At 60.6% G+C, this 55,950-nt stretch carries 54 protein-coding genes, 2 tRNA genes and 1 pseudogene (2 of these 57 cut by a window edge); 25 read left to right on the top strand and 32 right to left on the bottom strand.

The window, feature by feature from the left end; translation table 11 throughout:
- The 3 genes from KVY02_RS09250 to KVY02_RS09260 form a co-directional block, all read left to right on the top strand.
- Positions 1-731, top strand: partial view of an MFS transporter gene (locus tag KVY02_RS09250; RefSeq protein ID WP_218313395.1) — the 3' portion only. Its footprint begins 472 nt before the window's first position; 731 of the gene's 1,203 nt are visible here — the last part of the coding sequence; its start codon lies beyond the left edge, outside the window; its stop codon occupies positions 729-731.
- Between the two features lie 29 nt (positions 732-760).
- Positions 761-1,831, top strand: a complete 1,071-nt coding sequence (locus KVY02_RS09255; RefSeq protein WP_218313396.1) for an asparaginase — start codon at positions 761-763, stop codon at positions 1,829-1,831.
- Positions 1,832-1,917: 86 nt separating this feature from the next.
- Complete coding sequence (locus KVY02_RS09260) at positions 1,918-2,157, top strand: DUF2789 domain-containing protein (protein ID WP_016913978.1); 240 nt, start codon at positions 1,918-1,920, stop codon at positions 2,155-2,157.
- A gap of 10 nt (positions 2,158-2,167) precedes the next feature.
- On the opposite strand, the gene KVY02_RS09265 is transcribed toward KVY02_RS09260, so the two are convergent.
- Both KVY02_RS09265 and KVY02_RS09270 read right to left on the bottom strand, forming a co-directional pair.
- Positions 2,168-2,836 carry a TVP38/TMEM64 family protein gene (locus KVY02_RS09265; protein WP_016913979.1) on the bottom strand — a complete coding sequence of 223 codons (669 nt, stop codon included), beginning with the start codon at positions 2,834-2,836 and terminating at the stop codon, positions 2,168-2,170.
- Positions 2,829-3,245 carry an SRPBCC family protein gene (locus tag KVY02_RS09270; RefSeq protein WP_100731213.1) on the bottom strand — a complete coding sequence of 139 codons (417 nt, stop codon included), beginning with the start codon at positions 3,243-3,245 and terminating at the stop codon, positions 2,829-2,831. The genes KVY02_RS09265 and KVY02_RS09270 overlap by 8 nt, the downstream gene beginning before the upstream one ends.
- A 193-nt stretch (positions 3,246-3,438) precedes the next feature.
- Between KVY02_RS09270 and queC the strand changes: the two genes are divergently transcribed.
- From queC to KVY02_RS09290, 4 genes are read left to right on the top strand one after another with little or no spacing between them, the layout of a single operon-like run.
- Positions 3,439-4,146, top strand: coding sequence for a 7-cyano-7-deazaguanine synthase QueC (gene queC, locus KVY02_RS09275; RefSeq protein ID WP_218313397.1), 708 nt, complete (start codon positions 3,439-3,441; stop codon positions 4,144-4,146).
- A complete protein-coding gene (gene queE, locus KVY02_RS09280) occupies positions 4,146-4,820 on the top strand; it encodes a 7-carboxy-7-deazaguanine synthase (protein ID WP_218313398.1) in 675 nt (224 codons plus the stop codon). Before queC ends, queE begins: the two co-directional genes overlap by 1 nt.
- On the top strand, positions 4,820-5,653 hold the full coding sequence (locus KVY02_RS09285; RefSeq protein WP_218313399.1) for a 6-carboxytetrahydropterin synthase: 834 nt from the start codon (positions 4,820-4,822) through the stop codon (positions 5,651-5,653). The genes queE and KVY02_RS09285 overlap by 1 nt, the downstream gene beginning before the upstream one ends.
- Positions 5,650-5,934 (top strand): YkgJ family cysteine cluster protein, encoded by a 285-nt coding sequence (locus KVY02_RS09290; RefSeq protein ID WP_218313400.1) that lies wholly within the window; start codon positions 5,650-5,652, stop codon positions 5,932-5,934. The genes KVY02_RS09285 and KVY02_RS09290 overlap by 4 nt, the downstream gene beginning before the upstream one ends.
- Here the strand turns inward: KVY02_RS09290 and KVY02_RS09295 are convergent.
- On the bottom strand, positions 5,931-9,836 hold the full coding sequence (locus tag KVY02_RS09295) for an AAA family ATPase (protein WP_218313401.1): 3,906 nt from the start codon (positions 9,834-9,836) through the stop codon (positions 5,931-5,933). The two genes, KVY02_RS09290 and KVY02_RS09295, sit on opposite strands and share 4 nt — an antisense overlap.
- A gap of 30 nt (positions 9,837-9,866) precedes the next feature.
- Positions 9,867-10,523, bottom strand: coding sequence for a tRNA-(ms[2]io[6]A)-hydroxylase (locus tag KVY02_RS09300; protein ID WP_218313402.1), 657 nt, complete (start codon positions 10,521-10,523; stop codon positions 9,867-9,869).
- 531 nt (positions 10,524-11,054) lie between these two features.
- On the opposite strand from KVY02_RS09300, the gene acnB reads away from it, so the two are divergent.
- The 3 genes from acnB (at position 11,055) to KVY02_RS09315 (ending at position 16,267) form a co-directional block, all read left to right on the top strand.
- Positions 11,055-13,658 (top strand): bifunctional aconitate hydratase 2/2-methylisocitrate dehydratase, encoded by a 2,604-nt coding sequence (gene acnB / locus KVY02_RS09305; RefSeq protein ID WP_218313403.1) that lies wholly within the window; start codon positions 11,055-11,057, stop codon positions 13,656-13,658.
- A gap of 143 nt (positions 13,659-13,801) precedes the next feature.
- Positions 13,802-14,296, top strand: a complete 495-nt coding sequence (gene rraA, locus KVY02_RS09310; RefSeq protein ID WP_081138114.1) for a ribonuclease E activity regulator RraA — start codon at positions 13,802-13,804, stop codon at positions 14,294-14,296.
- Between the two features lie 87 nt (positions 14,297-14,383).
- Positions 14,384-16,267 carry a glycerophosphodiester phosphodiesterase family protein gene (locus tag KVY02_RS09315; protein ID WP_371317422.1) on the top strand — a complete coding sequence of 628 codons (1,884 nt, stop codon included), beginning with the start codon at positions 14,384-14,386 and terminating at the stop codon, positions 16,265-16,267.
- A gap of 21 nt (positions 16,268-16,288) precedes the next feature.
- On the opposite strand, the gene ggt is transcribed toward KVY02_RS09315, so the two are convergent.
- Positions 16,289-18,076 (bottom strand): gamma-glutamyltransferase, encoded by a 1,788-nt coding sequence (gene ggt, locus KVY02_RS09320; protein ID WP_218313405.1) that lies wholly within the window; start codon positions 18,074-18,076, stop codon positions 16,289-16,291.
- Positions 18,077-18,256: 180 nt separating this feature from the next.
- A complete protein-coding gene (gene ppsA / locus KVY02_RS09325; protein WP_218313406.1) occupies positions 18,257-20,641 on the bottom strand; it encodes a phosphoenolpyruvate synthase in 2,385 nt (794 codons plus the stop codon).
- 299 nt (positions 20,642-20,940) lie between these two features.
- Between ppsA and KVY02_RS09330 the strand changes: the two genes are divergently transcribed.
- Positions 20,941-21,774, top strand: coding sequence for a posphoenolpyruvate synthetase regulatory kinase/phosphorylase PpsR (locus tag KVY02_RS09330; protein WP_016913992.1), 834 nt, complete (start codon positions 20,941-20,943; stop codon positions 21,772-21,774).
- Positions 21,775-21,783: 9 nt separating this feature from the next.
- On the opposite strand, the gene KVY02_RS09335 is transcribed toward KVY02_RS09330, so the two are convergent.
- The 4 genes from KVY02_RS09335 to KVY02_RS09350 all read right to left on the bottom strand — a co-directional run bounded on the left by KVY02_RS09335 (position 21,784) and on the right by KVY02_RS09350 (position 24,668).
- Entirely contained in the window at positions 21,784-22,362 is a 579-nt protein-coding gene (locus KVY02_RS09335) for a hypoxanthine-guanine phosphoribosyltransferase (protein WP_016913993.1), read from the bottom strand.
- A 30-nt stretch (positions 22,363-22,392) separates the two neighbouring features.
- Entirely contained in the window at positions 22,393-23,412 is a 1,020-nt protein-coding gene (nagZ, locus tag KVY02_RS09340) for a beta-N-acetylhexosaminidase (RefSeq protein WP_218313407.1), read from the bottom strand.
- Positions 23,413-23,488: 76 nt separating this feature from the next.
- Positions 23,489-24,004 (bottom strand): L,D-transpeptidase, encoded by a 516-nt coding sequence (locus tag KVY02_RS09345; protein ID WP_218313408.1) that lies wholly within the window; start codon positions 24,002-24,004, stop codon positions 23,489-23,491.
- Positions 23,982-24,668 carry a TetR/AcrR family transcriptional regulator gene (locus tag KVY02_RS09350; protein WP_218313409.1) on the bottom strand — a complete coding sequence of 229 codons (687 nt, stop codon included), beginning with the start codon at positions 24,666-24,668 and terminating at the stop codon, positions 23,982-23,984. Before KVY02_RS09350 ends, KVY02_RS09345 begins: the two co-directional genes overlap by 23 nt.
- Positions 24,669-24,892: 224 nt before the next feature.
- Between KVY02_RS09350 and lexA the strand changes: the two genes are divergently transcribed.
- A complete protein-coding gene (gene lexA / locus KVY02_RS09355) occupies positions 24,893-25,570 on the top strand; it encodes a transcriptional repressor LexA (RefSeq protein WP_218313410.1) in 678 nt (225 codons plus the stop codon).
- 34 nt (positions 25,571-25,604) lie between these two features.
- Here the strand turns inward: lexA and KVY02_RS09360 are convergent, their stop codons facing one another.
- Both KVY02_RS09360 and purU read right to left on the bottom strand, forming a co-directional pair.
- The gene (locus KVY02_RS09360) at positions 25,605-26,276 is read right to left on the bottom strand and encodes an energy-coupling factor ABC transporter permease (RefSeq protein ID WP_081193043.1); all 672 of its coding nucleotides are present in this window, start codon (positions 26,274-26,276) and stop codon (positions 25,605-25,607) included.
- 23 nt (positions 26,277-26,299) lie between these two features.
- Positions 26,300-27,154: a formyltetrahydrofolate deformylase gene (gene purU, locus KVY02_RS09365; RefSeq protein ID WP_016913999.1), complete on the bottom strand. Its 855-nt coding sequence runs from the start codon at positions 27,152-27,154 to the stop codon at positions 26,300-26,302.
- Positions 27,155-27,429: 275 nt separating this feature from the next.
- On the opposite strand from purU, the gene KVY02_RS09370 reads away from it, so the two are divergent.
- Positions 27,430-29,028, top strand: coding sequence for a ribonuclease J (locus tag KVY02_RS09370; RefSeq protein WP_218313411.1), 1,599 nt, complete (start codon positions 27,430-27,432; stop codon positions 29,026-29,028).
- A gap of 32 nt (positions 29,029-29,060) precedes the next feature.
- On the opposite strand, the gene moaE is transcribed toward KVY02_RS09370, so the two are convergent.
- The 10 genes from moaE to KVY02_RS09420 form a co-directional block, all read right to left on the bottom strand.
- Complete coding sequence (gene moaE, locus KVY02_RS09375; RefSeq protein ID WP_218313412.1) at positions 29,061-29,540, bottom strand: molybdopterin synthase catalytic subunit MoaE; 480 nt, start codon at positions 29,538-29,540, stop codon at positions 29,061-29,063.
- A gap of 3 nt (positions 29,541-29,543) precedes the next feature.
- Complete coding sequence (gene moaC, locus KVY02_RS09380) at positions 29,544-30,338, bottom strand: cyclic pyranopterin monophosphate synthase MoaC (RefSeq protein WP_218313413.1); 795 nt, start codon at positions 30,336-30,338, stop codon at positions 29,544-29,546.
- A gap of 4 nt (positions 30,339-30,342) precedes the next feature.
- Complete coding sequence (gene mobB / locus KVY02_RS09385; RefSeq protein ID WP_218313414.1) at positions 30,343-30,903, bottom strand: molybdopterin-guanine dinucleotide biosynthesis protein B; 561 nt, start codon at positions 30,901-30,903, stop codon at positions 30,343-30,345.
- 23 nt (positions 30,904-30,926) lie between these two features.
- Positions 30,927-32,156 carry a uracil-xanthine permease family protein gene (locus tag KVY02_RS09390; RefSeq protein WP_218313415.1) on the bottom strand — a complete coding sequence of 410 codons (1,230 nt, stop codon included), beginning with the start codon at positions 32,154-32,156 and terminating at the stop codon, positions 30,927-30,929.
- 89 nt (positions 32,157-32,245) lie between these two features.
- The gene (upp, locus tag KVY02_RS09395) at positions 32,246-32,875 is read right to left on the bottom strand and encodes a uracil phosphoribosyltransferase (protein WP_016914005.1); all 630 of its coding nucleotides are present in this window, start codon (positions 32,873-32,875) and stop codon (positions 32,246-32,248) included.
- A gap of 98 nt (positions 32,876-32,973) precedes the next feature.
- Complete coding sequence (gene ung, locus KVY02_RS09400) at positions 32,974-33,657, bottom strand: uracil-DNA glycosylase (RefSeq protein ID WP_081138098.1); 684 nt, start codon at positions 33,655-33,657, stop codon at positions 32,974-32,976.
- Position 33,658: 1 nt separating this feature from the next.
- A complete protein-coding gene (gpt, locus tag KVY02_RS09405) occupies positions 33,659-34,138 on the bottom strand; it encodes a xanthine phosphoribosyltransferase (protein WP_016914007.1) in 480 nt (159 codons plus the stop codon).
- Between the two features lie 6 nt (positions 34,139-34,144).
- Positions 34,145-34,690 carry an adenine phosphoribosyltransferase gene (locus KVY02_RS09410; RefSeq protein WP_039182221.1) on the bottom strand — a complete coding sequence of 182 codons (546 nt, stop codon included), beginning with the start codon at positions 34,688-34,690 and terminating at the stop codon, positions 34,145-34,147.
- Between the two features lie 34 nt (positions 34,691-34,724).
- Complete coding sequence (locus KVY02_RS09415; protein ID WP_218313416.1) at positions 34,725-36,023, bottom strand: NCS2 family permease; 1,299 nt, start codon at positions 36,021-36,023, stop codon at positions 34,725-34,727.
- 192 nt (positions 36,024-36,215) lie between these two features.
- Entirely contained in the window at positions 36,216-36,842 is a 627-nt protein-coding gene (locus KVY02_RS09420) for a riboflavin synthase subunit alpha (RefSeq protein ID WP_218313417.1), read from the bottom strand.
- 462 nt (positions 36,843-37,304) lie between these two features.
- On the opposite strand from KVY02_RS09420, the gene KVY02_RS09425 reads away from it, so the two are divergent.
- From KVY02_RS09425 to KVY02_RS09440, 4 genes are all read left to right on the top strand, one after another.
- Positions 37,305-38,348, top strand: a complete 1,044-nt coding sequence (locus KVY02_RS09425; protein ID WP_218313418.1) for a methionine ABC transporter ATP-binding protein — start codon at positions 37,305-37,307, stop codon at positions 38,346-38,348.
- Positions 38,329-38,982 (top strand): methionine ABC transporter permease, encoded by a 654-nt coding sequence (locus KVY02_RS09430; protein WP_026001709.1) that lies wholly within the window; start codon positions 38,329-38,331, stop codon positions 38,980-38,982. The genes KVY02_RS09425 and KVY02_RS09430 overlap by 20 nt, the downstream gene beginning before the upstream one ends.
- A 136-nt stretch (positions 38,983-39,118) precedes the next feature.
- Positions 39,119-39,913, top strand: a complete 795-nt coding sequence (locus KVY02_RS09435; protein WP_081139016.1) for a MetQ/NlpA family ABC transporter substrate-binding protein — start codon at positions 39,119-39,121, stop codon at positions 39,911-39,913.
- 90 nt (positions 39,914-40,003) lie between these two features.
- Positions 40,004-40,471 (top strand): GAF domain-containing protein, encoded by a 468-nt coding sequence (locus KVY02_RS09440; protein WP_218313419.1) that lies wholly within the window; start codon positions 40,004-40,006, stop codon positions 40,469-40,471.
- Between the two features lie 42 nt (positions 40,472-40,513).
- On the opposite strand, the gene KVY02_RS09445 is transcribed toward KVY02_RS09440, so the two are convergent.
- Positions 40,514-40,590 (bottom strand) — tRNA-Val (locus KVY02_RS09445).
- A 20-nt stretch (positions 40,591-40,610) separates the two neighbouring features.
- Positions 40,611-40,687: transfer RNA gene (locus tag KVY02_RS09450), tRNA-Val, on the bottom strand.
- A gap of 164 nt (positions 40,688-40,851) precedes the next feature.
- Here KVY02_RS09450 and KVY02_RS09455 point away from each other — a divergent pair.
- Positions 40,852-41,271, top strand: a pseudogene (locus tag KVY02_RS09455) (endonuclease/exonuclease/phosphatase family protein); the annotation flags it as partial.
- 37 nt (positions 41,272-41,308) lie between these two features.
- On the opposite strand, the gene KVY02_RS09460 reads toward KVY02_RS09455, so the two are convergent.
- The gene (locus KVY02_RS09460; RefSeq protein WP_081139012.1) at positions 41,309-42,685 is read right to left on the bottom strand and encodes a class II fumarate hydratase; all 1,377 of its coding nucleotides are present in this window, start codon (positions 42,683-42,685) and stop codon (positions 41,309-41,311) included.
- 359 nt (positions 42,686-43,044) lie between these two features.
- Here KVY02_RS09460 and KVY02_RS09465 point away from each other — a divergent pair, with 359 nt between their 5' ends.
- On the top strand, positions 43,045-43,419 hold the full coding sequence (locus KVY02_RS09465; protein WP_081139009.1) for a phasin family protein: 375 nt from the start codon (positions 43,045-43,047) through the stop codon (positions 43,417-43,419).
- A 100-nt stretch (positions 43,420-43,519) separates the two neighbouring features.
- Here the strand turns inward: KVY02_RS09465 and hda are convergent, their stop codons facing one another.
- A complete protein-coding gene (gene hda, locus KVY02_RS09470; RefSeq protein ID WP_039182250.1) occupies positions 43,520-44,224 on the bottom strand; it encodes a DnaA regulatory inactivator Hda in 705 nt (234 codons plus the stop codon).
- Positions 44,221-45,324, bottom strand: a complete 1,104-nt coding sequence (locus KVY02_RS09475; RefSeq protein WP_081139007.1) for an AI-2E family transporter — start codon at positions 45,322-45,324, stop codon at positions 44,221-44,223. The genes hda and KVY02_RS09475 overlap by 4 nt, the downstream gene beginning before the upstream one ends.
- 192 nt (positions 45,325-45,516) lie before the next feature.
- On the opposite strand from KVY02_RS09475, the gene purM reads away from it, so the two are divergent.
- Together purM and purN are read left to right on the top strand one after the other, a co-directional pair.
- Positions 45,517-46,596 carry a phosphoribosylformylglycinamidine cyclo-ligase gene (gene purM / locus KVY02_RS09480; RefSeq protein ID WP_081139006.1) on the top strand — a complete coding sequence of 360 codons (1,080 nt, stop codon included), beginning with the start codon at positions 45,517-45,519 and terminating at the stop codon, positions 46,594-46,596.
- Positions 46,593-47,336, top strand: a complete 744-nt coding sequence (purN, locus tag KVY02_RS09485; protein ID WP_081139004.1) for a phosphoribosylglycinamide formyltransferase — start codon at positions 46,593-46,595, stop codon at positions 47,334-47,336. The genes purM and purN overlap by 4 nt, the downstream gene beginning before the upstream one ends.
- 100 nt (positions 47,337-47,436) lie before the next feature.
- Here purN and dcd read toward each other — a convergent pair whose 3' ends face one another.
- The 4 genes from dcd to cobA all read right to left on the bottom strand — a co-directional run bounded on the left by dcd (position 47,437) and on the right by cobA (position 50,801).
- Entirely contained in the window at positions 47,437-48,003 is a 567-nt protein-coding gene (gene dcd, locus KVY02_RS09490) for a dCTP deaminase (protein WP_039182260.1), read from the bottom strand.
- A gap of 11 nt (positions 48,004-48,014) precedes the next feature.
- On the bottom strand, positions 48,015-48,815 hold the full coding sequence (gene apbC, locus KVY02_RS09495) for an iron-sulfur cluster carrier protein ApbC (protein WP_081139003.1): 801 nt from the start codon (positions 48,813-48,815) through the stop codon (positions 48,015-48,017).
- A 153-nt stretch (positions 48,816-48,968) separates the two neighbouring features.
- Complete coding sequence (locus KVY02_RS09500; protein WP_081139001.1) at positions 48,969-49,787, bottom strand: hypothetical protein; 819 nt, start codon at positions 49,785-49,787, stop codon at positions 48,969-48,971.
- A gap of 180 nt (positions 49,788-49,967) precedes the next feature.
- Complete coding sequence (gene cobA, locus KVY02_RS09505; RefSeq protein WP_081139000.1) at positions 49,968-50,801, bottom strand: uroporphyrinogen-III C-methyltransferase; 834 nt, start codon at positions 50,799-50,801, stop codon at positions 49,968-49,970.
- Between the two features lie 273 nt (positions 50,802-51,074).
- On the opposite strand from cobA, the gene KVY02_RS09510 reads away from it, so the two are divergent.
- The 4 genes from KVY02_RS09510 (at position 51,075) to KVY02_RS09525 (ending at position 55,250) form a co-directional block, all read left to right on the top strand.
- The gene (locus KVY02_RS09510) at positions 51,075-51,986 is read left to right on the top strand and encodes a GGDEF domain-containing protein (protein WP_081138998.1); all 912 of its coding nucleotides are present in this window, start codon (positions 51,075-51,077) and stop codon (positions 51,984-51,986) included.
- A gap of 30 nt (positions 51,987-52,016) precedes the next feature.
- Positions 52,017-52,355 carry a 4a-hydroxytetrahydrobiopterin dehydratase gene (locus KVY02_RS09515; RefSeq protein ID WP_081138997.1) on the top strand — a complete coding sequence of 113 codons (339 nt, stop codon included), beginning with the start codon at positions 52,017-52,019 and terminating at the stop codon, positions 52,353-52,355.
- Complete coding sequence (locus KVY02_RS09520; RefSeq protein WP_081138995.1) at positions 52,356-53,546, top strand: amino acid aminotransferase; 1,191 nt, start codon at positions 52,356-52,358, stop codon at positions 53,544-53,546.
- 219 nt (positions 53,547-53,765) lie between these two features.
- The gene (locus KVY02_RS09525; protein WP_081138994.1) at positions 53,766-55,250 is read left to right on the top strand and encodes a uracil permease; all 1,485 of its coding nucleotides are present in this window, start codon (positions 53,766-53,768) and stop codon (positions 55,248-55,250) included.
- A gap of 13 nt (positions 55,251-55,263) precedes the next feature.
- Here KVY02_RS09525 and KVY02_RS09530 read toward each other — a convergent pair whose 3' ends face one another.
- Positions 55,264-55,950: the 3' portion of an MATE family efflux transporter gene (locus KVY02_RS09530; protein WP_081138992.1), read on the bottom strand. Its footprint extends 645 nt past the window's final position; 687 of the gene's 1,332 nt are visible here — the last part of the coding sequence; its start codon lies beyond the right edge, outside the window; the stop codon is at positions 55,264-55,266.

A 55,950-nucleotide genomic window follows, 5' to 3' on the forward strand; every position in this document is an offset into this window, starting at 1 on the left:
GCAGTTGGCAGCTTAGCCTGATGAGCTGGTCACTGCTGGCCCTGGCAGCCTGGCTGCTATGGTCGGGCTTTGCACCGCGCCCAATCGCAGCACCATCGCTACAGCCCACCTTCCGAGTGCCGCTTGCCGCTTTGCTACGCCAACCCTTGACCTGGCATGTGATGCTCTTCATGGGCATTCAATCCTCCATGGCTTACATCGTGTTTGGCTGGCTGCCCACCCTGCTCATCGACCGTGGCTACAGCGAAGCCGACGCCGGTTGGACCATGGCGGTCTCCATCATGAGCCAGCTGGCGTCGGCACTGGCCGCCCCATGGGTTGCCCGCTTGCATAAGGACCAGCGGCCAGCCCTCCTCATGGTACTGGCCGCCACGGCCATCGGCCTGGCGCTACTGTTGATTGCCCCATTGGCTTGGCGATGGCCTGGCGCCATCCTGCTGGGCCTCGGTCAGGGCGGTAGTTTCAGCCTGGCGTTGGCCCTGCTGGTGCTGCGCACGGCCAACGCCCCCTTGGCTGGACAGCTTTCCGGGCTGGTGCAGGGAGGCGGCTACACCCTGGCCGCGCTGGGCCCCTTCGGCGTGGGTGTGATGCTGCAAATGGGCGCCTCGACCGCACACATTGGCTGGCTACTGATCGGCTTGATTCTGGTTTGTTGCGGCTTTGCCTGTCTGGCAGGTCGCAACCGGCAGCTGGATGATCAAGGCGGTCAGCTGCGCGTCACCCTTCCATAATCCTTCCTTGTCTTTACCAGGACATGACCATGCGTAACGCTCCTCGTCTGACAGACACCCCCTACCCACATGAGCGGGTACTGATCATCTACACCGGCGGCACGATCGGCATGCAGCCAACCGCCACCGGACTGATGCCAGCAGGCAACTTTGCCGACAGATTACACAATGCTCTACAGCAGTTGCCTATCCCGCAACAGCAGGCACTCCCCGCCTACGACATCATCAGCCATGACCCACTGATCGACTCCAGCGCCGCCACGCCTGCCACGTGGCAAACGCTGGCAGGCGATATCGCCGCCCGTTTTTCCGCCTACCGGGGCTTTGTCATCCTGCACGGCACCGATACGCTCAGTTGGAGCGCCTCGAGCCTGGCCTATCAGCTACAAGGACTGGACAAGGCGGTCGTATTAACAGGGGCCATGCAACCGCTGGAGGCAGCCAATAGCGATGCTCTGGACAACGTATGCGGTGCCCTGCAATTCGCTGCCATGAGTGAACTGCAGGAAGTGGCGCTGTACTTTTCAGGGCGCCTGATGCGGGGCGTCAGGGCGGTGAAGCAGCACTGTGAAGCGATGACCGCGTTTGCCTCCCCCAACTATCCCCTGCTGGGCGAACGGGTAGACGATGACTACGTACTTTACCCCAGCCGGGGGCTGGCGCTTCACCAGCGTGGCGCGCCCCGCTTCGAACTCCCGGACTATGGGTGCCTTGCTCACGGGCAAGTGGTGCGCATCGCGCTGTGGCCAGGCATGGCCGCCTGGCAACTCTCCAGTTGGCTGGCGAATGACAGCGTCAAGGGGGCACTGCTGGAGCTCTGGGGAGCGGGCAACTTGCCTGACGACCCGGACCTGTTAGCCGTACTGGCGCGTGCCAGCGGAGAAGGAAAGCTGGTGGCCGCGGTCAGCCAGTGCCCGCAAGGCACCCTTCACCTGGGCGCTTACTCCGCTGGCCACGGCCTGACGGACGCTGGCGTGATTTCCGGGGGCTCCATGACCCCCGAGGCAGCTTACACCAAGCTGGTGCATTTGATGGCGCAGCCGCTTACCCACGACGACCGAGCAACGCGCTTCGTCACTCCGTTAGTGGGCGAGCGGTAGCCAGACTGGCATCCCGGAGCAGACAGGCTATGGTTAAACAGGACACATGGAGTGCAACATAACCTTCTGAAAACAGGTGAAAACGTATGGATCAACCAGTGCATCATTTTAGTGAACTGTTTGAACAGCTGGGGCTGCGCTCGGACGCGGCTTCTATCGAACGCTTTATTGAGCGACATTCACCGTTACCCAAGGAGATGCCGCTGGCCGACGCCCCCTGCTGGAACGAGGGCCAGGCGGATTTTCTACGCGAAGCAGTGGAAGAAGATGCCGACTGGGCCGAGGTGGTCGATCATCTGGATGCCTCGATGCACAAGGCGGAATGATCGCCTGAATTCAAGTCTGATCCCGCGCCGCTTCCAGGCGGCGCCGGTACCAGGCCCCTGCCAGCAGCAGGGCCGTCAGGGCCAACAGGGGCAGCAGCACGTCCATCTGTAGCGGGTCCTCTTCCTCGATGGCTTCCAGCGCCCCGTAAATGGCGCTGCTGTAGACGGCCCATTTCACCGCCAGCCCCAGCGTGGCAGCCAATAGATAGCGCCCCAGCGCAATATGCCCCAGGCCTGCCGCAAAATTGATCACTGAGTGTGGAAACCCCGGCAGCACTCGCATGGCACATTGGGTCAGCAGGTCACTTCGCGCTTTCAGGGTATCCATGACCTTGAGCGTCAGCCCCTTGGGCTGCCACCGCTGCCCGACTCGCGCCGCCAGCAAATAAGCCCCCCAGGCGCCCGCCACACTGCTGACGGTCAGCATGAGCGTTGCGATCAAAGGCGGATAAAAAGGCGCGATCAACCACAGCCCAATACTGCCGGGCAGGCCAATCGCAAGTGTCACCGCCATGGTCAGCATGACGGTCACCACGACCACCGGATGGTGCGACATGGTGGCGGCCCAGCGCTTCACCGCCATCAGGTCCGGGGAGTACCAAAGCCATACGTAGGCCAGCATGGCAGCCACCGCAAACGCGGCCGCCCAGCGCCAGGAGTAGAGAGATAATTTACGCATGGAGGCGTGCTTCAACCCGCTCGAGAATTTGTCGACTGACCTTTCCGACCAGTGGCCTGGCCGCCTTGTTCACCGCTTTTTCCATGAGACGATTGCGAATGTCATAACTCAGGGTCAGTGACACCTCTGTGCCTTCCGGTACGGCGCGCAGCTGGTAGCGCCCCTGATTCTTGACGCCATCCAGAGATTCCCAAGCCAATACCTCCGGGGGTTCGATCTCGGTCACCTCCACGTCAAACGACCAGTCCATGCCCACTGCCCGCACATGCCAGCGGTAGCGGTTTTCGCCAAGACGATCGATCGAGCGTATCAAGTCCGAATACTCCGCAAAATCTTCCACTCGGCGTAACAAGTCAAATACGCGCTCCGGGGAGGCTCGAACGATTTCACTATGTTCTATGGTGGCCATGCGTCCATCTCTAGCGGCTTTAGAGGGGTAGCTTATCACGCCAATTCCATTGACACACCGGATGCCGCCACCCGGGGCACTGGTCAGCAAGAGCGGCATTGCGTAAACTGCCCGCCTTCCGGACCGGACCCCGGAACACCGCCCTGCGGTTCAGGCAGGCACGACATAAATTCTCCGACCATGAGTACCCAGCATGTCATCCACTGCATCATCCGGCGCCCAGGCGCCATCCACCGTCGTCATCTACTCCGGCGGCATGGACTCCTATACCGTCCTTCACCGTGCGCTGCGCGAGGGCCTCGCTGTCCATGCGCTATCCTTCGATTACGGTCAGCGCCACCGTCGTGAACTGGACGTTGCACGTCAGGTATGTGAGTCCTTGGCCATCCCTCATCAGGTCGTCGATATTCGCGCCATTCACGGGCTGATCGACAACTCGGCATTGACCAACTCGGCCTTGGCCATGCCCCAGGGGGAGTACGATGCCGACTCGCTCCACAGTACTGTGGTGCCCAACCGCAATATGATCTTGCTGTCGCTGGCCATTGCCAAGGCGGTCAATATTGGCGCCAGCCGTGTCGACTATGGCGCACACGGCGGCGATCACGTGCTTTACCCCGACTGCCGCCCGGCCTTCGTCGAGGCCATGAACGACGTGGCGCAGATTGCCAACTTCGAGCCCGTCACCGTCCACGCCCCTTATCTGGCCTCCAGTAAAGCCGACATCCTGCGCGATGGGCTCGCCATGGGCCTCGATTACCGGCATACCTGGACCTGCTACGAAGGCCAGCAACTCGCCTGTGGGCAGTGCGGCAGCTGCCGTGAACGGCTGGCGGCCTTTGCCGCCAACCAGGCCACCGACCCCCTCGCTTACGCCACCCCTGCCGAGCGAGGCCGCTGATGTACCACGTCAAAGAAGCGTTCTACACGCTGCAGGGCGAGGGTGCCCAGGCAGGGCGCGCCAGCGTTTTCTGTCGCTTTACAGGCTGTAATCTCTGGTCGGGGCGTGACGCCGACCGAGCCACGGCCAAGTGCACCTTCTGCGATACCGATTTCATTGGCACCGATGGGATCAACGGCGGCCGCTTCGAGAGTGCGCAGCAGCTGGCACGGCATATCAAACAGCTGTGGCCAGCCAGCGCAGGTAGCGCGGTGCCCTACGTGGTGTTTACCGGGGGAGAGCCGTTACTGCAGCTCGATACCCCGCTCATCGCCATGCTGCACAGCGAAGGATTCGAGGTCGCCGTGGAAACCAACGGCACGCTGCCTGCACCCGCCGGAATCGACTGGCTATGCGTCAGCCCCAAGGGCAGCAACCCGCTGGTCATTGATCAGGGGGATGAGCTGAAGCTGGTATACCCGCAGCACGACGCCCCGCCCGAGCAGTTTGCCGCGCTGCACTTTCGACACTTTTACCTGCAGCCTATGGATCACGTCGCCCAGCATGCCGACACGATCCATACCACTGTCGCTGAGCGCAATGCCGCCACGGTGGCCGCCACGACGGCCTATTGCATGGCCCACCCCCAGTGGCGCTTGTCGCTGCAAACCCACAAGATCGCAGGATTCGATTGATGGCTTTATTCGTTCACCACCTGACCCATATCGATGTCTCCCTCTGGTGCCCTGAGCGCGGCTTGACCGGCTGCAGTTGGCAGGTCGACGCCCATCTGGATGGCGAACTGGGTGAAGACGGCATGCTGTTCGATTTTGGCGAAGTGAAACCCTGGATCAAACGCACGCTGGACAACGGGCTGGATCATACGCTGCTGGTGCCCACCAGGGCGCCTGGCGTAGAGGTCAGCGAGTGCGCAGAAGGCCTGTGCATTCGCACCACCACGCCCTATCCGATGGAAGTACGCGGGCCTGCGCAGGCGTTCACCCTGCTCCCCTGGGAACACATCTCGGTGGCAAGGGTGACCCAGCTCCTGAGCGAAGAGCTGACACGCGCTCGGCCTCGCAACGTCACCCGTGTCACCCTGAACCTGCAGGAAGAGCGTATCGAAGGCGCATCCTATGGCTACAGCCACGGCCTGAAACGCCATCTGGGCAACTGCCAGCGTATCGCCCATGGTCACCGCTCACGGCTGCATGTCTATCAACACCAGCAGCGCCAGCCCGCTCTTGAGGCACAATGGAGTGAATGGCTGGACAACCGTTACCTGCTGGAGCAGGCCGATGTGGCGGAGCAGACGGATACCACCCTGACCTGCCGCTACACAGCCGAACAGGGAGCGTTCTCGATCACCCTGCCCACTCACCGCTGCAGCGTGTTACCGGCACCCACCACCGTGGAAAACATTGCCCGTTGGCTGGCCAGCAGTATCGCCGAACAAACTCAGCAGGAAACCCATGTAGAAGCCTTCGAAGGTATCAACAAGGGGGCCACCGCGCAGGCAGCGCCATGACGACTCTGATTACCAGCGACCAGCAGGCGTCTTGCCGCATGGGCTGTGGCGCCTGCTGCATTGCCCCTTCGATCAGCTCGCCCATTCCCGGCATGCCAGACGGCAAGCCCTCGGGCGTTCGCTGCGTACAGTTGAATGAGCAAAACCTCTGCATGCTCTTTGGTGATCCCCGTCGCCCTGCGGTATGCCGTCAGTTCGACTTCGACAAGGAAGTGTGTGGCGAGCACCGAGAAGAGGCCCTCGCCACACTCTACGGGTGGGAAACCGCCACAGCCGGTTAGACCTCGCCGCCCAGGCTCACCGGGTGCGGCAAGCGACGGTCCAGCAGGCTGATCCAGCGCACCAGCACCGGCGCATCGCTATGGCTTACCTCGCCCAACAGTCGACGAAACACCTCTTTCGCCTGCTGGTCATTGGGCGCTATACGCGTAAGCCATAGCTCCAGCGCCGCCAACTCCTGATGGCGGTTGCCATGCTCGCGGGATTGCTGAATAGCCATTTCCGTCAACGCCTTGACCTCGTGGGCAGGGTGGCCCAGCAGGTCACGCACGCGGGCCAGTTGGGTAGCCAGCTCGGGCAGGAAAAGAGTCGTGCGCTCACGGGCAATCACCAGGCACTGGTCGAGATACTCTTCGGCTGCGTGCAGCTCACCCAGCTCGATACAGGCATCGGAGTACCACAGCACGGGCCGCTGGAAGCGGTCTCGGCCGTTCAATTCGGCCATCTGATCCAGGCTGTCGTGCATTTGCACCAGCCCGCCCTGATCCCCCGCCAACGCCCGCTGCCAACCCAGCACCCCCTGCGCGGAAATCTGCCAAAGCTGCAGGTCTGGCGTACCGGTCATGGCCGCGGCTCGCTCGGCATGCCGGGCCGCCAAGTGCACATGGCCCAACTGACGATACAATGCCGCCGCAAACATCAGCGCCATGGCCAGGGTACCCGGGTGGCCGATCTGCTCCGCCAGCCGAATGGCCGCCGCGACATGCCACTCTGCGCGATGGTAATCACCTCGCAGACAAAGCGCCCAACCCTGAAAACAGGCCGCCGTCACCTGGGGATGATCCGAGAACGGCAGCCACTCGATCATCATGGGAGCATTCAGCGGATCGATTTCGTCCAGGTGGTCGTGGGCCTGTTGAATACGCCCCGCCCAGTATTCACAGTGTGCCCGCGCATAATCCGCCAATCGGCGGTAGCGCGGGTCTTCCAGGCGAGCGGCGATATCCGCCAGGGTCGATGCCAGCGCAAAGGCGTCGGCATGGGCATAGCGCTGGCTGCGCCCCACCCATAGCCCCCACTTCACCAGGAAAATCTGCTCGAGGTCTGCCGGGTCGTCAGGCGTGTCGCTCCCGGTTTGGCGCAGCAGCTCACGGGCCTTCACAAAACTTTCATGGGCCGTGGGCGAACCGTGGCCTTCCAGGGCGAACGCAGCCTGACCACGAACCGTCAGCAGGCTGACTTCACGCTCTACCTCATGGGCTACGTGGCGCAGGCTGGCCAAGCCGAAGTCGGCCATGCGCAGCGCCGTGCGGTTGGCACTCACCTTGAGCGCTTCCCGCGCGGAGAGCTCGAAGTAGCGCGCCCCACGTGCATAGTGGCCGCTGCGCCGCAGATGCGTGGCAAAGTCTCCCGGATGGCGACTGATCCATACCGGAAAACGCTCCTCAATCAAGGTCACGACCTGCTGATGCAGCTTGACCCTGACGTCACGGGGACAGGAGAGGTAGGCCGCCTCTTGAAGCAACTGGTGACTGAACTGGTACTCATGATCACCGCCCTCCTTGTCGATGGGCTCGATGATCTCCAGCGCCCGCATGTGCTCTAGCGCTTGGCACAACCTGGGCTTTTCCCAACCGCTGCATTCGGCCAGCAAGTCCAGCCGAAAACGCTTGCCCAGCACCGCTGCAATATGGGCAATATCCCGGTCGCTTTCCAACTGATCGATTCGACTGGCCAGCAGCCCCAGCAGCCCCTTGGGCAGCTCGTCCAGCTGTACGCTGCGCCCTTCCCGTCGATCCATGTCGAGGCGACGACAGATCTCCTGCATATACAGCGGAACACCATCACAGCGCTCGATGATCTGGTTGCGCAGCCGTGGGCTCAGATGAATACGATAACGACGAGAAAGTTGCGACAGCAGCCGCGAAGACTGCAGTGCATCCAGCTTGCTCAGGGTGATCTGCTGATCCCAGTGCAGTTTGACCGGTAGCGGTTCGCGGCCGTGGTGGCTGGCCACCATCATGAAGGCCGTGTTGATCGACAGACGTGCCTGTAGCCCCGCCAACACTTTGAAAGAGGGTTCATCCAGCCACTGCAGGTCATCGATCATCAGCACCAGAGTTTGCGACACGGCACGATGGTCGATCAGCCGATGCAAGAGCTTCACCACCAGCTCCACGGCTTCGCCATTTTGAGTCAGCTGGCTGATTTCCTGAACTTCGCGAACCCCCAACGCCTCTTCCAGCAGCTGCTGACGCGCGCTATCCGAGGTATCGAGGCCCAGCGTTGCCTGCAGCGCATGCACGGCATCGAGCGTTGGCGGATGTTCGAAGTGCCAGGCCAGCAACGACCGGGCTACACCGTATGGGTCCAGTACCGAGAGCCGAGTAGTCGGAAGCCAGCAGATCGCCGCATCGCGGCTCAGCTCCAACTGCCGAAACCCCACCATCAACGCCGACTTGCCCATGCCCGAGGCACCCCGCACCAACACGCTTTGCCGCAAACCAATGCCAGCCCGTGCCAGCGCATCGCGCAAGGTGCGTAGCGAGGTTTCCCTTCCCACCAGGCTCGGTGGCAAGGCATCACGCCCGCCTTCGTTCTGGCCCAGCACCAGCGCACGTAAACGCACGCGGCCATCGCTGGCCACCAAACGCGATACCAGCCTGGGCTGCAAGTCCAGCGCCGGGGGCATGTGCTGGCTGGCTGCCTGAGAGATGACCAGCTCGCTTCCCTCAGCGGCACTCATCAACTCCAGAGACTCTTGCGTCACCTGGCCCAGCGGGTCGGCCAACTGGCGCTCGGGCAAGTAGACCACGCGCCCGCTGTGCAATCCGGCTGCCAGTTCGAATACCGGCGGTTCGCCGTCCCCGGCCCAGTGGCGACGGCTCTCCTGGGGTAGCGCCTGACGGCAGTGTTCGTAAAGCGCCACCAGCTCCGCCAGCTGATGGGCGGGGCCATGGGTACCGAAGCAGGCCAGACCCAAGCCCCCCGTTGCCCCCGGCAGCCAGAAACCGCCCAGATGGTGGCACTGCTGCTCCAACCATCTCAGCAGCTCCAGCTGCAAGGCCAGGCAGTTGCGGGTAGCCGCGCGATCCGGCCAGTCACCCTTCAAGCGCAAGCGGATGGCCATCACAGAAAGCTGACGCAGCTCGATCTCATCTTCGCGCAGCGGCTTGCTGTCCGCAGCTAACGCCCGCGAAAAGGCGCCCTGGGGCGACATCGCGCGCGGGTCGTGGTGACCATCCGACCAGAAACTGGCCAATTGCACGAAACTGGGCTCAGGCTGTTGTCCGGAGAGCGCCAGCAGTTGAAGGTAGCTGTTGTACTGCTCGTGAGCCGCAGCCATCTGGTTCTGCTCGGCTAGCTGCCGCACCCAGCGCTCGTGGAACGGGCCGTAGCCTGAAAAGCGGCTGACCAGTCCTTCCAGCATGGCATCCGGCACTTCGGCGTGTGCTTCCAGCACCTGTTCGGCAAAACGGATGACTCGTTGGCGCCACTCATTGCGCACTTGCACCAGCCAGCGCTGGAACTCGCTGCAGTTGCTGAGCTGCAGTTCCTCGATCAGATCCCCCTGGTAGCACTCCATCAGCGCTTCCAGCGTCTCCAGATCCTTGGGCCCTTCCAGCAGTTGCTGCAGCTCATGCAAATCCACCTGCCAGTGGGACGGCAGATGAAAGGCGATGGTCTGGCGCGACACGTTGAGGACGTGATCGGCATGCTCGCCCATGGATTGGCGCAGGCAGTGCAGCGCATGGCGCAGGTTGGTTCTGCCTGAGGAGAGGCCTTGGTCTGGCCACAGCAGCTCCGCAAGGGCGGCACGATTGACGGGCTGGCGATGAAGCAGCAGGTACACCAGCAGCGCCTTGACTTTGTCGTAGCTGAAATGAGTGAGCACGTCCTCCCCTTGAGTCAAGGAGAAGTGACCAAACAGGGTCAACTGATCTGTCTGTTGAGCATCACGCATGTTACACATCCTGCCTTGGCTAGCGGCGCATCACGCAGGCACGCCACTATGAAAACGAAAAGCCGTATCCGGAGACATGATCAGTTCCGCCTCACGAGCAACGAAGAAGGCGATGCGTTCGTCGATAGGCGCATCGGTCTGCTGGCGAGCCAGCAAGAGATAGTCTTCGAAATGACGCCCTTCGGACTTGACCAGGGTGCGATAGAACCTGGCCAGCTCTTCGTCCAGGTAAGGAATGAGTCGTGCAAAGCGCTCGCAGCTGCGCGCCTCGATCAGCGCCCCAATGATCAACAGGTCGATCAAGCGCTCAGGGTCCTGACTGCGTAAATGTTTTCTCAGGCCTTCGGCGTAGCGTGACGCCGTCAGATAGCGATAAGGAACACCACGACGCTCCATCAAGCCCACTACTTGCTCGAAATGAAGCAGCTCCTCGCGGGCCAACTGAGACATCTTGCTCAACAGCAGCGGCTGGTCCACATAGCGATACAGCAGGCTCATGGCCGTGGAAGCCGCCTTCTTTTCACACTGCGCGTGATCGATCAGCAGCGTTTCAGGGTTGGCCAATGCCCACTGCAACCAGGCATCGGGGGTTGGGCAAGCTAAAAACTCATGCAAACTTTCGGGCAACAGATCATCCGCTTGCAGCGCATGATCCGCTGTTTGCAACGCCATTAATTGTATCGACATAACACCAGCACCAAGCGTTTATCACACTATTGTACAATATATAAACGCCAATGGCGTCCGTTCCCTGATTGGATCGAGGATGAACAAACCTATCTGCCAGCCTCGCTTAAAAATGCGTCAACGCTAATGTATAGCAAGCCTGAATCACGCTCCACACGGGAATCACGCTTGCCGAGGCTACCCAGCTCTAAAGGCCAGCACTCGCTTGGCAGTCATGGTAACGCGGCATCACGATAATCACACCAGCCGTCACCTAAAAACACGCCTATCGGTAAAAATCTTTCATGTTTACGGCACATTAATCAAAAAAACCGCCCTCAGGAAAGCGGCTTTCAACATCTCAACACAAAGTACAAGTAGGCATCCCGCCTGACTTCTTAACATTGTCGACAGTTTCCCGTAGAATCCGAGCCATCCACCAGACGCTGATTCTCAAGCGTATGTCATGTGATCGAAGGATGTCCTTGTTACCGTGCAGGCGTCTTTTGCTACCACTGATGATCACTACCAAGAAGATGAGAGGGCCCCAACGTGCTTGAAGCTTACCGCCAACATGTCGAGGAACGCGCTGCAGAGGGCGTCCCAGCCAAGCCCCTGACCGCCGAACAAGTCGCCGACCTGATCGAGCTGCTGAAGAACCCGCCGGCCGGAGAAGAAGAGTTCATTCTGGACTTGATCACCAACCGGGTACCGCCGGGCGTCGACGAAGCCGCCTATGTCAAAGCGGGCTTCCTGACCGCGTTGGCCAAAGGCGAGGCGTCCTCGCCGCTGATCGACAAGGTCCATGCCGTCAAACTGCTGGGCACCATGCAGGGCGGCTATAACATCGTTTCCATGGTCGAGCTGCTCGATAACGAAGAGCTGGCACGTGAAGCGGGTGAGCAGCTCAAGCACACCCTACTGATGTTCGATGCGTTCCACGACGTGGAAGAGCGCGCCAAGAATGGCAACGCCGTCGCCAAGGACGTCATGCAGTCCTGGGCCGACGCCGAGTGGTTCCTTTCCAAGCCTGCGCTGGAAGAGAAAATCACCCTGACCGTCTTCAAGGTCCCGGGTGAAACCAATACCGACGACCTGTCGCCCGCGCCGGATGCCTGGTCGCGCCCGGATATCCCGCTGCACGCCAACGCCATGCTCAAGAACGAGCGTGACGGCATCGAGCCTGAAGTACCCGGCACCACTGGCCCGCTCAAGCAAATCGAAGTCGTCAAAGCCAAAGGCTATCCGGTAGCTTACGTGGGCGACGTAGTCGGCACAGGCTCTTCGCGCAAATCAGCCACCAACTCGGTGCTGTGGTTCTTCGGTGACGATATCCCTTACGTTCCCAACAAGCGCGGCGGCGGTTTCTGCTTTGGCGGCAAGATTGCCCCGATTTTCTTCAACACCATGGAAGATTCAGGCGCCCTGCCGGTAGAGATGGATGTTTCCAGGCTGGAAATGGGCGATGTCATCGACATCTACCCCTATGAAGGCAAAGTGTGCAAGCACGGCACCGATGAAGTGCTCTCCACCTTCGAGCTGAAAACCCAGCTGATTCTCGATGAAGTGCGTGCAGGCGGTCGTATTCCGCTGATCATCGGCCGTGGCCTGACCGGCAAGGCGCGCGAGTCCCTGGGCTTGGCGCCGTCAGACGTTTTCCGTCTGCCGGACCAGCCTGCCGATACCGGCAAAGGCTTCACGCTGGCACAGAAGATGGTCGGCAAGGCCTGCGGCCTGAACGGCGTGCGCCCCGGCATGTACTGCGAGCCGAAGATGTCTACCGTCGGCTCCCAGGACACCACTGGCCCAATGACCCGTGACGAGCTGAAAGACCTGGCCTGTCTGGGCTTCCAGGCCGACCTGGTCATGCAGTCCTTCTGCCACACGGCTGCCTATCCCAAGCCGGTGGACGTGGACACGCACCACACCCTGCCCGACTTCATCATGAACCGCGGCGGTGTTTCACTGCGCCCCGGCGACGGTATCATCCACAGCTGGCTGAACCGCATGCTGCTGCCGGACACGGTCGGCACCGGCGGTGACTCCCACACCCGCTTCCCGCTCGGTATCTCCTTCCCGGCAGGTTCTGGTCTGGTTGCCTTTGCTGCTGCCACTGGCGTCATGCCGCTGGATATGCCCGAGTCCGTTCTGGTGCGTTTCAAGGGTGAGCGTCAGCCTGGCGTCACGCTGCGCGACCTGGTTCACGCCATTCCTCTCTACGCCATCAAGCAGGGTCTGCTGACGGTCGAGAAATCCGGCAAGAAAAACGCCTTCTCCGGCCGCGTGCTGGAAATCGAAGGCCTCGAAGACCTCACCGTCGAGCAAGCCTTCGAACTCTCCGATGCCTCGGCCGAGCGTAGTGCGGCTGGCTGTACCATCACGCTGTCCGAAGAGAGCGTGACCGAGTACCTGAAGTCCAACATCACGCTGCTGAAGTGGATGATTGCCAACGGCTACGGCGACGAGCGTACCATCAGCCGTCGTATCGAAGGGATGGAAGCTTGGCTGGCCAACCCGTCACTGATGCGTGCGGATAAAGACGCCGAGTACGCCGAAGTCATCGAGATCGACCTCAGCGAGATCAAGGAGCCGGTGCTCTGCGCTCCCAACGATCCGGACGACGCTCGCCTGCTCTCCGACGTGGCTGGCGAGAAGATCGACGAAGTGTTTATCGGTTCGTGCATGACCAACATCGGTCACTTCCGTGCCGCCGGTAAACTGCTCGAGAAACAGCCTGCGGGTAGCCTGAAGACCCGCCTGTGGTTGGCACCGCCAACCAAGATGGATCAGCACCAGCTGACCGAAGAGGGTTACTACGGCATTTACGGCCGTGCAGGCGCCCGCATGGAAATGCCGGGATGTTCACTGTGTATGGGTAACCAGGCGCGTGTCGCTGCCAAGAGCACCGTCGTGTCTACGTCTACACGTAACTTCCCGAACCGCCTGGGGGATGGCGCGAACGTCTACCTCGCTTCGGCGGAGCTGGCAGCGGTAGCCGCGGTGGAAGGCCGCCTGCCGACAGTCGCTGAGTACCAGCGCTACATGGGCGAATTTGACGCCCTGGCCGGCGAAATCTATCGTTACATGAACTTCCACGAAATCGAGGAGTATCAGAAAATTGCCTCGAACGTGATTCCAGTAGCGCAAGAGGCTTAAGCGCCAAGGCTACTGACCCATCGCCGATGCTCGCAACATCGCAGAGACGCCACGCGACTCTGAGCCGATGACCGAACGCCCCTTCCCTTGCAGGTTGGGGCGTTTTTATTACCCACAGTGTCATTCATGGACAGGAGACTCTCATGACGACCACACCTCACGTCGTGACCCCCGATTTGTGCGACCAGTACCCGGACGTCAAAGTACTCGAGCCGATGTTTGCCAACTTTGGCGGCGTCGATAGCTTTTACGGGCCTATTCGTACCGTCAAATGCTTTGAAGACAACTCCATGGTCAAGCAGGCCGTCGCCGAACCCGGCGAAGGCGCCATTCTGGTGGTGGACGCAGGCGGCTCTCATCGCTGCGCCATGTTGGGCGACATGCTGGCTGAACAAGCTGCCAAAAACGGTTGGGCAGGCGTCATCATGTATGGCTGTGTGAGAGACGTAGACATTCTGGCCACCCTGCCACTGGGCGTGCAAGCGCTGGGCAGCCACCCTCGTCGCAGCGAAAAACATGGCGAAGGCCAGCGCGACGTGGCGGTGACCTTTGCAGGCGTCACGCTGCAGGTGGGTCAATGGCTTTACGCCGACAATAACGGCATCATCGTCGCCGAACAGCCGCTCAAGCTCTCTTGAACGCGCCGATCCCCTGCTAACCCGCCAGACTTGTCAGTGGTGGCAGATAGTGCCACCCTGATATTTCATTTTCATGCCACGGACACCATGCAGCCGCTCAAGCCACTGGGCTACGCCCTACTTCGCACCCTTCGTGACCACCTGCGCCCACTGATTGCCTACCACCTGCTATTCACGCTGTTGGCATCGGCCGTGGTGTTGCCACTGGTGGCCTGGGGCTCCCAGCGATTCATGGCCCAGCTCAACCGTACCGTGGTCACCAACGACGCCCTGTTGGCGCTACTGTTCAGCCCCCTCGGACTGTTCACCCTGCTGGCGGGCCTTGCGGTAACCTTCTTGCTGATCTATTGGCAGCAAGCGGGCATGCTTCAAGTGGCCAGCAGGCCCAAGGACAACCACTACCGCCTGGCCCTGGAGGCCCTGTGGCTCAGCACTCGGCGCCTACCGGCACTGCTGCTGCTGGTGATCCTGCAGGTGGGCGCCCACCTGCTGCTGCTGGCCCCGTTCATGGCAGCCATCGCCTGGCTATACGATCTCTGGCTCAGCGGCCTGGACCCCTACTATCTACAGCGTGTACGCCCACCAGTGCTGTGGTACTTCATCGCCTGCGCCTTACCGGTCGTGCTGCTGTGGATGAGTCTGGCGTCGTGGCTATATCTGCGCTGGCTACTGGCGCTGCCGCTGGTGGCGCTGGAGCACTGCCACCCCCTGCAGGCCTTGAAGCGCAGCGTGCACCTCACCCGTGGCTGGCACCGCTCCATTGGCGCGGCGGTGCTGCTGTTACTGCTCGTCATCATTGCCCTACCGATTGCCACCACCTGGCTCTACGATACCCTCGTCACGCCGCTGCTCTGGTGGCTTCCCGAGCACAGTGCCGTGCTGGTGCCCGCGATGCTGGCCTACCTGACCGGCTATGTCCTGATCACCCTGACCATCACGTTTCTGGGCATTACCACCCATGCGCTGCTGTCGGCCTGCCTTTACTTGCAGCTTGCCTATCGGGAGGCTCGGCCTGCCGCTCCCGAGAATTCACAAACAGGTCGATTGGCCTGGGCACTGGAAGTGTGTGTCTTGCTGATTGCCGCACTGCAAGCCTGGTGGATACTCAACAGCTTCGAAATACGCGATGACGTCGCCATCATCGCCCACCGGGGCAGCTCCATGGTGGCGCCTGAAAACACCCTGGCTGCCGTGCGCCAGGCACTGGAGGATGGTGCCGATGCCGTCGAGCTGGACGTGCGCCTCAGCGCCGACCAACAGGTCATGCTCTACCACGACCGCACGCTGGCCAGGCTCACGGGGGACCCCAGGGAGTTTGGCGAGCTGACCCGAGCCGAGCTGAGCGAGTTCGATGTGGGTAGCTGGTTTGGCGATGCCTTCCAGAACGAACGAATCGCCGGGCTGGACGAGACCCTGGCACTGGTGAGAGGCCACGCCGCGCTGATGATCGACATGAAGCCGCTACCAGGCCAGGAGGAAGCGTTGGCACAGGCGGTACTGGATGAGCTGGAGGCAGAAAACGATCGCCGCTATCGCTGTTGGGCCACCCAGCATGATGCCTTGGATGGAATGGCTGCCTGCGGCTTCCCGAATACGCTGCTGGAAATGCGCATGGCCACCATGTCCCCCGCGCTGGTCAGCTTCATCAAGCAGCGGGCGCCCGAACTGAGGGTGACACTACTGGCGCAGCTGATACTTCCCGGCACGCTGGACCGCCGTCAATTCGATGCGCTGGGCTTACGGCATAACCGCATTACCCGTCAGGAGGTTCGCCTGGCGGCCCTCTACGGCTATGAAATCCACGCCTGGACGGTCAATGATCGGGCCAGAATGTCGGCGCTGATTGATCTTGGCGTAGACGCCATCATCACCGACTACCCTGACCGCTTGAGAGAATTGCTCGAAGACCGCCACGCCATGAGCGATGGCGGCCTGATGCTGGTAAAACTGCGCAACTGGCTACGTCAGTAGCGCATCGCTGCGGTCGCGGGCTTACTCGCCCATGACCACGCCCTCACGACGCGGGTCGGCGCCACCAAACAGGGTGCCGTCTCCCAGTTTCATGATGGCTTGCAGGCCACTGGTCAATTCCCGCTCACTCACCTGATGGCCGCGCTCACGCAGTGCGTCGGCGGTTTCTTCAGAGAATCGGCCCTCTTCCAGATAGACATCGCCCCCCAGGGTGATGGCATGGGGCAGGTCCAGCGCTTCCTGGGCATCGAGCCCCCAGTCACGCATGGCCACCAGGCTTCTGGCCGTGTAATGAATGATCGCTGCACCACCTGGCGAGCCCAAGCTGGCCACCAGCTCGCCGCTTTCCAGATCGAACACCAGCGTTGGGCTCATGCTCGAACGGGGACGCTTGCCAGGCTCTACCCGGTTGGCCACCGGGCGGCCGTCGCTTTCCGGCTCGAAGGCGAAATCGGTCAGCTCGTTATTGAGCAGATAGCCCCCTGCCAGCCCCGTGCCGCCGTCTGCCAGGATACGTGAGCCGAAGGCTTGCTCGATGGTCGTGGTCATGGCCAGCGCATTTCCATCGCCGTCCACGATGCTGATGTGGCTGGTGCCATACTCGGGCTGTTCGGGCTGGCTGGCAAAACTCACTTCCAGCTCACCGGGATTGCCTGGCTCGACGCTATCGCCCAGCGACTCCTCGCCCATCAAACGGCTGCGCTGATTGAGATACTCCGGGGCCAGCATCGTAAGCCAGTCGCCTCCCGGCGCCTCGACAAAATCAGGATCGCCGATGTAGCGGCCCCGGTCGGCAAAGGCCAGCCGAGACGCTTCGAGAAACTGATGCAGCCAGCCGCTGCTGGGCACACCGTTATCCAGCGGCGCTTCGATCAACGGCTGCTGATCGAGAATACCGAGGATTTGCATGACGGTGATATGGCCCGATGACGGCGGCGGGAAGCCGCACACTTCCCACTCCTGCCAGGGCGTACAGATCGGCTCGCGCTCCACCGGCTCGTAGCCGCTCAGGTCCTCCAGGCTCATCTCGCCCGGGCGCTGCGAATGGGACTGCACTCGGGCCACCAAGTCTTCGGCGATCTCGCCTTCGTGGAAGGCACTGCTGCCCTCATCCGCCACTCGACGCAAAATGGCGGCCAGCGCGGGGTTGGTCAAGGTGTCGCCCACGGCCAGCGGCTCGCCTGCTTCATCGTAGTAGAACGCTCGGGCCAGCGGGTCCTCGCGCAACGCCGTGTCGTTGGCCAGGCTGGTATGCAGCCGGTGGCTGACGGCAAAGCCCTCTTCCGCCAGCGTAATGGCAGGGGTAAAAAGCTCTCGCCAGGCGAGTTGACCATGTTCGGCGTGGGCCTGCTCCAGCATGCGCAGCACCCCCGGCACCCCCACAGAGAGACCGCTGGCCACCGCGTCCATGAACGGTAGCGGCTCGCCATCTTCCATGAACAGCTCACCGGTGGCCGCCGACGGTGCAGTCTCGCGACCATCGAAGGCCTGCACATTGCTGCCATCGTAGTGCATCAAGAAGGCACCGCCGCCGATCCCACTGGACTGCGGCTCTACCAGGGTCAGCACCATTTGTACGGCCACGGCGGCGTCGATGGCGTTACCGCCGGCCTTGAGCACTTGATACCCCGCGTCAGTGGCCAGCGGGTTCGCCGCAGCAACGGCAAAGGATTCCACGGCCCAACCGGGCTTCTCCTCATACCCTGAGCCTACTTCCGGTGACATCTCGGGAGCCTGGTAGCTAAAGCCCCAGCTCACCATGGGAACGAGTAGTAAGCCCGTCAGGGGGATTGCCCGTTTAGGCAGCATAGTCTTTCTCCTTTTCAGCAGGGTGCAGGCAGATATCGCGTAGGGCCACGGGGGCGGCGTCATCCAGAGCGGCGTCATCCAGAGCGGTGTCATCCAAAACAAAGCGTAGCCTATAAAACCCGTGCGCCCGGCACAATGGCCGGGCGCAAATCGAACAGCAGGCTAACTAATCCATGGATGTCAGGCGATACTCTCTCCTGCCAGCATGAACCAGGTTTCGAGAACCGCGTCCGGGTTCAGCGATACCGAGTCGATCCCTTGCTCCATGAGCCACTTGGCGAGGTCCGGGTGATCCGAAGGCCCCTGGCCGCAAATCCCCACGTACTTGCCTTGCGCCTTGCACGCCTGAATGGCCATGGCCAGCAGCTTTTTGACCGCTGGGTTACGCTCATCGAACAGGTGGGCCACGATGCCCGAGTCGCGATCCAGCCCCAGGGTCAATTGCGTCAGATCGTTGGAGCCAATCGAGAAACCGTCGAAGTACTCGAGAAACTCATCGGCCAGCAGCGCATTGGCAGGCAGCTCGCACATCATGATGATCTTGAGGCCGTCAGGGTCGCTGCTACCGCCGCGCTTCAGGCCGTTGGCGGCCAAGAGCTCGACCACTTCCCGGGCCTCATCGGGGGTACGCACGAAAGGCACCATGATCTCGACGTTGGTGAAGCCCATCTCTTCACGCACGCGCTTCAGCGCCCGACACTCCAGCTCGAAACAGGGGCGGAAGGCGTCGGAAATATAGCGAGAGGCGCCACGGAAGCCCAGCATGGGGTTCTCTTCACCCGGCTCGTACAGCTTGCCGCCAATCAGGTTCTCGTATTCGTTCGATTTGAAATCCGAGAGGCGGACGATCACCCGCTGCGGATGAAACGCCGCCGCCAGGGTGGAAATCCCCTCCACCAGCTTGTCCACGTAGAAACTGACCGGGTCGGCGTACCCTGCCGTACGCAGGTCGATCACCTGCTGAAGGTCCACCGACAGCGTTTGATAATCCAGCAGCGCCTTGGGGTGCACACCAATCATGCGGTTGATGATGAACTCCAGGCGCGCCAGCCCCACGCCCGCGTGGGGAAGGCTGGCAAAGCCAAAGGCACGGTCCGGGTTGCCCACGTTCATCATGATCTTGAAAGGAATCTCCGGCATGGCATCGACGCTGGAGACGTTGCAATCGAAGGCCAGCAGGCCTTCATACACATGGCCGGTATCGCCCTCGGCACAGGAGACCGTCACGTCGCTGCCTTCCTGCAGCTGCGTGGTGGCATCTCCACAGCCCACCACCGCGGGTATGCCCAGCTCACGGGCAATGATCGCCGCATGACAGGTACGCCCGCCCCGGTTGGTGACGATGGCCGATGCACGCTTCATGATCGGCTCCCAGTCGGGGTCGGTCATGTCGGTAACCAGGATGTCACCCTCCTGGATCTTGTCCATCTCGTCGGGGCTGAGCACGATCTTGACCGCACCACGACCAATGCGTTGCCCGATGGCCCGGCCAGTGATCAGCGTGCGGCCCTTCTCGCGCAGCTGGAAGCGCTCCAGCTTGCCGCCCTCCTGCTGGGAAACGACGGTCTCAGGACGTGCCTGCACGATGTACAGCTGGCCGTCATCGCCATCCAGAGCCCACTCGATATCCATGGGCCGCTGGTAATGCTGCTCGATGGTGACCGCCTGACGGGCGAGGTCCATGATCTGCTCGTCGTCGATACAAAACCGCCCGCGATCCTTGTAAGGCACGTCAACGGTTTCCACGGAACGACCTGCGCTGGCATCCTTGCCGTACACCATCTTGATCAGCTTCGACCCCAGGGTACGACGCAGCACGGCGGGGCGCCCAGCGGCCAGCGTGGGCTTGTGCACATAGAACTCGTCAGGGTTGACCGCGCCTTGCACCACGGTCTCGCCCAACCCCCAGGAAGCGGTGACGAACACCGCGTCCCGGTAGCCGGACTCGGTATCCAGGGTAAACATGACCCCAGACGCACCGGTTTCGGAGCGCACCATTTTCTGCACCCCGGCGGACAGGGCGACGTTTTCGTGGGCATAGCCCCGATGCACGCGGTAGGAAATAGCACGATCATTGAACAGCGAAGCAAAGACTTCGTGGACCGCGTGCTTGATGTTGGCCAGGCCTTCGATATTGAGGAAGGTTTCCTGCTGACCGGCAAACGATGCATCCGGCAGGTCTTCCGCCGTGGCGGAGCTGCGTACCGCGACCTTCAGGCCGGGGTGTTTCGCCTGCAGCTGCTGATACGCCTGCTCCAGTGCTGCTTCGAAGGCGGGCGGCAACGGCGTCTCGATGATCCACTGGCGAATACGCTTGCCAGCCTCGGCCAGCGCCTTGACGTCGTCGACGTCCAGCCGTGCCAGGGTGTCGTTGATACGGTCGTTGAGGCCTTCGTGGGAGAGAAACTCGCGATATGCATGGGCCGTAGTGGCGAAACCGCCGGGCACCGTGACACCCACACCGGCCAGGTTGGAGATCATTTCGCCAAGCGAGGCGTTCTTACCACCCACGCGTTCGACGTCCGCCATACCCAGCTGATCGAACCACAGAATGTACTCTTCCACGCAACCCCCTCACTCAGACATTGATGCAACCGTTGGGACGACACCCATTCACGCTGTCACCCTAGCATCGCGGCCCCCTATTCGCCATTGGTCTAACAGCGCAGGGAGTGGAGGATTTTTACAACAACGGCCGGAAACACGGCGTTTATGTAGTCAGGCAGGATGCCGACCTGTTTGCGCAAGCCCAATCGCAAGTACCCTGCACACGAAAACCCTGCACATGAAAACGTTGTGCTGCCATGGCGCACGGCACACAATGAGCGTTCGTAAATCAGCTAGATGAGGGTGGCGGACAGACTATGAAACGAACAGCCTTTTTTATTTCCGATGGCACGGGGATCACGGCAGAAAGCCTGGGGCGCAGCCTGTTGGCGCAGTTCAGTGACGTGGACATCAACATGATCACCAAGCCCTATATCGATACGTTGGAAAAGGCTCAGGCCGTCGCCGAAATCATCGAGTCCACCGCGATGCGCGACGGTGTTCGCCCCATCATCATCGACACCATCGTCGACCAGCAGATCCGCAACGTCATCCGCCAGGCCTCCGGCTTCAAGGTCGATATCTTCTCGACGTTTCTGGAACCGCTGGAACAGGAGCTGGGCACGCACTCTTCCTACAGCGTCGGGCGCACTCACTCCATAGGCAGCGACGATGTGTACATGGATCGTATCCACTCGGTGCATTTCGCACTGGATAACGATGACGGTGCCCGCACCCATCAATACGACAAGGCCGACATCATTCTGGTAGGGGTATCCCGCTGCGGTAAAACGCCGACGTCCTTGTACCTGGCACTTCAATTCGGCATTCGCGCGGCCAACTATCCGCTGACCGAGGACGACCTGGATGAAGATGGTCACTTGAAGCTGCCGAAAGCGCTGGCACCGCACCGGCACAAGCTGTTCGGCCTGACCATCGATGCCCGCCGACTAGCGGCCATTCGCAACGAGCGTCGCCCCAACAGCCGCTACAGTTCCATGGACCAGTGTCTGCAGGAAGTCGAGCAGGCCGAATCGCTCTACCGCAGCATGAACATTCCTTTCATCGACACCACGCGCTTCTCCGTGGAAGAGATCTCCACCCGCATGATTGCCGAAACCGGCCTGGCAAGACGTTTCTCACCTCGCTAGGCCAGTGCCTTACATGCCCTTGGGTGCAAAAATCCCCGGGGCATTTCGCCAGTAGCCCTTGTAGTCCATACCGAAACCAAAGACGTAGCGGTCGGCGACTTCCAGGCTGCAGTAGTCGGCCTTGAGACCGGGCACTGCCTTGCGGTCGTGCTGCTTGTCCACCAGCACGGCGGTGGTCACGCTGGCGGCCTGGGCCTCCTTGCAGTACGCCAGAATGGCCGCCAGAGTGGCGCCTTCATCGAGAATATCGTCGACGATCACCACATGCCGACCCGCCATGGGGATTTCCGGCGAGACCCGCCAGAACAGCTCGCCGCCGCGCAGCTCATTGCGGTAGCGGGTCGCGTGCAGGTAGTCCACTTCCAGGGGAAAGCCCAGCCGCGTCAGCAGATGACCGGTGGTGATCAAACCACCGTTCATGACGCAGTAGAAGACCGGCAACTTATCGCCCAGGTCGCGGGTGATCTCTTCTGCCATACGGTCAAGGGCACGCTCGACCTGCTCCTGTGAAATCAAACAGTCGGCGTTGTCCATCAACTCGCGCATGGAGTCCAGCGACTCCAGCGCCTCTTTATCCAATTTGGACATCGAGCCTCTCCAAAACAGTCTATGGGTCAATTAGCTGGCGTCAGCCACCAGCGCTTCCAGCCTGGCGTGGGTCTTGCGCCAACGGCCCAGCGCGGCCAATGCTTCCAGCTGCGGCCGCGCCCGGCCATAACGCAGCTTGGCGGGTCGCTTGTTGAATACGTCATGACAGGCCTGCACCACTTCCAGCGCCGCCTCACGGTCGTTGCAGATCAGCAGCATGTCGCAGCCCGCCGTCAGGGCAGCCTTGGCGCGCTCGGCGGGGCCACCCGCCTCATGGGCGCCGGCCATGCTCAGGTCATCCGAGAAGATGCACCCTTTGAAGCCCAGCGACTCACGCAACATGCCTAGCCAGCTGGGGGAAAAACCAGCCGGGCGGGAATCGAAGGCAGAGTAGACGATATGGGCGGGCATGACGCCGTTGAGCAGCGTGGCAAGCTGGCTGAAGGGCACCAGATCGTGCTCCTTGATGGCCGAGAGCGGACGTTCATCCACCGGCAGTGCAGTGTGCGAATCAGCCCCCACGCCGCCATGACCGGGAAAGTGCTTACCCACGGCCGCCATTCCCGCTTCGTGCAACCCGTGCACGAAGGCCTGCCCCAGCAAGGCAACGTGCTGAGGGTCTCGGCTGAAGCTGCGGTCACCAATCACGCTGGAAATTCCGCTGTCCACATCCAACACGGGGGCAAAGCTGATGTCCAGGCCGCAGGCGGCCATCTCCATGCCCAGCAGCCAACCGGCATCCTTGGCCAGCGTCAGCCCCACTGCCTGATCCTCGGCGAAGACATCGCCAATGCGTGCCATCGGCGGCATGCGCGTCACGCCTTGCCGGATACGCTGAACCCGCCCACCTTCCTGATCGATGGCCAACAGCAGGTCACCCCGCACCTCGCGGATGCTGTCGCACAGTTCGCGCACTTGGGTGGCGCTTTCCACATTACGGGCAAACAGAATGACACCGCCGACCGCAGGATTCTTCAGCAGGCGCTTGTCTTCCTTGCTCAGAGTCTGGCCTTCCAGGTCGAGCATGACCGGGCCTAAGGGTTGAGTCATCGTACTGGATCCAGGAAAAAGGGCGTCATTCTAGACCACCCGTGTGAGCTTTCAAAATGAGCAACACCATGTCACGTCAATGCAGCCATACCGGCGTGCCAGGCGGCGCCTGCTGAAACAGCCAGAGCAGGTCGGCATTGCGCAGTCGCACGCAGCCATGGGAAACGGCAACGCCCATGGGCTGGTCAGGGGGAGTACCATGCAGGTAGATGTAGCGACGCTGGGAATCGACACGGCCACCGCGATTGATACCGCGCTCCAGGCCACATAGCCACAGTATGCGTGTCAAGATCCAGTCGCGCTCGGGGAAGACGGCTGCCAAACCGGCAGAGTAGATTTCTCCGGTCCAGCGACGACCACGAAAGACCGCATCCTCAGGCAGCCCATCGCCAATGGCTGCCCGCACGTAGTGCCAACCCAGTGGCGTACGGCCACTGCCCTCCTCTTGCCCCACACCGGCCTTGCCCGTGGAAACGGCGCATTCGTGCTTTAGCTCGCTCCCCTGCCACCAGCGCAGGCGTTGGGCCTGGGTGTCGATTTCCATCCAGCCACCTTCAACGGGCGGCAGGTCAGCCAATCTGGGCGTTTGCATGAGGCTTCTCATCCACGGTTGCTGCAGGCGACGGCATTGGCGCGCTCATGGCGGCCACCACGACGGGACGCAGACGCCGAATCAAGTCGCGCACCGTTACCTGCTCCTGATAATCCTTGGCAGCAATATCACGCAGCGCATCCAGCCCCGATAGCGTAAAGATCACCGTGCCCAGCATGAAGTGTAGCCGCCAGAAGCGCTCTGCATCCGGCAGCTCGGGGGTCGCCCGGCGCACCAGCTCGGTGAAGCGCGTGAAAACATCGCCATACTGCTGCTGGATGTAGCGCCGCAAGTGCCCTTGCGCCTGGCTGTAGGCCAGACCCAGCAGCCGCATGAACACTTTCAGGCTGTGGCGCTCGGCAGGCACGGTCAGTACCGTGGTGGCCATGGTTTCCAGCAGCACTTCCAGTGGAATGGGCTGGCCTTCATAGCGCGCTTCCAGCTCATCCAGGGCGGTGTGGAAGCGCTCGGAGAACGGGTCCAGGTAGCGGGCAAACACCGCCTGTATCAGCGCTTTCTTCGACCCGAAGTGATAATTAACGGCGGCAAGGTTGACCCGCGCCTTGCTGGTGATATTGCGCAGTGACGTCTCGGCAAACCCCCGCTCTGCAAAGAGCACTTCTGCCGTATCCAAAATACGTGTGACCGTATCCGACTGGGCCATAGCGCCCTCCCAAAACAGGTGTTTAAAACATGACGGTTGCGTTGGCGAATAGTATGCCATTCTCCCTGATGGCTCAAACGATAATCCCCTGTGTACCGCAGGTTGCGCTACCTGGAACGTATTGCAACTCATCATGTACTGGACAGAGCAACATACTGTATACTTAAACACATACTGATTTTACGGACATGTAGCGACTGTCTTTTCACTGTTTGGAGTCTGATATGTCACGCCCACTCACCGCACGCCAGCAGCATGTATATGATTTTATCGTGAAGACCATGGGCGAGCTTGGCTACCCCCCTACCCGCGCCGAAATCGCCAAGGCGTTGGGCTTTCGCTCACCCAACGCCGCCGAAGAGCATCTGCGCGCCCTGGAGCGCAAAGGCGCCATCCGCATCATCCGCAATACGTCCCGGGGCATTCGCCTGCCCAACCAGGAACCGCTCGACGCCACCCCCCCGGCAGCCGAGCCTGCCAGCGCCGCCAACGATTCCACGCCCAACGGGCTGCCGGTGATTGGTGAAGTCGCTGCGGGCAGCCCCATTCTGGCAGCGGAGCATATCGACCGTTACTGCCCGCTGCCGGCAGAGTACTTCACCCCCAAGGCCGACTACCTGCTGCGGGTACGCGGCCTGTCGATGAAAGACGTGGGTATTCTGGAAGGCGACTTGCTGGCCGTGCATCGTACCGACCGCGTGCGTGACGGTCAGATCGTCGTCGCGCGCCTGGAAGACGAGGTCACGGTCAAGCGTTTTAAACGCCAGGGGCATCACGTCACGCTGCTCGCCGAGAACGAAGACTTCGCCCCCATCGAAATCGACCTGAGAACTCAACAGCTGGATATCGAAGGCGTCGGGGTAGGCGTCATCCGAGGCGGGAACGGCCAGGCCCTGGGCTAAAATACTGGGCCAGGGCACTGGACCAAGCCACCGCCTACTGCATATCGATGTAACGATGGTCGTTGAACGTGGCGACCCAGTGCGGGTGGTAGACCAACAGAATGCTCAGCAGCATGCCGGTGATGAAAGCTTCCGAGGGCATCAACAAGGGTAGAAAGCGGGCATACTCCTGAGCCAGGTAAATCGCTTCAGGATCGATGCCCGCCACCAGAATCAGCCCGACGGCCGCCAGCCCACCCCCTAGCGTCGCCAGCGCAGCACCGAAAAAACCGCAGGCAAACAGAAACACCATCAGGTTGTCCGGCAAGCGGCGATCCACGATACGCCATACCACCCCCGTGATCACGGCAGGCACCAGCCCCGTCACCAGCACGTTGGCCCCCAACAGTTCCCAGGCATTGCGCCCGATCAGCACCATCGCCACGTTGAGCAGCAGGTTGCTGATCAAGGCCAGGGGCACCTTGAACACCAGCGTCATCAGCACCGTAAACACCAGATGCAGAGTTAACCAATCGACCGCCTGGGCCCGCAGCTGCCACATCAGCATCACGGCCAGCGTCGCGGCCATCCAGCGATGCTGCAAACCGGTATCTTCCAGCAGCGGCTGCCAGGGGCGCTGCCACAGCACCCACCCCAGAGCACCTGCCGACACCAGCCAGGTAGCCAGCAGTGCCCAGGTGGCCAGCACGCTTTGTGCAAAGGACATGGCGCCCCTCCCCGGTGGGCGAGTTAGCTGAACACGACGGTCTTGTTACCGTGAATCAATACGCGGTCTTCCAGATGCCAGCGCAAGCCGCGGGCCAGCACGGCTTTTTCCACATCACGGCCAAAGCGAACCAAATCGGTGGGTGTATGGCAGTGGCTGACCCGGTGAATATCCTGCTCGATGATGGGGCCAGCATCCAGTTCTTCGGTCACGTAGTGGCAAGTGGCACCGATCAGCTTGACGCCCCGCTCATAGGCCTGGTGATAGGGCTTTGCCCCCGCAAAGGAAGGCAGGAAACTGTGATGAATATTGATGACGCGTCCGGCATAACGCTCGCACAGTGAAGGCGGCAGAATCTGCATGTACCGCGCCAGCACGACACAGTCAGCCCGGGCAGCATCGATCTGTGCCTGCACCTGCTCGAAAGCCGCCTGCTTGTTGGCCGGGTCCACCGGTACATGATGATAGGGAATGCCATACCACTCGGTGAGCGAGCGCATGTCGTCATGATTGGAGATGACGCCCACAATATCGCAATCCAGCTCGCCAGCCTGCCAGCGATACAGCAGGTCCACCAGGCAGTGGGATTCCCGGGAAACCATCAACACCACGCGGCGGCGCTTCTGGGTGTCTACCAGCGACCACTGCATGTCGAACTCGTCGGCGACGGGCTCGAATGCGGTGCGCAGCGCCTCGGCCGACATGCCCAGTGAATCGGCGAGAATTTCATAACGCATGAAAAAGCGCCCTGTTTCCAGATCGGAGTGCTGGCTGGCCTCGGTGATCGAGCCGCCCTGCTGGGCAATGAAGCTGGAAACACGCGCCACAATACCCACCTGATCCGGGCACGACACAACTAAACGGTAATAATGAGACATCAATGAACACTCTTGCGTATGTAACGGCACGTTCGCTGGGTAGGCGCCTGCTCGCGGGCAAGCCTCACCAGGCGCATTAGTGTAACGCAAGCGCCACGGCTAAGCACCGTGGTGCAGTGCCACGATGATTGTTACGTGCCCCTCCCTTCCCGTATAGTTAAGGGACTATATTTCCAGGCTTTTCATGACTGATGCATCCACCACGCGTTCAACTTCGTCCCCGTCGCCGCCCGCCCCTGCACCTGCTTCCGCTAGGTGGATGCGGTGAAATTGGAATGAACCTTACGCTGTATGGATACGACGATCAGTGGATCGCCGTCGATTGCGGCATGATGATCCGTCAGGATCTGCCCAACTCGCCGCTGCAAGTGCCCAACACCGACACCCTGCAAACCCTCGGTATCACCCCGGCGGCGCTGTTCATCACCCATGGTCATGAAGACCACATCGGCGCCGTGGCCTGGCTATGGCCGCGTTGGGGCTGCCCTATTTTTGCCACCCCGTTGGCCGCAGGCCTGCTGCGACATAAATTTGCCGAACACCAGCTGAGCAGCGCTGCCATCGAAATCATCGAACCCGGCGATGCGGTGGAGCGCGGTCCCTTCACCCTGCGCTACCTGAGTGTCACTCACTCCATTCCTGAAAGCTGCGCCATCATGATGCAGGCGGGCGACTATCGAGTACTGCATACGGGAGACTGGAAACTGGACCCGGAGCCGCTCATCGGCGCCCCGGTGAATGCCGCTCATTTTCGTGCGCTGGCCCCTTTGGACCTGGTGGTTGGCGACTCCACCAACGCCCCCATGCCCGGCCAGTCAGCCAGCGAAGGCGACGTCGCCAAAGCACTGGCCACGACCCTCGAACAGTGCAAGGGCCGCGTGGTGGTATCGTGCTTTGCCAGCAACCTGGCGCGGGTACTGGCCATCGGGCGCGCCGCTCATGCTTGTGGGCGGCGGGTCAGCTTGATGGGCCGCTCCATGGAACGCATGGTGAGCGTGGCCAGAGGGCTGGGCTATCTGGACGACTTCCCGCCGCTGGTCCCGTCCCACGACCTGGGATACCTGCCTCCCGAAGAAGTGGTGATCATCGCCACCGGCAGCCAGGGTGAGCCACGCGCTGCCCTTCAACGGCTGGCGCAGCGCCGTCACCCCTTTGTCGACCTGGAGCCAGGCGATAGCGTGATTTTTTCTGCCAAGGCCATCCCGGGCAATGAGCGCCCCATCGAACAGCTTAAAAAACGTTTGTTACAGCTGGGTGTCGCGCTATTCGATGAAAACAATCACCCCGAGCTCCATGCCACGGGACACCCAGCCCAGGAGGAGCTGAAAAAGCTCTATCAATGGGTGCGCCCCAAAGCGCTACTCCCTGTGCATGGTGAAGCGCGTCATCAGCAGGCTCATCAGGCACTCGCCGAGCAGCTAGGCATCAGTGCCCCCCTTACGCCCGTCAATGGCGACCTGATCCTGCTGGACAATCAGGGCCTGCGCCTGGAAACGCGCCATCCACAGCCGCCCTGCATCGTCGATCAAAACAGCGTAAGGCCCCACCCTGGCCTCGAACATCAGTCGTCTGGTCCACGGCGCGGCAGCCTGTTTCTGGCGCTACCGGTGACCGCCACCGAGACTGGCTGGTGGCGCATTGGCCGGATGATGCTGGATACCACGGGGGCCAGCCCACTGGACGAAGAGAGCTTCAGCGACTGGCTGGACGAGCAGCTGGAAGAGATCGAAGCGGAAACGCTGGCAGACTTGCGTCACGCCCTGCAGCCGCGCCTGATGCACTGGCTGGCCAACCACCTTCAGCACATGCCTGAGGTGCACCTGCAGATCATGGCCGCCGACATGCCCACCGAAGAGGAACTGGACCAACAGTAGTCCCTTTCCAGGTCAGCAGGCTGAAGAGCAGCTCACGACCAGCGCTCGGCATCCTGCTGATCGGTTTTGCGCTCCTTGACCCAATACGCCCCCTGGCGTGCGCGCTCCTTTTTCCAGAACGGCGCCTGGGTCTTGAGATAGTCCATGATGAAGTCACAGGCCAGGAAGGCATCCCGCCGGTGGGCACTGGCCACCAGCACGCGAACGATAGGGTCACCTGGCGCCAAATCTCCCACCCGATGAATGATGCGCACCGCCTGCAGCGACCAGCGTTGCCAGGCCTGCTCGGCGATCTCCATCAGGCTGCGCTCGGTCATTCCGGGGTAATGCTCCAGCGTCAAGCCCAGCACATCGGGCGACTCGTTGAAGTCGCGCACCAGCCCGGTAAAGCTGACCACCGCGCCGATATCCGTGCGACCCTGCAGCGCCTGCTCGTAGCCATGAGCCATGGAGAAGCTGTCCTCGGTGACCTCGACCACGAGCGCTTTATGCGGATGTTCAAGCAGCGCCATGGCTCAGCCCCCCGTGACCGGTGGAAAGAAGGCCACTTCGTCATCGTCGGTAATCCGCGAACTATCGCTGGCCAAGACCTGGTTGATGGCACATAACGTACGCTGATCGGACAACAGCGCATAGCGCGCATTCTGAGCACTGAGCGCCGCCTTCAGGCCCGCGACGTTGCGGCTCGGCAAGCGGTCCAGATCCACCGACACATCGCTTTCCCCCACCCGCTCGCGCAGCTCGGCCAGAAACTTGACCCGCACGCAGGGAGATGCACAGCGCTCTCCAAGACTCACCTCGCCGGAAGCCCCTTCGCCGGTCACGATGGGCGCGGGCATCTGGCGCTGATAATCGCCACGACTACCCCCCTGCTTGCTCTCCAGCTGCACGGCTTCGATACGCATCTCCTTGTCGACGGCCTTGCACATGTCATACAGCGTCAGGCAGGCCACAGAGACGGCCGTCAGGGCCTCCATCTCTACACCGGTTCGGCCATTGAGGCGACACAGCGCCGTGACATTGACCCAACCGTTATCGTGGTCGATATCGAAGTCCACCGACACCTTGGAAAGCGCCAGCGCGTGACACAGCGGGATCAGCTCGTGGGTACGCTTGGCCGCTTGAATACCGGCGATGCGCGCGGTGGCCAATACATCGCCCTTGGGCAAGGCACCGTCCGTCAGCAGCTGCAGCGTCTGAGCGCTCATCACGATTCGTCCAGAGGCGACGGCCTCTCGGCGTGTCTCAGCCTTGTCGCCAACGTCGACCATGTTGGCTTCGCCTTGGGCATTGAGGTGGGTTAACTGCATCGTGTCACCTTTTGCTATCAATCAGAGAGTGGCGCTGCTCGGCAGCCCAGTCGAACACCCAGCGGGCAATACCATCGATGTCGTCGAGGTTCAGCCGCATCACATCCTCACGCAACGGCACAGGCGCCGCGCCACTCAGCGCAACGCCCACTCCATGGGGGTCATCGAGGATGTGCGCATCGCCAATGCCCTCTCGGTAGAGCACCAGCTTGGCGATGGGCCAGGCCTTGAAACCTTCGACGATGACCAGGTCTGGCGCATGCGGTGCCATGAGCGAAAGCAGATACGCCAGATCTGGCTCTTCCTCAGTCGGCATATCCATCATCAACGCCAGACGGCGACTCGATGCTACCAGCATCGGGGCCGCTCCGGCCTTGCGTAGCTGGTAGCTATCCTTGCCAGGCTGGTCCACCTCGAACTGATGATGGGCATGCTTGATCACCGCCACCGAGAGGCCAAGCGCCCGCAGCCGGGGCAGCAGCTGTTCGAGTAGCGTGGTCTTTCCCGTCCCGCTCCAGGCGGCAACACCCAGTACCGGAAATGCACAGCGCAGTGGTTCACTCATGGCATACCTCGTCAACTGAGCGACTATTCGCCCTCTTTCTCTGCAGGCAACAGCCAGTTTAACGCAATGCCCACCAGGGCCGCCAAACTTACCCCCTGCAGGGTGAACTGACCACCCCCGAACTGCATACCGCCAATACCAAAGACCAGAATCAGCGACACCACCACCAGATTACGCGCCGCCGTCAGCGACTGCCCTGCGCGCACCAGGGTATTCATGCCCACCACGGCAATCGAGCCAAACAGCAGAGTCATGATGCCGCCCATCACCGGACCGGGAATGGTTTGCAGCAAGGCACCCAGCTTGCCGACGAATGCCAGCACGATGGCCAGCACGGCGGCAATCACCATGTATTTCGGATTGAACGCCTTGGTCAGTGTCACCGCGCCGGTCACTTCGGAATAAGTGGTATTGGGCGGACCACCGAACAGCGCCGCCGTGGTGGTGGCCAGGCCGTCACCCAGCAGCGTGCGATGCAGGCCGGGTTTTTCCAGGTAGTTCTTACGAGTCACCGAACCAATCGCCACCATGTCGCCGATATGCTCGACGGCAGGCGCGATGGCCACCGGAATCATGAACAGAATTGCGGCCCAGTGAAAGCTGGGAGCCGTAAAGTTGGGCACCGACAGCCAGGCCGCTTCCCTGACCGGGGTAAAGTCGACCACTCCCATCAGCAGGGCCAGTAGGTAGCCCACTGCAATGCCGCCCATGATGGGCACCAGCCGCAGCAGGCCACGCCCGAACACGGCCAGCACCAGCATCACCATCAGGCTGGCCATGGAGAGAAAGATCGCCGCACCGTAGCCAATGTTGTCACTGGTCTCACCGGTGGCCATGCTAACCGCCACCGGCGCCAGGGCAAGACCAATCACCATGATGACCGGCCCCACCACCACCGGTGGCAACAGGCGGTGCAGCCAGGCCGTGCCTTTCAGCCGTACGGCCTGTGAAATGGCCACGTATACCAACCCGGCGGCCATCAGCCCGCCCATGGTGGCAGAGACTCCAAAGCTGGCAATCGACCCCTGAATAGGCGCAATGAAGGCAAAGGAGGAAGCCAAAAAGACTGGTACCGTCTGGCGCGTAATGCCATGAAAGACGAGGGTGCCCACCCCAGCGGTAAATAGGGCCACGCTGGGGTCCAGGCCCGTCAGCAGCGGCACCAGCACCAAGGCACCAAATGCGACGAACAGCATTTGTCCGCCGGTCAGCAGTAGTTTAGGCCACGACTCTTGTGCAGTATTGGTTGTCATTGCACTACTCCAGGAAGGTCTATCGATAATAACGGAGGCAAAAAAATGCCCCCAACGCGGCGCGTAAGGGGCTTTATGTCGCGGAGCGCTTAACGCGTTCCGAAAATCTTGTCGCCGGCATCTCCCAGGCCGGGGACGATGTAGCCATTCTCATCGAGTCGGTCATCTACCGACGCGGTGTAGATTTCTACATCAGGATACGCATCCTGCACCCGTTTGATCCCTTCAGGGGCAGCCACCAGCACGATCACTTTCATGTGTTCACAGCCGCGCTCACGCAGCATGTCCAGTGTCGCCACCATGGAACCACCGGTTGCCAGCATGGGGTCGATGACGATCGCCATGCGCTCTTCGATATCGTTGGCAAACTTGGCAAAGTACGGCACCGGCTGCAGCGTTTCCTCGTCACGGTAAAGGCCTACAACGCTCACCCGGGCACTGGGAATGAGGTCGGTCACGCCTTCCAGCATGCCCAGGCCCGCTCGCAGAATGGGCACGATGGTGACTTTTTTACCCTTGAGACGCTGTGTGGCGATGGGTTCACCGTTCCATCCCTGGATCTCGTGATCTTCGAGCTCCAGGCCCTTGGTCGCTTCGTAGGTCAACAGCTTGGCCACTTCACCTGCCAGCTCACGAAAACTTTTCGTGCTCAGGTCGACTTCACGCATGAGTCCCAGTTTATGCTGAACAAGCGGATGATTAATGGCGTAAACACTCATGGGACTACCTCACTGCAGGGGATTCGGGATGGCGGCCTTGATCGCATTGAACACGCGCTCAAAATTGCGCGCCATTCTACCCGCAACTGACCATCAGGTTAAGGGGTTTCCGGCAATTGCCACGTAATCGGCGTGCGCCCCTGCTGCTGGAGGAACTGATTTGCCTTGGAAAAGTGGTGATTCCCAAAGAACCCCCGATGCGCCGAGAGCGGCGAAGGGTGCGGCGACTCCAGTACCAAATGGCGCTGGGTATCGATCAGCGCTTTCTTCTGGCGGGCATGGCTGCCCCAGAGCAGAAATACACAGGGCTCGCCGTACTGGCTGACGGTTTCGATGGCCCGGTCGGTGAACACCTCCCAGCCCTTGCCGCGATGCGACGCCGCATTGCCCTGCTCCACGGTCAGTGCAGTGTTCAGCAACAACACGCCCTGTTTGGCCCAGGGCTCCAGGAAGCCATGGCGCACCGGCGTAAAGCCTACGTCCGCTGCCAACTCTTTATAGATGTTGACCAGCGACGGCGGCACCGGCACGCCCGGCTGCACCGAGAAACACAGGCCATGCGCCTGGTTGGGGCCGTGGTACGGGTCCTGGCCGAGAATGACCACCTTGACCGACGCCAGCGGGGTCAGCTCAAACGCACGAAACCAGTGGGACGAATGAGGATAGATGACCTTTCTGGCCGCTTTTTCCTGAGCCAGAAAAGCTTTCAAGGCCGACATGTAGTCGGCCTCGAACTCTTGCCCCAGCCACTGTTGCCAGTCATTGGGTAGCGGAGTCGGCATGTTACTTCTTCATCTGGTCGGCGAGAGGCTCGACATAGGCAATGCCCATATCCCAGGGGAACTGAATCCAGCACTGCTGTGCCACTTCGGTCAGGTACTGATCCACCAGCGGCCGACCTTCGGGCTTGGCGTAGATGGTCACGAAATGCGCCTTGGGAAGCATTTCACGCACCGCACGCGCCGTCTTGCCGGTGTCGACCAGATCATCCACCAGCAGCCAGCCTTCGCCGTCGTGGTCGACGCCCTTCATGATGTCCAGGCCACCCTGGTTCATGTGGTCGTAGCTCTTGATGCAGATCGTGTCGATCAGGCGGATGTTGAGTTCACGGGCAATCAGCGCCGCAGGAATCAATCCGCCTCGGGTAATCGCCACGATCCCCTTGAAGTCACGCTCGATCAGCAAATGGCACAGCTGACGAACGTCACGATGAATCTGATCCCAGGAGACGGTGAAGTGTTGGTGGTAGCGTTCGCTGCTCATGGGGCGTTACTCGTCTTCATTAAAGGAACAGACCGCGAATACGCTGTAGCCCGCATCGCGAATTTTGGTAGAGCCACCCAGTTCAGGCAGGTCGATGATCGTTGCTGTCTCGACGACCTGGCCGCCGCAGCGCTGAATGAGGTTGGCCGCTGCCAGCATGGTACCGCCGGTGGCAATCAGATCATCCATCAACAAAATACGGTCATTCTGCTGAAAAGCGTCGGCGTGCAGCTCGACTTCCGAATGACCATATTCCAGCGTATAGGTCTCGCTGATCGTCTTGAACGGCAGCTTGCCCTTCTTGCGCACCGGCACGAAGCTGCAGCCCAGCTCATAGGCCAACGGGGCGCCAATAATGAAGCCACGAGCGTCAATCGCCGCGATGGCATCCAGGTTCATCTCCTGGTAGCGGTGCACGAAGCTATCGATCAGCTTGCGAAAGGCAGCGCTGTTTTGCAGCAGCGGAGTGATGTCACGGAAGTTCACTCCTTGCTCAGGCCAGTCAGGAACCGTGCGAATAACGGACTTAATGTAATCGCCGTAGATGCTCATCGCGTCTCTCATTGATTAGTCAAAATGCGGGCAGTTAGCCCAGGAACAGGAATTTTGCTGCAAACAGCAGCGCCAGCACCACCACTGCCGGGTTCAGATCACTAAACCGGCCGGACAGAGTCTTGATGGCAACGTAGCTGATGAAGCCCAAGGCAATACCCTCGGCAATCGAGAAGGTCAGCGGCATGGCCAGCGCAGCGATCAGCACCGGCGCGGCGTCTGTGGGGTCTTCCCAGTTGGCATGCGCCAGGCTACCCGCCATCAGCACCGCCACGTACAGCAGAGCGCCTGCCGTGGCATAGGCCGGAATGGAACCCGCCAGCGGCGCGAAGAACAGGCTGATCAAAAACAGTACGCCAACGACCACCGCCGTCAGACCGGTACGGCCGCCCGAGGCAATGCCCGCTGTCGACTCGATGTAACTGGTGGTGGTGGAAGTACCCAGCGCAGCACCAGCCATGGACGCCGTGCTATCGGCCATCATGGCACGGCCAATGCGCGGCAGCTTGCCGTCCTTGTCCAGCAGCTTGCCACGGTGCGCCACGCCCACCAGCGTACCCGAGGTATCGAACAGGTCGACGAACAGGAACGCAAAAATCACGCTCAGCATGGCCACGTCCAGCGCGCCCATCAGATCCATGGCCATGAAGGTCGGGGCGATGGAAGGCGGCATGGACATGATGCCACCGTACTGATTGTGGCCCAGCACCATGGCGGTGACGGTCACACCCAGAATACCGATCATCACCGCACCGGTCACGCGCAGGTAGGCCAGCGCGGTAATCACGAAAAAGCCCAACAAGGCGTAAATGGCCGGCGGCTGAGACAGGTCGCCCAGCGCCACGTAGGTCGCCGGATTGGACACCACGATGCCGGCATTTTTCAGGGCAATCATCGCCAAAAACAGGCCGATACCCGCCGCAATTCCCAATCGCAGCGACAGCGGAATCGAGTTGATGATCCACTCACGAATTTTGAAGATACTCAGCAGGAAGAAGGCCAGGCCTGAGAAGAATACCGCCCCCAGCGCGGCCTCCCAGGTGTAGCCCATTCCCAGCACGACACCATAGGTAAAGAAGGCGTTCAAACCCATCCCCGGGGCCTGGGCAATGGGGTAGTTGGCCCATAGCCCCATCACGAAACAGCCAATGGCCGCCGCCAGACACGTCGCCACGAACACGGCACCGTAATCCATGCCGGCTTCGGAAAGAATGCTCGGGTTGACGAAGATGATATAGGCCATCGTAAGGAACGTGGTGACCCCTGCAATCACCTCGGTTTTTACGTTGGTCTTCTGCTCGGCGAGCTTGAAGTAGTTGTCCAGAAATTTCATATCGTTTTTATCCTTCGCGCTTACGCTGGATGCGTCCCTTGGTGCGAGAAAAGCCGCACATACTACCGAAAGGCACTACGCGATGCGAGTACCCCCTGTGCAGCGAATGAAAGGGCGATAGCGCCCCTGTCTTATGCTTAGCAAACTTCAGGCCATAAGCTAACCGATTGGTCAACACAGGCCGATAATTTTCTACAGACGACTCGCCAACACCCGCTCCACGGTCTCCACGATGACCTGGGTTTGCGGGTCGATCTCGATATTGACCCAGTCCCCAACCAGTCGCTCCTTGAGCATGGTGCGCGACAGGGTTTCGGGGATCAGATTGACGCTGAACTCCACCCCTTCCCCCGTGCTGGCCGGTCGCACATCACCGACGGTCAGGCTGATACCATCTACGCCAATGTAGCCTTTCTCGAACACGAACCTGGCCATAGAGAGGGGCAGCAAGAACCACAGCCGACGATTGTTGGGGGCTTCCTCGATGGCCACGACCTTGGCCATACAGATGACGTGCCCAGACATGGAGTGCCCGCCAATTTCATCACCAAAGCGTGCGGCGCGCTCTATATTGACGCATTGCCCCACCTCGATTGCACCAAGATTAGTCAATCGCAGCGTTTCACGCATCAAATCGAAGCTGACCTTCTCACCTTCGATACGAGTAACGGTCAAACAGACTCCGTTGTGTGCTACCGACGCACCAATTTCCAGCCCCTCACGCAGCTCTTCGGGCAGCGCCACCACATGGGTACGAAACGCCTCCAACTCCAGCACTTCAACGACTTCGGCGATACCTTGCACAATACCGGTGAACATGGACTTTCCCTCTGTTGATTCGCCAGCGAACTGGCTCAAGCTGTAAAAATTTCCGCAAGCTTACACCCTATGCCCCAACCTTGTGCAGTGCAGGCCCGGCAAGTGCTTGAACAGCGTGTTTTTTGCTGCCCAACGCAGCCTGAAAAGGCCAAATTCAGAATCAAAAACCAAAAACAAGCTATAAAAAAGTGGAAAACTCTGTACAAGCACGCTTAAACATGAAATAGACCGTATTTAATTGACAATCCACCCACCTCTCTTTAGACTTTCGCCGCAAATGTAATGACGCCGATTTGTACCCAGATTGCGGGCGTCCACGCGGTCCCTGTAACCACGTGAAGTGCAGCTAAAAGGGTGTGTCCAGCGTTGATGGCCACCCGCAAGGGTGGTCTTTTTTTGTTACCCTCCCCTACGCTCGTCTCTCCCGCACTCCGTCTTCGGCCTAACATTAAGGCAGACGCTATGATTGAACTTAGCAACGTAAGCAAAACCTACGGCAGCGGCCCCAGCGCCGTTCACGCCCTTCAGGATGTCAATTTAACGATACCCAAGGGCAGCATTCACGGCGTCATCGGCCTATCCGGCGCAGGGAAATCGACCCTGATCCGCTGCGTCAACCTGCTGGAGCGCCCCACCAGTGGCAAGGTACAGGTCGACGGCCAGGAAATGACTCAGTTGAGCCGCCGCGACCTGAATCAGGCACGCCATCGTATCGGCATGATCTTTCAGCACTTCAACCTGCTCACCACGCGCACCGTCTTCGATAACGTGGCGCTGCCGCTGGAACTGATGGGCGAGAAGCGCAGCGCCATCAAGAACCGCGTCTTGCCACTGCTCGACATGGTCGGCCTGGCCGACAAGGCCAGGCAGTACCCCGCGCAACTCTCAGGTGGTCAGAAGCAGCGCGTGGCCATTGCCCGGGCGCTGGCCAGCAAGCCCAACGTACTGCTCTGCGACGAGGCCACGTCGGCTCTGGACCCGCAAACCACCAGCTCCATTCTGGAACTGCTGCGCGACATCAATCAGCAGTTGGGCATCACCATTCTGCTGATCACTCATGAGATGGAAGTGGTCAAATCGATCTGCCATCGCGTCAGTCTGATTTCCGGCGGGCGACTGGTAGAAAACGCCGAAGTCGGCGATTTCTTTACCGCACCAACCACCCAGCTAGGTCGCGAGTTCCTCAACGACTTCCTGCAGCTGAGCCCGCCCAAGGAGCTGCTGGAGCGCTTGCAAGCGCAGCCCGGCGAGCAGACCCACCCGGTGGTGCGGCTGACCTTCTCGGGCGATGCGGTCTCCACGCCGCTGATTTCACGCCTGGCGCGGGAGTGCAGCGTGGATGTCAGCATTCTGCAGGCCAAGGTCGAGTCGATTCAGGAGCGCACGCTGGGCTTGATGATCGCCGAGCTGCTGGGCACTCCGGCACAGACCGAGCAAGCCATGTCTTATCTGGAATCGCATCAACTACAGGTGGAGGTACTGGGTCATGTCCAGCGCAATGTTTGATCTCGTGTTACAGGCGACGCTGGACACCCTTTACATGGTGGCCGTGTCCGGCGTCATCGCCACGCTGCTGGGCCTGCCGCTGGGGGTGCTGCTGTACGTCACGCGGCCTCGGCAGATTCTGGCCATGCCGGTACTCAACCAGGCACTGGGCATCATCACCAACGTAGGCCGTTCGATTCCGTTCATCATTCTGATGGTCGCCATCATTCCTTTCACGCGAATGCTGGTCGGCACCTCCATCGGCATCAACGCGGCATCGGTCCCTTTGACCATCGCGGCCATCCCCTTCGTCGCCCGCTTGATCGAAGGCGCGCTCAACGAAATTTCGCCCGGCCTGATCGAGTCCGCCCAGTCGATGGGCGCCACGCCCTGGCAAATCATCACCAAGGTACTGATCCCTGAAGCACGCGGCGGCATCATTACCGGTCTCACCATCACCGTGGTGACTCTGGTGAGCTACTCGGCCATGGCAGGCGCCGTTGGCGGCGGCGGCCTTGGCGATCTGGGCATTCGCTATGGCTACAACCGCTTCAACCCGACCATCATGCTGATCACCGTGGTGATTCTGGTGGTCATGGTGCAAGGTTTCCAAAGCCTGGGCGACTATCTGGTTCGCAAAAGCGATCGCAAGTAGGCCACCGACGGCTCAGCGAAATGACATAGCTTTTAGCTTTGATCAGCATAGCCACATATAGCGAAAACGAATTAGACTTGCGTTTATTATTACCGCATCATTGCAACACGACTCATCACAACACTGGAGCAACGCCATGCAAAAACTCGTTATTGGCAGCCTGACCGCCCTGGCACTGGCCATCAACGTCGCCAACGCCGACACGCGCACCATCAAGATAGGCACGGTCGCAGGCCCGGAAACCGAAGTCATGGAAGTCGCGGCGCGCATTGCCAAGGAAGAGTTCGACTTGAACGTCGAAATCATCGAGTTTACCGACTACGTGACGCCCAACGCGGCACTGGCCGATGGCAGCCTGGATGCCAACGCTTACCAGCACGAGCCCTACATGCAAGCCATGATCAATGACCGTGGCTACGACTTCGCCATCGCTGGCTACACCTTCGTGTACCCCATCGGTGCTTACTCTGAAAAATACAGCAGCATCGACGAGCTGCCGGACGGCGCTCAGATCGCCCTGCCGAACGACCCTTCCAATGAAGGTCGCGCTCTGATCCTGATGCACAACGAAGGCCTGATCACGCTGAACGATCCGACCTTCCTGGAAGCCACCCCCATCGACATTGCTGAAAACCCGCGCGGCTTCCGCTTCCGTGAAATCGAAGCAGCGCAGTTGCCTCGCGTACTGCCCGACGTGGACATGGCCTTCATCAACAACACCTTTGCTCAGCCAGCAGGCCTCAGCCTGGATGACGCGTTGATCAAGGAAGGTCCCGAGTCCCCCTACGTCAACCTGATTGCCGTGCGTGGCGGTGACGAAGAGCGCGAAGATATTCGCCAGCTGGTAGACGCTTACCAGCGCGACGAAGTCATCGAGAAAGCCACCGAGCTGTTCAAGGGTGCCGCCGTACCTGGCTGGATCGAAGAATAACGCTACTGGCAGTACACGCTTTACCATCAGGCCAGCCGCAAGGCTGGCCTGATGCGTTTTAATCTCATGTGCCGACACCCGAGAAACAACATGACCACGATCGATTATGACCTGCTCAATCGACAGCTCGCAGCTCTGCTGGACACACGCGACTGGTTGACCAACAGCGCCCAGACCAGCGCGTTCATCCAGCAATCGCTGGAACAGCTCAACTGGGTAGGCTTTTACCTGCAGCGCCAGCCGGAAATACTGACCCTGGGTCCCTTCCAGGGCAAGCCCGCCTGCAACCCCATTCCGTTCAGCAAGGGAGTATGCGGCGCAGCAGCGCGCAGTCGCGCCACCCAGCGGGTCGACGACGTACACGCCGTAGCCGACCATATTGCCTGCGATGCGGCCTCCCAGTCCGAACTGGTCGTCCCCATCGTTCAGGATGGCTGGCTATGGGGCGTTCTGGATATCGACAGCCCTCAGCTGGCCCGCTTCAGCGCCCAGGACCAGGCCGGTATCGAGGCGCTGGTCGATACCTTCATTCGCCACACCGATCTGCCCCGCCTATAACGCAAAAAGCCCCGAGCAGTGCTCGGGGCTTTTTGAGAAATCTGGTAGGACCAGGCGGATTTGAACCGCCGACCTCCACGATGTCAACGTGGCGCTCTAACCAACTGAGCTATGGTCCTGAAACGTGGCTGCACATGATTGGTAGGACCAGGCGGATTTGAACCGCCGACCTCCACGATGTCAACGTGGCGCTCTAACCAACTGAGCTATGGTCCTGCTGTGCAACGGATGCGTATTCTACGGCTTTATAGCTGAATTGCAAGTCATTTTTACGTCTTCTTCTCTGCAAGGCTCTGGCAACCGCCTGAGCTGGAAGAATCATATCGACACTTGATAAACGTAACCACTAAGCTGCATCTACGTTAAATCGTTATATCATAAAGTCGCTGTGGCGCGACGCCGAGTTGCTATGGGTAGGGCAAGAAGTCCACGAAGAGCCTTTCCCCACCATCGTGGCGGGCGATCTCAACGATGTGGCCTGGTCGCGCACCACGCGGCTGTTCTGCAGGGTCAGTGGCATGCTCGACCCCCGGCGCGGCCGCGGGCTCTTCAGCACCTTTCACGCCCACTACCCTCTACTGCGCTGGCCGCTGGATCATGTGTTCGTCAGTGAGGAGTTTACGCTCACCCACATGGAGCGCCTGGAAGCCTTCGGGTCGGACCACTTCCCCATCCTGGCGACGCTCAGCTATCAGCCTGCGCGCCAGGAGGAGCACGACACTCCTTCCGCCAGTCAAGAAGAGCGCCAGGAAGCCAGCGCTACCATTGCGCAAGGCAAGAGCGAAGAGCAGCAGACCTGACCCCAAGCTGGCCTGAACCAGGCCAGAGCGATGGTGTTTACTGAGGGATCCCCCCGCGAGTGAGCACCGCCGGGTCCAGCAAGCGCTCCAGGGTCGCGCGATCCAGGTCGGTTTCTTCCTCGGCCACGTCAATGATGGGCCGACCCGCCTGATACGCTTTCTTGGCAATGGCCGCAGCAGCGTTGTAACCAATGACGCTGTTCAGCGCCGTGACCAGAATCGGGTTGCGCGCCAGCGGCCCCTGCAAATTGTCCTCGCGCACCTTGAAGGTGGCGATGGCCCGCTCGGCCAGCAGCGTGGCGGTATTGCTCATCAGCGTAATGGAGGTCAGCAGATTGGCCGCCACCAGCGGTAGCATCACGTTCAGCTGGAAGTTACCGCTCTGCCCGGCCACGGTCACCGCCGTATCCAGACCGATCACCTGAGCCGCCGCCTGGGCCGCGGACTCGGGAATCACCGGATTGACCTTGCCGGGCATGATGGAGCTCCCCGGCTGCAGCGCCTCCAGCTCGATCTCACCCAGCCCTGCCAGTGGCCCAGAGTTCATCCAGCGCAGGTCATTGGCAATTTTCATCACCACACAGGCAAAGCCGCGCAGCTGCCCGGACAGCTCCACGGCAGCATCCTGAGAGCCCAGGCTGGCGAAGAAGCTGTCGTTGGGCACCAGCGAAAGCCCTGTCTGTTGGCTCAGGTCCTCGGCCACCCGCTCGGCAAACCCCTCAGGCGCATTGATGCCCGTGCCCACCGCCGTACCGCCCTGGGCTAATCGGCACAGCCGCTGCTGGGCGCTGTCAAAACGTTCGATGGCCTGCCCTACCTGGCTGGACCAGCCGCCCAGCTCCTGGTCCATGCGCAGCGGCATGGCGTCCATCAAATGCGTGCGCCCGGTCTTCACCACGTGGGAAAGCGCTTCGGCGCGACGGTCGATGGCCTCTTTCAGCTGCACCAGAGCAGGCCGGAGCTGGGTATGTACCGCTATCGCCGCAGACAGGTGAATGGCGGTCGGGATGACATCGTTACTGGACTGCCCCATGTTGACGTGATCATTGGGCGTGATCTCGACCCCTTCACGACTGGCCAGGGTCGCCAGCACCTCATTGACGTTCATGTTGGTCGATGTGCCCGACCCCGTCTGGAAAACATCCACCGGGAAGTGCTCATCGTACTGCCCGTCGATCACCGCCATGGCCGCCTTTTCGATGGCTGCGGCGCGCTGTTCATCCAGCAGCCCCAGCGCCTGATTGCTGCGCGCGGCGGCCAGTTTGATGCGCGCCACGGCATGAATGAACGCCGCAGGCAACGGGGTGCCCGACACCGGGAAGTTGTTCACCGCCCGCTGTGTCTGGGCACCGTAAAGGGCTTCTGCGGGCACTTCCAGCTCACCCATGCTGTCTCGTTCAATCCGCGTGCTCATGGTGCTCTCCTTTTCCAATGGGCTCATCGAGCCCAGTTCGTTCATCGAGTTCGGTTCGCTTGTTAATGGCTGGCGTCGCCATCATCGACAAACAAATGATAATGATTATCCATAACCTTAAGTGTAGCGATGTTCCATGGATCGGTAAACAGCGTCCCCACAGCATGGAGGGCGAGAGGCCATTGCGCCATGTTGCACTGCACAAAAACAGCTGTTATGCTGCAAAGCAAGATAAGGTCGGCAGTTGCGAAAGTGGCTTCAGGAACGCGGTTGCTGAGCCTTGAATGTTGGATTGCCCTACTCGATCAGCAATCCGTTTGCCCAAGACTTTGCCCAAGACAAGGCCAGGAGATATCACCATGCGTACCTTCAACACCAACGAAATGACTCAGCAGTTCGACAACCTGTTCATGGCACCTGCCCGTGCTTACATGACCCTGAGCATCGACTACTCTGAAAAACTGCTGAATGCCCAGCTGGACGCGAACAAAGCGTACGTGGACACCGGCATCGCCCAAGTGCGTCAGCTGTTGAGCGTCAAGGATGCCGATGGCCTGCGCAGCTACATGGAAAGCCAGCAAAAAGTGGCCAAGGACTTGGCCGAGCGCGTCAAGGGCGACGCTGACAAGGTAGTATCGCTGCAGCAGGATTTCCTGCAGAAAAGCCAGAAGCTGACCGAAGACAACGTCAAGCAGGCTCAGGCAGCCGCCAGCAAAATGAGCAAGAGCGCCTGATCAAACGCCAGGCTGGTGGCACGTGAGTGAGGCCTGCCCAACGTAAAAAGCCCCGAGCACGCTGTGCTCGGGGCTTTTTCATGGCACCTGCCAATGATGTCTACCAGTTGAGTGCGCCTTTCACGAAAGGGATGGTCAGCTTGCGCTTGGCCGACAGCGACGCCTGATCCAGGGTCTCCAACGCCCGACACAGCTCGCCAAGCTCTCGGGGGCCGCGATGCAGGATATACCGCCCCACATCGTCGGGTAACTCCATCCCCCTGACCCGAGCCCGCAGCTTCAAGGCGGCCAGGCGCTCCTGGTCATCCAGCGGGTGAAGATGAAACGTCACCCCCCAGGTCAACCGTGAGGCCAGGTCCGGTAGCACGACATCCAGCCGCCTGGGCGGCGCATTGGCGGCGATCAAGAGCGCTTTGCCAGCGTCTCGCAAACGATTGAACGCATGGAACAACGCCTCTTCCCAACGCTTGCGCCCGATGACGTATTCGAGGTCGTCGATGGCCACCAGGTCAAGACGCTCGATATCCTCCAGCATCAGCGGCGGGAAATGGCCCAGGTCGGCCAACGGCAGGTAAAGGGCACGCTTGTCCTGATCCGACGCCGCGTGGCAGGCCGCCTGCAACAGATGACTACGGCCGCTGCCCGGCGCGCCCCAAAGATAGATGAACGGCTCGGCGTCTGGCGACAGCTGTTGCGTCAGATGCTGCACCAGAGCTGCATTACCGCTCGAGGGGTAGTAGTTGTTCAGCGTTGCGTCATCACGCAACCCCACCCCGAGCGGTAACTGTGCCGGCAATCGGCTCATGAAGACTCCCTTTTGTCCTGGAGACCCAGTTCGTGCGGCGGTAACGTCGGTTCCAGCGTCTCATCATACAAGGCACTGTTCTGGTAGCGCTCCTTGACCTCCTTGAGCAGCACCATGATGACCGAAGCCGCAGGCAAGGCCAACAGAACCCCGGTCAAGCCAAACAGGTTGCCCCCCGCCAAGACCGCAAAAATGACCGCCACCGGGTGCAAGCCAATCTTGTCACCCAGCAGCTTTGGCTGCAGCACGACGCTTTCGATGACCTGCCCCAGGCTGAATACCCCCAGCACCCCCAGCAGCGCCCACCAGCTATCGAACTGGAACAGCGCCACCACCAGGGCGCTGCTGAGCCCAACGATGAACCCCAGGAAGGGGACGATGCTGACCAGCCCGGAAATGACGCCGATCAACAGGCCAAAATTCAGCCCCATCAGGGTCAGCCCCACCGCATAGATGACGCCCAGACACAGCATGACCAGTAGCTGGCCTCGCAGGAACGCCGCCAACACCTCATCGCAGCGTTTGGCCAGCCGCGTGGCGTCATCGACCCAGTGGCGCGGAATCAAGTCGATCAGATTGTTCAGCAAACGGTTCCAGTCAAGGAGCAAGTAGAACGTCACCACCGGAATCAATGCCACGTAGGTCACCCACGTGGCGAAGGCCATGCCCGAACGGCCAATCTGGCCAAGCGCCTGGGCCAGGTAGCTACCGGCATCGCGCCAATTTTCAGCCAGGGTCTCCTGAACATTGTCCAGCTCGGAACGCAGATCATACCCCGTCCACGCCTGCACCTGCGGGGCCAGGTAGTTTTCCACCCAGTCGAACACGCCAGGCACCATCTCGCCAAGCTGCTTGATCTGCTGGATGACCAGCGGAATCAGGATCAGCAAACTGATGGCCAGCACCAGCAACAGAATGAGAAATACGCTGCTGACCGCCCACACCCGCTTCAGCCCCAGCCGCTGAAAATAGTTGGTCAGCGGGTCTGCCAGGTACGCCAGAATCAGTCCGGCAATGAAGGGCATGAGCACCGCATCCAGTAAATACACAACGCCAACCAGGGCCACCAAAAACAGGATGCCCCACCATGAATGTCGCATTTTATTCTCTCCTCCCTGGATACACGGTCAGCGTCAAGCAATGAATAGTAACAAAACCTGGCCTGCACGCACCTGATAACGTGTCCATCGGTGCGACTTACGTCGCGCAGTGATACAATCGCAGGCCGTTATCGCTCCGGCACTGGCAATTTGCCAGCACAATCGCTTTGCATAGGCTTCACAGGACCCGTCATGACCGAGACCTCCTCTTCCCAGTCGACTCCCTCTCTCAGCTACAAGGACGCAGGCGTCGATATTGATGCAGGCAATGCCCTGGTGGACCGCATCAAGCATGTGGCCAAGCGCACGTCACGCCCGGAGGTCATGGGTGGCCTCGGTGGTTTCGGCGCGTTGTGCGAGCTGCCTGCGGGTTACCGTCAACCCGTACTGGTCTCTGGTACCGACGGCGTAGGCACCAAGCTGCGTCTGGCCATGGACCTGGGCAAGCATGACACTATTGGGATCGACCTGGTAGCCATGTGCGTCAATGACTTGATCGTGGCCGGTGCCGAGCCGCTGCTGTTTCTCGACTACTATGCCACGGGCAAGCTGGACGTGGATATCGCCGCCGACGTCGTCACCGGCATTGGTGCAGGCTGTGAACTGGCTGGCTGTGCGCTGGTGGGTGGCGAAACCGCCGAGATGCCCGGCATGTACGAAGGCAACGACTACGACCTGGCTGGCTTCTGCGTTGGCGTGGTAGAGAAAGAAGAGATTCTGGACGGCAGCAAGGTCGCCGAAGGTGACGTACTGCTGGGCCTCGCCTCCTCCGGCCCCCACTCCAATGGCTACTCCCTGATTCGCAAGATCCTCGAAGTCAGCCAGGCGTCGCTGGAAGAGCAGGTGGACGGCAAGCCGCTGAGCGAAGCGCTGATGGCTCCCACGCGCATTTACGTCAAGTCACTGCTCTCGATGATGCGTGAAACGGAGCTGGCGGTGCATGCGCTGTCGCACATTACCGGTGGCGGCCTGTTGGAAAACATTCCCCGCGTGCTGCCCGCCCACCTGGCGGCACACATCGACCTGGCCACCTGGCAGCGCCCGGAAGTATTCAACTGGCTGCAAGCCAAGGGCAACGTCAACGAAACCGAAATGCACCGCGTGCTGAACTGCGGCATCGGCATGGTGGTGGTAGTGCCTGCGAGCCAGGCGGAGGCCGCCAAGGCACACCTGCAGGCGCAAGGTGAAACCGTGTACCAGATTGGCCACATCGTGGCACGCGAGGACGAGGCCGTGGTGCTGAACAACCTCAAGGCAGGCCCGCAGGCATGAGCAGTACCGAGTACAGCACGGATACCATCAACGACCTGACCCCGGAACCGGTGGGCGCACGCCGCGTGGTGGTGTTGATCTCCGGCAGCGGCAGCAACCTGCAGGCCTTGATCGACGCCCAGCAGCACGACCGTCTGGGCGGCGAGATCGTCGCGGTCATCTCCAACGAGCCGGACGCTTACGGTCTGAAGCGCGCCCACGAAGCGGGTATCGAAGCGGTGGCTCTGCCCCACCGTGAATACGATAGCCGCGACGCCTACGACGGCGCACTGATCAAGGTGATCGAACGCCATGAGCCGGATCTCATCGTACTGGCGGGCTTCATGCGGATTCTGACGCCACGCTTCGTACAGCGCTTCCTGGGCAAAATGCTCAACATTCACCCGTCGCTGCTGCCTGCCTACCAGGGCCTCAACACCCACGCCAGAGCCCTGGCCGATGGCGTTGCCCAGCATGGTTGCAGCGTGCATTTCGTCACCGAAGAGCTGGACGGAGGGCCGGTGGTCTTGCAAGCCGAGCTCGCCGTCACCGCCGACGACAGCGTCGAGACCCTCAAGGAGAAGGTCCACGCCCGTGAACACCTGATCTTCCCGATTGCCGTTCACTGGTTCCTTGAAGGACGCTTGCAGTACACCGCCGAAGGCGCACGCATGGACGGCCACCTGTTACCGCCCCATGGCATGCGTCTTTCCCATGCGGATGCCGCCGAAGAACTGGACGAAGAAGCCAACGACGCCTGACCCATCGTGGCATCCAACCCAAAACGCCCTGATGCATCACTGCATCAGGGCGTTTTTTATCCTGCCATCTGACAATGGCTGATCGCTAAGTCCTTCCCCATCACGTTCTGGGCAAGGTCACCCCACGCTGCCCCATGTACTTGCCGCCACGATCCTTGTACGAGGTTTCGCAGACCTCGTCGGATTCGAGGAACAGCATCTGGGCAACGCCTTCATGGGCATAGATCTTGGCAGGCAGGTTGGTCGTGTTGGAAAACTCCAGCGTCACGTGGCCTTCCCACTCCGGCTCCAGTGGCGTCACGTTGACGATGATGCCGCAGCGCGCGTAGGTCGATTTGCCCAGACAAATGGTCAGCACGTTACGCGGAATACGGAAGTACTCCACCGTGCGCGCCAGCGCGAACGAGTTGGGGGGAATGATGCACACGTCCCCTTTTACATCGACAAAGCTTTTGTCATCGAACGACTTGGGATCGACAATCGCCGAGTGGATATTGGTAAACACCTTGAACTCATCGGCACAGCGCACATCGTATCCGTAGCTGGACGTGCCGTAGGAGATCACCCGCTGATCGTTGACGTAGCGCACCTGCTCGGCTTCGAAGGGCTCGATCATGGCATCGCTCTGCGCCATACGACGGATCCACTTGTCTGATTTAATGCTCATCGGTTACTTCATCACTCGCTAAAGGAAATCGTCGGGCCACCGGATTGATGGGCATTGACGGACTGCGCCACCTGACGGGCAATCTCGGCAAACGTTTGGCTCACGGAACTCTCCGGCTCGGCAACCACGCTGGGGCGCCCGGAGTCGGCCAATTCACGGATCGACAGCGTCAGCGGCAGCCGACCCAGCACCGCCGTGTCATACTCTTCGGCAATGCGGTCACCGCCACCGGTGCCAAAGATCGCCGCTTCATGGCCGCACTGCTCACAGTGGTAAAGGCTCATGTTCTCGACTACCCCCAGCACAGGCACATTGACCTTGCGGAACATTTCGATGCCCTTGCGAGCATCCAGCAGCGCGATGTCTTGAGGTGTCGTCACGATCACCGCACCCGACACGGCCACTTTCTGCGCCAGCGTCAACTGGATGTCGCCGGTACCGGGCGGCATGTCGATCAGCAGGAACTCCAGGTTGTCCCACTGGGTCTGGTTGAGCATCTGCTGGAACGCCCCCACGACCATAGGGCCACGCCATACCATGGCATCCCGGGTATTGACCATGAACGCCATCGACATGGCCTGGATGCCATGCGCTTCCAGTGGCAGAAACGTGTTGTTCTCCCCGGCCTGAGGACGTACCCCTTCCTTGACGCCCAGCATCTGGGCCTGGCTGGGTCCATAGATATCGGCGTCCAGCACGCCCACACGGTAGCCCTGAGCCGACAATGCCAGCGCCAGATTCACGGTCACGGTCGACTTGCCGACACCGCCCTTGCCCGAGGCCACGGCCACGATATGTTTCACACCATCCATCAATGGCTCTCCCGTTGTTGAATACCTGCATGGTCTGGCGGGAATGATACTCCTCCACCGCCCATTTCTAAACCGACAAAAACAAAAGCGGGCATGGGAAGCCCCGTGCCCGCTCTTGGAAGAACACGATGGCCTCAGCCATCGGAACTCCGTTTACTGCGCTTGCGTATCGTCAGCGTCAGCGTCGTCGCCCTCGCTCTCTTGATCACCTGACAGGTCAGGCACCTCATCGTTGGCGGCGTCATCCACGTGCAGGCGGTCGCCTAGCGCGGCCAGCTCTTCACGCCATTCACGTAGCTGGGTTTCCAGCCGCTCCAACTGCTCTTCGCGAGTCTCGATATCGCGCTCGACGTTGGCGACTTCTTCGCGTCCGATGTCCAGCGCCACCATCAGATCATCCATTTCACTGCGCACCTGGCTCAGGCTCTCTTCTTCCTCTTCGCGCAGCTGGGTCATGGACTCGATCTCGGACTGCATCGCATCGCGCTCGCTGATCACGCTATCACGCTCCTCCTGCAGCGACTCCAGCTCGCTCTGCTGGCTGGCAATCTGCTCTTCCAGCTCGGCCAGGCGCTCGTTGGCCTCGTTGACCTGGGACTCCAGCTCTTCCAGACGCGACTGCACGGTACTTACCTCGCCCTGGGCGGAAGCCAGCGTCTCGGCGGCTTCCTCCTGCTGCTGCGCCAACAGGGCTATTTCTTCGCGCATGGCCGTCAGGTCGGCTTCGGCTTCTTCGACCTCAGCCAGACGCTGGCTCAGCTGGGCATTTTCCTGCTCGACACTATTCAGCTGACCTTCCAGCCGCTCGACGCGATCACGATGGGTGCCTGCATTGGACTGCGCCATGATGGCCCATATCACCGCAATGGCCGCGATACCGGCAATCCCCTTGACGCGGTTATCCTGAAACAACGTCTTCATATCGGGCTTGCCAGTGGGTGTTTGCGGCTTTGGGTGGTTTGTTTCTGACATGCTGCATCTCTCTCTATCGCCTGGCTGCTGGTAATAGCAACGTGAGTGACAAAACGTTCGATAGCATCAACGATCGTTTCTAAAAGTAGTCCCTATCAGCATACACAGCCACCCACATATCGCCAGCCGTCCAACGGGATAGCACGCTTTCTCTTGTTATCTACACGCATGGCAATCGCGTTATGGCCGCTGCACTTTACAAAAATGGCTATCTTCGCCAAACCCCTGAGCGCTCCCCTGCTCCGCCTCGAACCACGACAGCTGCGCATGCAGTGTCACCACGCTTCCCACGATCAACAGCGTGGGCGGCTGGATAGCGCCTTGCAGAAAAGCCGTGGGCAGATGACCCAGCGTACCCGTGTGGGTCTGCTGTTGACGCGTGGTACCTTGCTCGATCAGCGCCAGCGGCGTTTCTGGCGCTAGACCATGGGCCATCAACCCCTCGCAAATCGACGTCAAATTACTCAACCCCATATAGAACACCAGGGTCTGGCCAGGCTGTGCCAGGGTAGGCCAATCGAGGTTAAACTCGCCCTGCTGCAAATGCCCGGTCACGAAACGCACGGATTGCGCATGATCACGATGGGTCAGCGGTATTCCGGCATAGGCAGCGCAGCCAGATGCCGCCGTGATACCGGGTACGACCTCTACCTCAATACCCGCTGCCACCAGAGTTTCGAGCTCCTCGCCACCGCGACCAAAGATGAAAGGGTCGCCCCCCTTCAGTCGAACCACCTGTTTGCCCTGTCGGGCCCACTCCACCAGCGCTTGATTGATCCCCTCCTGGGGTACACTGTGGGATGAACGCGCCTTGCCCACATAGTAGCGCGCCGCTTCCGAGGGTAGCAGCGCGATGATTTCATCACTCACCAAGCGGTCATAAAGCACCACCTCGGCGCTCTTGAGCCGCCGGTAAGCTTTCAATGTCAGTAAGTCCGGGTCGCCCGGCCCTGCGCCTACCAGACTGACACGACCAGCACCTGGCTGGGAGCTCGTGGCTACCATGGTCGTCATCCCCCCTTCATGTATTGGCTGCGTGCCCAAAACCGCCACCAAAGTAATAAAAATAATGATTTATATACAAAAAAGTAATTTTAAACCGAATTGCTCATGCTGCACAGGCCAGACAACGCAAAATCACAAAACATAGAATTAAAAATATTTTTTTAATTCCAAAAAATTATCAATAAAAGACAATTTGTCAGCAATGGCTTACATCCCATTTACCTTTTTAGGGCTAATCTTTACGGCTAACTTATAATAGGCCTATCGTCTGGAGATTCACGCATGCCCGTGAATGAGGCACCCGTTACTGCAAATCCCGGCACCGTTGGCTCGGAAGAGTTGATCAGCAGTATTCCCGGGGTCATTTTTCGATTTTATCGCGCCCATAGCGGGCACATGTGCTTTCCCTATATGGAAGGCGGCGGCATGGCGCTTGCGTATATCGACAAGCATCAGCTTGCTGAAGATGCCCAGCCCTTGCTGGAGCAACTCACCGGCAGCGACTACCCCAGAATCATGTCAGCCATCGAGCGCTCGGCACGCTGGATGCTGCCGCTGACCACCCGCTTTCAGCTGCCCTTTCCCGAGGACAACCCGCGCTGGATTGCGGTCAGTGCCACCCCGGAGCCCTTGACCAACGGGGTGCGCTGGAGTGGCATCATGATGGACATCACCGAGCAGGTGCTGGAAGAGCAGCGCTTGCGCCGACTGTGCGACACCGACCCGCTGACCGGCCTCGCCAACCGGCGCAAGCTGATGCTGCAACTGACCCATTTAAGCTCCCTGAGCACGCGCCATGGCTCACCGCTGTCGGTGATGATGATCGATATCGATCACTTCAAGCAGCTCAATGACGCCTGGGGGCACCTGCAGGGCGACAAGGTACTCAAGCAGCTGGCCACATTGACCACGTCGCTGCTGCGCTGTGAAGACATCGTGGCCCGCCTGGGAGGTGAAGAGTTCATGGTACTGTTGCCGCTTACCTCGCTGCAGCAATGCCATGCGCTTGCCGACCGCCTGCGCAAAACCATCGCCGAGCACGATTTCGGCATTGGCCAGAGCAGCGTCACGCTGAGCATCGGGGTGGCGGAGTACCGCTGTGGCGAACCCCTGACCAGCCTGATGGAGCGCGCCGACCAGGCGCTCTATCGTGCCAAGGAGCTTGGCCGGGACTGCGTGCGTCTTCTACCCTGACGCTATACTGATCGCGCCCGGAGACCCACCATGCAAAGCCTCGCTCGCACTGCCTTCCAGTCCGTGTCGTCAGATGCCATGCCGCTCGCTCATGAGGCATGCCAACCCCATCTGGCCGCACTTCCAGAGTGGCAGATTATCGAACACGATGGCATCATGAAGTTGATGAGACGCTTTGCGTTTCGTGATTTCGCCGATGCGTTGGCATTTACCCAACGGGTCGGTGAGGTTGCCGAGCAGGCTGGGCATCACCCGGTCATCGTGACCGAGTGGGGGCGCACCACCGTGACCTGGTGGACACATACCCTGCGCGGCCTGCATCTCAATGATTTCATTCTTGCCGCCAGAACCGACGAGGTAGTCGAATAAATGTTTGAGCAAATTGAGCGAGTCCCTGGAGACGCCATTCTCGGGTTGATCGAAGCTTTCAAGAAAGACACCAATCCGCAGAAAGTGGACCTAGGTGTCGGTGTATATCGTGATGCAGCGGGCAATACCCCGATCATGCGCGCGGTCAAGGAAGCAGAAGCTCGCCTGCTCAAGAATGAAACCACCAAAACCTACATTGGCTCCCACGGTGCCCCCGCTTATGGCGATGCCGTGCTGCCCATGGTACTGGGTGCCGACTCACCGGTACTGAAAGCCAAGCGTGCCAGCGCCACGCAATCACCGGGCGGCACGGGCGCCCTGCGTCTGGCGGCCGATTTCATTGCCAGCCAGTTGCCCGGCAAAGGCATCTGGGTCAGCGACCCCACCTGGCCCAACCACCACGGCATCTTCACTGCGGCCGGCATTGCACTGCACAAATACCCCTACGTTGATGCCGAGAACCGTCTGGATTTCGCGGGCATGCTGGCAGCCCTCAAGCAGATCCCTGAAGGCGACGTGGTCGTGCTGCATGCCTGCTGCCACAACCCCACCGGCTTCGATCTTTCTCAAGCGCAGTGGCAGGAAGTCATGGCCGTTCTGCAAGAGCGCAAGCTGCTGCCGCTGATTGACTTCGCCTACCAGGGCTTCGGCGAAGGGCTGGACGAAGACGCCTACGGCGTTCGCCTGCTGGCTGAAAACCTGGATGAAGTGATCATCACCAGCTCCTGCTCCAAGAACTTCGGCATCTACTGCGAGCGCACTGGCTGCCTGATCCTGGTGGCCAAGGACGCCGAGCAGATGGAAAACGTACGCTCCCAGGCGGCCATCGTTGCCCGGGAAAACTACTCCAATCCGCCCGCCCACGGCGGCGCCATCGTCAGCGAAATCCTCCACGATGCCGAGCTGTCCGCCCTGTGGCGTGAAGAGCTGACGGAAATGCGCGACCGCATCAATACCCTGCGTCGCGATTTCGTCGAGGCACTCAAACCTTACGGCCTGGCGGAAAAATTCGCCTGCGTGGCCGAGCAGCGCGGCATGTTCTCCTACACGGGCCTGACCCCGGAACAGGTAGACCGCCTGCGTGACGAGTTCGGCATTTACATGGTGCGCTCAGGCCGTGCCAACGTGGCAGGTTTCTCCCACGAGAACCTCCCCTACCTGGCCAAGGCCATCGCGGCAGTCAACGACTGATCTCGCGCACTGACATATCACGCCCGGGCCTTGGCCCGGGCGTTTTTGTTTTCGAAAGATCAACCTCTTGAACAATGATGTGTACAATTGCGCCTTCGCCGCCAGAGCCTGGGGCGCCTGCGCGGCGTCCGTGACAACGCAACGCTTGACCGATTAGTCAAACATTCGGCACACTCAGCGTAGCCTTGTATACAACACACCATAACCGAGAGGCACAACATGGCGGCTGCCAGCACTCCCTACCCCTGGTACAAAAAAGAAGATACCGACGCTTTCTTTGCGCTGTTTCAGAACAACATCGCCAACTTCATCATTATCGCCATTACCATGCTGGGCATGGGTTTCCCTGCTTCCATCGTGTATGGGCAGGTGCTGCCAGGGGCGGCGGTCGCCGTCATGGTGGGCAACTTCTACTATGCCTGGAGCGCCGCTCGCTTGGCGCGCAAGGAGAACCGCAGCGATGTCACAGCGCTCTCCTACGGTATTTCCACGCCGGTGATGTTCGTCTTCCTGTTCGGGGTGCTGCTGCCCGCCAAACAGCTGACCGGCGATGCCGAACTCGCCTGGAAAGTCGCCGTGGCCGCCTGCTTCATCAGCGGTGCCATCGAAGCGCTGATCAGCGTCGTGGGCCGCTGGGTACAGTATCACCTGCCCAGAGCCGCCATGCTGGGTGCCGTGGCAGGCGTTGCGCTGACCTTTATTGCGGGTGAAATGCTGTTCAAGACGCTGGAAATGCCGGTGATTGGCCTGCTGGTGCTGGGGATCATCATCGTGGGCCTGGTCGCCAGGGTGAGCATGCCCTTCAAACTCCCCACCTCGCTGTTTGCCATCGTCATCGGGACGACCATGGCCTACCTGATTGGTGATGCAGGCACCGAGCGCTTCAGCGATGCCTTCACCCATCTTGGGTTCTACCCCTTGCTGCCCAATCTCGCCTGGTTCGAAGGGCTGGGCCTACTGTTCACCGGCATGCTGGCCGTCCTGACCGTGGTGCTGCCCATTACCCTGTACAACGCCATCGAAACCATGAACAACGTCGAGGCCATGGAAGCCGCAGGCGACAAGTACGATGTACGGGAGTGCCAGGCCGTGGATGGTGCAGGCACCATGATCGGGGCCTTGTTTGGGGGCGCGTTTCCTACCACGGTCTACATTGCCACGGTGGGTGCCAAGTGGATGGGCGCCGGGCGCGGCTACAGCCTGCTGAACGGCGCCGTCTATGCGCTGGCCACCATGTTCGGCCTGATTGCTGCACTGGCGGCCATCATTCCGGTCTCCGTCGTGGCGCCTATTCTGGTGTTCGTGGGGATGTCCATGATCGCCACTGCGTTCCAGGCCAACGATACCCGCTACTACCCGGCCATCGCCCTGGCGATGCTGCCCTACTTCGCCAATTACGTGATGACGCGCTTCAACCGGGGAGCCGGTGAGGTGGTCAGCGACATCTCCAGCGCCATCGTCGTGCTGGGGCAAGGCGCCATGTTCATGGCCATCCTACTGGGCGCCATGACCGTGTCGGTGATCGACCATCAGTTCCGCAGGGCAGCGGCCTTTGCCGCCATCGCGGCGGGCTTTTCATTCGTTGGCCTGATGCATGCCCCCCAGCTGGCCTTCAATGCGGCCCCCGACTTCGTCATGGGCTATCTCGCCATGGCGCTGCTGTTCCTGTATTTCTCATTTCAGGAATCACGTCGCCAGCACTGAACCCGTTGTCGGGTCATGACGCTCCCGCCCGCCGATGCGGGCGAGAGAGAATCCGCCGCAGCGCTCCCCAAGCCATCAGGCCTGCCAGCACATTCCCCAAAGCGGCGCCCGCAGCCAGCCCCGTCCAGCCAAACAGCTGCCCACCCACCCAAAGGCACGGCAGGTAGCACACGAACAGCCGCGCACTGGAGAGCAGCATGGCCCGCAGCGGCCAGCCCAGCGCATTGCCCGCCGAGACCACCAGCATGCATACACCCAGCGCCGCATAGCTGGGCAGTAGAAAACGTATCAGCAGCGCCAGCTCGCTCTGCACTTCTGGATTACCGGCCAGCGCCATGGCCACCCAGGGTGACGCCAGCGCCAACAACACGCCCAGCGCCAATTGCCAGGCCACGGCCACGGTCAGCGCCAGGCGCAACAAACGGTGGATCTGCTCCCACTCTCCAGCCCCATAGCAGCGCCCCAACCAGGGAGGCAGGGACATGGTCATGGCAAGAATCACCATCAGCGAAAGGGTTTCCAACCGGCTGGCCAACCCCCAGGCCGCGACCTGGGCATCCCCCAGCCCCGCCACCGCCGCAATCGCCAGCATTGCGGCCAGCGGCGGCATCAGCTGGCTGACCATGGCTGGCGCGGCAATGCCGGTGAAAGAGCGCCAGGAGCGTTTGGCCTCTGGCCACAGCGCGACCATCGTCGCCCA

This window comes from Halomonas sp. 18071143 (assembly GCF_019211725.1).
Lineage (GTDB): Bacteria > Pseudomonadota > Gammaproteobacteria > Pseudomonadales > Halomonadaceae > Vreelandella > Vreelandella stevensii.

Excerpts from the sequence above, each read along its gene's own strand:
- KVY02_RS09255 (WP_218313396.1), top strand. The coding sequence starts at position 761 with ATGCGTAACGCTCCTCGTCTGACAGACACCCCCTACCCACATGAGCGG.
- KVY02_RS09260 (WP_016913978.1), top strand. The coding sequence starts at position 1,918 with ATGGATCAACCAGTGCATCATTTTAGTGAACTGTTTGAACAGCTGGGG.
- KVY02_RS09265 (WP_016913979.1), bottom strand. The coding sequence starts at position 2,836 with ATGCGTAAATTATCTCTCTACTCCTGGCGCTGGGCGGCCGCGTTTGCG.
- KVY02_RS09270 (WP_100731213.1), bottom strand. The coding sequence starts at position 3,245 with ATGGCCACCATAGAACATAGTGAAATCGTTCGAGCCTCCCCGGAGCGC.
- queC (WP_218313397.1), top strand. The coding sequence starts at position 3,439 with ATGTCATCCACTGCATCATCCGGCGCCCAGGCGCCATCCACCGTCGTC.
- queE (WP_218313398.1), top strand. The coding sequence starts at position 4,146 with ATGTACCACGTCAAAGAAGCGTTCTACACGCTGCAGGGCGAGGGTGCC.
- KVY02_RS09285 (WP_218313399.1), top strand. The coding sequence starts at position 4,820 with ATGGCTTTATTCGTTCACCACCTGACCCATATCGATGTCTCCCTCTGG.
- KVY02_RS09290 (WP_218313400.1), top strand. The coding sequence starts at position 5,650 with ATGACGACTCTGATTACCAGCGACCAGCAGGCGTCTTGCCGCATGGGC.
- KVY02_RS09295 (WP_218313401.1), bottom strand. The coding sequence starts at position 9,836 with ATGCGTGATGCTCAACAGACAGATCAGTTGACCCTGTTTGGTCACTTC.
- KVY02_RS09300 (WP_218313402.1), bottom strand. The coding sequence starts at position 10,523 with ATGTCGATACAATTAATGGCGTTGCAAACAGCGGATCATGCGCTGCAA.
- rraA (WP_081138114.1), top strand. The coding sequence starts at position 13,802 with ATGACGACCACACCTCACGTCGTGACCCCCGATTTGTGCGACCAGTAC.
- KVY02_RS09315 (WP_371317422.1), top strand. The coding sequence starts at position 14,384 with ATGCAGCCGCTCAAGCCACTGGGCTACGCCCTACTTCGCACCCTTCGT.
- ggt (WP_218313405.1), bottom strand. The coding sequence starts at position 18,076 with ATGCTGCCTAAACGGGCAATCCCCCTGACGGGCTTACTACTCGTTCCC.
- KVY02_RS09330 (WP_016913992.1), top strand. The coding sequence starts at position 20,941 with ATGAAACGAACAGCCTTTTTTATTTCCGATGGCACGGGGATCACGGCA.
- KVY02_RS09335 (WP_016913993.1), bottom strand. The coding sequence starts at position 22,362 with ATGTCCAAATTGGATAAAGAGGCGCTGGAGTCGCTGGACTCCATGCGC.
- nagZ (WP_218313407.1), bottom strand. The coding sequence starts at position 23,412 with ATGACTCAACCCTTAGGCCCGGTCATGCTCGACCTGGAAGGCCAGACT.
- KVY02_RS09345 (WP_218313408.1), bottom strand. The coding sequence starts at position 24,004 with ATGCAAACGCCCAGATTGGCTGACCTGCCGCCCGTTGAAGGTGGCTGG.
- KVY02_RS09350 (WP_218313409.1), bottom strand. The coding sequence starts at position 24,668 with ATGGCCCAGTCGGATACGGTCACACGTATTTTGGATACGGCAGAAGTG.
- lexA (WP_218313410.1), top strand. The coding sequence starts at position 24,893 with ATGTCACGCCCACTCACCGCACGCCAGCAGCATGTATATGATTTTATC.
- KVY02_RS09360 (WP_081193043.1), bottom strand. The coding sequence starts at position 26,276 with ATGTCCTTTGCACAAAGCGTGCTGGCCACCTGGGCACTGCTGGCTACC.
- purU (WP_016913999.1), bottom strand. The coding sequence starts at position 27,154 with ATGTCTCATTATTACCGTTTAGTTGTGTCGTGCCCGGATCAGGTGGGT.
- KVY02_RS09370 (WP_218313411.1), top strand. The coding sequence starts at position 27,430 with ATGAACCTTACGCTGTATGGATACGACGATCAGTGGATCGCCGTCGAT.
- moaE (WP_218313412.1), bottom strand. The coding sequence starts at position 29,540 with ATGGCGCTGCTTGAACATCCGCATAAAGCGCTCGTGGTCGAGGTCACC.
- moaC (WP_218313413.1), bottom strand. The coding sequence starts at position 30,338 with ATGCAGTTAACCCACCTCAATGCCCAAGGCGAAGCCAACATGGTCGAC.
- mobB (WP_218313414.1), bottom strand. The coding sequence starts at position 30,903 with ATGAGTGAACCACTGCGCTGTGCATTTCCGGTACTGGGTGTTGCCGCC.
- KVY02_RS09390 (WP_218313415.1), bottom strand. The coding sequence starts at position 32,156 with ATGACAACCAATACTGCACAAGAGTCGTGGCCTAAACTACTGCTGACC.
- upp (WP_016914005.1), bottom strand. The coding sequence starts at position 32,875 with ATGAGTGTTTACGCCATTAATCATCCGCTTGTTCAGCATAAACTGGGA.
- ung (WP_081138098.1), bottom strand. The coding sequence starts at position 33,657 with ATGCCGACTCCGCTACCCAATGACTGGCAACAGTGGCTGGGGCAAGAG.
- gpt (WP_016914007.1), bottom strand. The coding sequence starts at position 34,138 with ATGAGCAGCGAACGCTACCACCAACACTTCACCGTCTCCTGGGATCAG.
- KVY02_RS09410 (WP_039182221.1), bottom strand. The coding sequence starts at position 34,690 with ATGAGCATCTACGGCGATTACATTAAGTCCGTTATTCGCACGGTTCCT.
- KVY02_RS09415 (WP_218313416.1), bottom strand. The coding sequence starts at position 36,023 with ATGAAATTTCTGGACAACTACTTCAAGCTCGCCGAGCAGAAGACCAAC.
- KVY02_RS09420 (WP_218313417.1), bottom strand. The coding sequence starts at position 36,842 with ATGTTCACCGGTATTGTGCAAGGTATCGCCGAAGTCGTTGAAGTGCTG.
- KVY02_RS09425 (WP_218313418.1), top strand. The coding sequence starts at position 37,305 with ATGATTGAACTTAGCAACGTAAGCAAAACCTACGGCAGCGGCCCCAGC.
- KVY02_RS09430 (WP_026001709.1), top strand. The coding sequence starts at position 38,329 with ATGTCCAGCGCAATGTTTGATCTCGTGTTACAGGCGACGCTGGACACC.
- KVY02_RS09435 (WP_081139016.1), top strand. The coding sequence starts at position 39,119 with ATGCAAAAACTCGTTATTGGCAGCCTGACCGCCCTGGCACTGGCCATC.
- KVY02_RS09440 (WP_218313419.1), top strand. The coding sequence starts at position 40,004 with ATGACCACGATCGATTATGACCTGCTCAATCGACAGCTCGCAGCTCTG.
- KVY02_RS09460 (WP_081139012.1), bottom strand. The coding sequence starts at position 42,685 with ATGAGCACGCGGATTGAACGAGACAGCATGGGTGAGCTGGAAGTGCCC.
- KVY02_RS09465 (WP_081139009.1), top strand. The coding sequence starts at position 43,045 with ATGCGTACCTTCAACACCAACGAAATGACTCAGCAGTTCGACAACCTG.
- hda (WP_039182250.1), bottom strand. The coding sequence starts at position 44,224 with ATGAGCCGATTGCCGGCACAGTTACCGCTCGGGGTGGGGTTGCGTGAT.
- KVY02_RS09475 (WP_081139007.1), bottom strand. The coding sequence starts at position 45,324 with ATGCGACATTCATGGTGGGGCATCCTGTTTTTGGTGGCCCTGGTTGGC.
- purM (WP_081139006.1), top strand. The coding sequence starts at position 45,517 with ATGACCGAGACCTCCTCTTCCCAGTCGACTCCCTCTCTCAGCTACAAG.
- purN (WP_081139004.1), top strand. The coding sequence starts at position 46,593 with ATGAGCAGTACCGAGTACAGCACGGATACCATCAACGACCTGACCCCG.
- dcd (WP_039182260.1), bottom strand. The coding sequence starts at position 48,003 with ATGAGCATTAAATCAGACAAGTGGATCCGTCGTATGGCGCAGAGCGAT.
- apbC (WP_081139003.1), bottom strand. The coding sequence starts at position 48,815 with ATGGATGGTGTGAAACATATCGTGGCCGTGGCCTCGGGCAAGGGCGGT.
- KVY02_RS09500 (WP_081139001.1), bottom strand. The coding sequence starts at position 49,787 with ATGTCAGAAACAAACCACCCAAAGCCGCAAACACCCACTGGCAAGCCC.
- cobA (WP_081139000.1), bottom strand. The coding sequence starts at position 50,801 with ATGACGACCATGGTAGCCACGAGCTCCCAGCCAGGTGCTGGTCGTGTC.
- KVY02_RS09510 (WP_081138998.1), top strand. The coding sequence starts at position 51,075 with ATGCCCGTGAATGAGGCACCCGTTACTGCAAATCCCGGCACCGTTGGC.
- KVY02_RS09515 (WP_081138997.1), top strand. The coding sequence starts at position 52,017 with ATGCAAAGCCTCGCTCGCACTGCCTTCCAGTCCGTGTCGTCAGATGCC.
- KVY02_RS09520 (WP_081138995.1), top strand. The coding sequence starts at position 52,356 with ATGTTTGAGCAAATTGAGCGAGTCCCTGGAGACGCCATTCTCGGGTTG.
- KVY02_RS09525 (WP_081138994.1), top strand. The coding sequence starts at position 53,766 with ATGGCGGCTGCCAGCACTCCCTACCCCTGGTACAAAAAAGAAGATACC.